Source organism: Pseudobacteriovorax antillogorgiicola, from assembly GCF_900177345.1.
In the GTDB taxonomy this organism is placed as follows: Bacteria; Bdellovibrionota_B; Oligoflexia; order Oligoflexales; family Oligoflexaceae; genus Pseudobacteriovorax; species Pseudobacteriovorax antillogorgiicola.
Genome location: NZ_FWZT01000016.1, coordinates 1 through 57,671, shown reverse-complemented (window position 1 = coordinate 57,671; position 57,671 = coordinate 1). Strand labels below are relative to the sequence as shown.

The following is a 57,671-nucleotide window of genomic DNA, read 5'->3' as shown; positions in this document are numbered from 1 at the left end:
ATAGTCTTGATAGTAGCTCAACAAGCCAAATTTCGCAGCGATCAACACACTTGCTGGCAGTGGATCAGGAACCTGTTCAGCCACTCCTAAGTCTAGATCGTAGGCAGGCCAGAGCAAGGGTGGTAAGGATTTGCCCCTTAATAGAGGGGTGGCCGACAAATCGTGATCTTGGCTAGGAAGACTCAACGAGATACCCTTGCCCCAATCCCCATCCAAAGGCTGACTAATCATAAGATTCTGGGCCAGAGCTAAAGCAAGGGTACCGTGATCTTGGGGAAAGTACTTCGAATCCGCTTGGAATCTTTGCGCGATCAAACTATCAAGGAAAGTACGATAAGCTTCAACTGATAACAGCCCACCCTCCTCAACTCTTGTGTTGAGCTTTGTTGCCATTTGAAAAGCCAAGTCATATACTAAGCCCATATAAGCTTGCCGGTAGTTTTTTAGAAGGCCCTCAAAAAAATTTGGATCTCTCTGTAAATCAAAAGCAAACCCCAAGTAGCTCTGGCCATGAAGTAAGCCCTGCTCCATCACGTCCTTAATTTGACCATAAAGTGAATCATCGCGACTTCGGTCATCAATCCCAGGTATATCGATCAATCGACCTTGTAGAACTATAAATGATAGCATCTGATTGGCGGCCATCCACTGCGATGGGTTCGAAATTTCAAACGGGCTTAGTGAGTCAACGCCATAATACCCTCGTCCAGATTCAACGAGGTAATCGAGAGGCGACTCCACCTTGCCTGAACTCAGCAGTTCACCAGCAACAAAATCAGTCTCTAAAATTTGGCTACCATCTGTAAAGCCAAAGGGCGATCCAGCCCACGCCACCGAGTTATAGGCTCCTACCACAGCTTTGCGATAGTCATCCAGAAACTCTAGCAGAGTTGATTCATCAACTGCTTTTTTACGTGCGATGAAGTCATTCCTCAAGGTTCTCATCTTGACATTATAATCAAGAACCAGCTGATCTCTGGAGAATTGTGAGTAGAGATTGGTTTGAGCCTCAATTTGTTGTTTGATGCGATCTAAGGATCGCTGAAGATCCATGATACTAGTTTTAACGAGAGTAAACTCGCTTAGCATGGTGCTATGAATAGCATTGAGCTTGGATTGAACCTGATTGAAGCTCAGCTGGGTTCGTTGGAAGTTGGCTTCCACAAAGAGGTGAAGATTTTGGATCTGACGCGAAATGGCAGCTAAAGATTCTAGGATCACCTGATCTGTATTCACACCCTGGCCGCTAGTAAAGGTTTGGAGAAGTTGTAGACCCGCTCCCACCGTTCCCACACCGCCGAGTACAGCACCAGCGGTTGGTCCGTTTAAGATTGCTGTCACCCCTTGGCTTAAAAGGCTTACAGACTCCATGCTAGTATTGATTTTGGCCGATAACTCAGGGTCAAACAATCGAATGAAAGCCGCGATTCCAGCTATCTCAGTGCGAACAAAGCTAACTTTTGCATCCACGTCCTGGTAAATCTCTTGATATGCGGCCAATTTCGCTTCCAAACTTAAAGGTTGTTGATCAATGATTTCCCTTCTTTGATCAGCCTCTTTTAAAGGCTCAGTGATGTGATCGGTTACCGCTGCGATATCAACGGCCAGATCAGTAAAACCTCCACCTTCTAAGCCTGCCTCATAATGGCCTTTGATCGTTTTTTGATAGTGGGCCAGATCCTTATCGCTTACTGCCTGGCGATCATCCTTGGTACTTTCAGTTTGCCATTTCCCTAAAACAGTAATGTCGTCTTCAATTAGTTCAAATCGTTTTTCCACCATGATAAACATCGAGAGAAAGTAGGCATCCTTTTCCGCAGCAGTATATTTGGTCCACTGGTTTTCCATATTTTCTAGCATGCTATTGAAAATGTAAGCCCTAAGCGCCGGCGTACGCTTCACAAACTCATCCGATGAAAACAGAGTCACAGCGGATGCGAAGGCAGCGCGAGATTGCCTCTTAACGGTCGCATAAGCTACATCGTTCCATACTACGGAAGCCTTGGGCAAAATACGATCGAAGAGGTTAAGAGCTTTTTTAGCAACCGACTGACCTAACTTACTCGGTATTCTTGTAATAACTTGGCCTGCGGCTTCATTGATCACAACCTGAAAACCCCAAGCTAGCGCTCCTACCACATAATCATTGTACTGATCCTTGTGATCCACATGCACCACAAGCCCATTTGGTACCAGCCATGACATCGCATGGGCTTCGTCAAATGAGAGCTTTCGATCGTTCAGCAACTTCAAATAAGGCTCACGTAGATCTCTGACCGTCGGCGAGGTATATAGTGAGTTTTCAATACAGCCCTGTAAGTCAAAGTCACAGTCCTCATTAAAGCTGGGATGATCAAAACCATCAGCTCGAAGCAAGCCAGGCCACATCAAAATCGTTATCCAAAGCCACATGAATTTCTTCATTATCAATCTCCCTATTGGTAAGGCATCGAATATCCTAGAAACGCAATACCCTCTGCGCCTCTTACCAGGTTCCCAATCGACCTAGAATTTCGTTTGATATGGCGTTTACCCATTGTGAGCGAAACTGAACAGTGGAAAAATTAAGCAGCCTAATTCCTTGAAGGCAGATCATCGACAAAAATAGATACGATTCTGTTGGGAACTGGCTGAATAGTTTGTCTAAGCATTGGATATGATGAGATCGACTCTTTGCAGTTAATGCACTACCCCATCATCGTTAATAATCATTAAGGGATTTAATAAGTGTTCTCTTATCTCGCAGGGGCTGTTCTTTAAGGAATGATTTTATACCAAGTTCACTATACTTCACCAAAATAAATTTGGCCGCCGCGGTTGCGGCAGCCAAACATGAAACACACTCGAAACTAAAAGGGTATAAAGGGATATTTTCATTGCTTCATGAGGCAATAAATACATCGATATCGTTGAGGTTTCTTTTCTCGATAATAGCAGCAGGCTGAGATTCCTTCATAGCTCTGACATGACCTTGATCCACAAGAGTTGTCATAAATGCAAAAGGACGCACATCATTTCGCTCCTGAAGAATCCGTCTGAATGTAAGCCCATCCATTTCTGGCATAAGTACATCCGAAATTATATGAGATACCGTTTTAACTTCTAGGATTTCCAAACCCTCACGAGCATTACTAGCGATATAGACTCGATGGCCTTGCTTAGTTAAGTGATTGGCGATCATTTTCTGGGATAGTAATGAATCTTCCACCACCAACACACGCCTCATATATATCTCTCCTATCAAAAGCCAAGCTCTCCTCACAGATTCCTACCGTAAGAAAAGCAAAAGCTATGCCCAGCCTAAGTTACTGACTCTAGGTCGGCCTTGCGCCATCCGGCTCAGTAAAGCGGGGCCGTCACCTCTTATTCTGCTCCATTTCGGACCACCTTCACAGCCATAACCTGCACCAAGATTCGTCATTGCTAATTTTATCAAGAGATTTTAGACTCGTAACAATTTTTAACGAAGTATCAGGGATTTATGGCAACTTCTATCTCACGCCGTAAGCTATTTGCGTTCACAGCACTGGGATCAGCATCCTTGGGGCTGGCTATCCTATGGGGACGCATTCGACCTGCTAAACCTTTAGAACTAGACGGCTTTCTTACCCAAGAGCAAAAAGCCTTAATCCTAGCACTCAGTCCCACCATCCTTGGGATTGAAAGGAACAAAGTATTACCATTAGGTGATGAGCTACTAACTCGTATTGAGTTGTTCATTCAATCTTTTTCGCCAACGGTGGCGCAAGATATCCTAAACGTTTTAGATGTGATGAACTTTCCCGCTACTGCTTGGCTATTTGGCTTGTACCAGTCATGGGGGGCGGCAACAGAATCTGAACTTCATCAATTCATTCATGAGATGAGTCAATCTCGGATAGCCCTCGTTCAAATCGTACTTCGCAGTTTCGTTTCCTTGTTATCATCCTCTTATTACTCCATTCCAAGCACTTGGCTTGAGATTTCCTATCCTGGAATGATTTCTTTTGAGGGGCTCTATGAATAGGAACCCATGGAGTCGCCGCAACCAGTGGTCCATTGTCGATGCTCGAAGCGCCTCACAGGCAAGTCTAGATTTCGATATTGTTGTAATTGGCAGTGGCGCTGGCGGTGCTACCGCTTCAGCTGCTTTGAGTCAGCATGGGTTTAGAGTCGCTATCATCGAAGATGGTGATCTTGTTACTGCAAAGAATTTTGCCAAGTCAGAGCAAGAGGCTTATGGTCTCTATCAGGATCGCGGGAGTCGATTTACCCAAGACAAAACCATAGGAATTCTCCAGGGTCGGTCCGTTGGTGGCTCTACAACAGTCAATTGGACATCTAGTTTTCGCACACCTGTAGATACTCTACAGTTCTGGCAAGATCAATATGCCGTCGAATGGAGCAAAGACGAGCTGATTCCTCACTTTCAAAAGCATGAAGCCGATCTTAATATTCACCGGTGGGAAGGGTTGCCAAACCCCAATAACTCGGTACTGGAGCGTGGGCTTAAAAACTTAGGCTTGGATGCCCAACGAATCCCTCGCAATGTATCAGGCTGCCACAATCTCGGCTACTGCGGCCAGGGATGCCCTGTCAACGCTAAGCTTTCGATGGTGATAACCCGTATTCCAGAAGCACTAGATCATGGTGCAACCCTGATACACAACTGCTTTGTTCATCGGCTTCAATGGTACAAGAACAGAGTCACCGAACTTCATTGCCAAGCTAGTGAGGGCCCCGGGAAGCGAAGCGGCCAGGTTTTAAAGATCAAAGCCAAGCACTTCATTCTAGCTGCCGGTTCCATCGGTAGCCCTGGGATCCTACTTCGATCTCATGTCCCAGACCCTTACGATCAACTTGGCCGTCGGACAACCTTACACCCGGTATTGATTTCCGGTGCTTTGTTTAAGGAATCTATAACAGGTTGGCATGGAGCGCCCCAGTCGGTGTACTCAGACCAATTTCTGCGGCCTAAGAACCCTAAAAAGCTTGGATACAAGCTAGAGGTCTCACCGATGTTCCCTATGCTCATGGCTGGCATCTTGCCTAGCCTCGGTTATGAACATCGTGCGATCATGACTCGCTTTGAGCGGGCCGGCAATATCATCGCCCTCTTGCGGGATGGTTATCACGATGAAGCCCCTGGAGGTCGCGTTGTGCTGGATGACAATGGTCGAGCAGTATTGTCATACCCATGGACTGATGCTCTTGCTGACGGAGCCCGTCGCGCACTGCTTACAATGGCCGAGATTCAATTGGCAGCCGGTGCCGATGAAATCATTCCGTTTCATTGTGATGGCAGCCGGACCAAGTCGTTCTCCAAAGCCACGGCTATGATAGCTCAACTCACCATGAAACCACCGTTCTTGAAAGTCATGAGCGCTCATGTGATGGGAGGTTGTTCCATGGGTAAGCCAGAACAAGGGGTTGTCGATTCCTGGGGTCGGCATCACCACCTTCATAACCTCAATGTGCTCGATGGCTCTATATTCCCCAGTTCCTTAGGGGTTAATCCACAACTGAGTATCTATGGAATAACTTCGCTTCTCACGGAACACCTCGTACAAGAGCTAGACCGGGAATCGAAACAAAAGGTTCACTAACGAACTGAAGCTGAGAGATCCTGCCGTCGCAGTGCCTCGCGAACCGGCCTAGCGCTACCCTGTTCCCCTTGAAGGGTTATGCTAGACATTATGTTTAGCTTGGCAGAATGAAACGATATTTTTTCAATATCCGCAAAAATTCCTTTGGCCAGCCTTAGAAAAAAATACAATATTTCAAAATTATCACTAATTTTTAAAAAGCCGTCTCCGAGGAATTCCTCACTTACAGATTGTACGTAGAGGAAGTAAATGGATTCAAAAGACAAAATATCGCTCGAGTTCACCGAGGACATGCACGGTTTTTATATCAAGCCACAGGCCCAAGATATTCCATACGATGATCTTGGCACCTACCAGTTCGCCTATCAAGAAGGAGAGAAGTCTCAGGCAGCCCTAAAGTTTCGTTTGACGATCGCTATAGACGATATCGATCAGTTTGTTAAAGACCCGAAACTTAGAGCCAAAGCTACTGGCTATGTGGAGTGTGATGAGCTAGGTGGCCGTTGCGCAGTGGAAAAAGGAACGTTCAACCTCTTTGTCAGAAGCTTGAACGAACGAGAGCGAGATATTGTCAAAGAGATGCACTACACTCTATACTTCTATGATTCGAATCGAAAGCCATACACTTTCTACGGCTTCAAAGCTATCAAGGAAGGAGAGATGACTGAGGGCTGGGATGAAACGACCACCCTCTACACTAGGGTTTGGCAAGGGCATAGCGAAACTCCATCAGTAGTCTTTGCCTATGGAGTATTGCGACTAACTGCCTCTGACTTCGCGAGGCAAATGACGACGTTTAAAAGCTCGGGAAAAACCTTCTCTGATCGCGCCCATGCCATGCTCCGCTTCGCTGAGGTATTTGCCGGCAATTTATGGGACGCTTACGAGCCCAAGCTCTTCGAATCTGAGCCTGAAGTCTGGAAACGCCATCTCATCACAGTAAATAGCGATGAAGGGGTCAAGGATGCCGAACGGAACATCTATGAGTTTGCAACAGAGGATAACCTCCAGCTCCGACTGACTCGTTTCAAGCGAAGTAAGTCTAAAGATGTTGTGATGCTTATTCACGGCCTTACTACATCTACAGATATGTATGTGATGCCAGAGCACTACAACATCACTCAGTATCTACTGGATCATGGCTTTGAGGATGTCTGGAGCTTTGATTGGCGTGGCTCCCGACGCTTTCCCTATAACTTAAAACCTCATCGTTACACCATCGACCACATTGCCTTGTTTGATATGCCTGCTGCTCTGAATAAAATGCGCGAGGTCCTGGGCCCAAGTGTTAACATCCACGTTGTTTGCCATTGCGTCGGCTCCATCGGCTTCATGTGCTCTCTGGCAGCCAAAAAGATCTCTGGGATTAAGTCGATTGTTTCGAACAGTGTGTCCCTAAAGCCCATGATCAGCACCTATGGTAAATTTAAAATTGCTTTAGCACCTGGTTTTGTTGAATACATTCTACGCTACGCATACCTAACACCAGACTTTGCTTACTTACCGGGCCCGGCCCAAGGGAAACTCCTGAGCAAACTGGTGAGTCTTTTCCATCGTGAATGCCAGGAACCTTCCTGCCACATGATCAGCTTCATGTGGGGCACAGGTGCTCCCGCTGCCTATGTACACAAGAATATTTCGCCAGTGACCCATCGCCGCCTGACAGACCTATTCGGTGGAACAAGCGTTAACTACCATCGGCATATTCGTAAAATGGTATTTTCCGGTGCAGCGGTTCCCATGGTGGATCTACAAGATCCTCGCTTCGATCTACCGGAAAACTACCTTGAAGCTGCCGCAAAGGGTCTACCGCCAACTTTTTTGATCTCAGGTACAGAAAATAAGGTTTTCCCGGGCTCCAACAAAGCGACCTACGAAGCTTTGAAAGAGCTAAACCCACAGCTACCAATCCAGTTCAAGGGCTTCCCTGGATATGGTCACCAAGATATTTACATGGGTCGTAAATGCGCTGAAGAAATTTTTCCGAGCATTCTTGAATTTCTCAATCAGCAGAAGGGGTGATACCGATGAAAAAGTTTGAAGCGATTGTTATCGGTAGTGGTTTTGGTGGCGGAATTACAGCATGTCGCCTATCGAAAAAATGGCCCGGCCAGGTCATGGTTATTGAGCGGGGCAAACGCTATCCACTGGGCTCTTTTCCCCGCAAACCAAAGGATATTTCGGAAAACTTTTTCAATCTACCCGATGAGAAGGTCAAGCGCCCCGATCATGTACCCCAGGGTGTTATGACCGGGATGTACGATGTTCGATCATTCGAACACATGGACGTGGTAACTGGCGCCGGTCTAGGTGGTGGTTCTTTGATCTACGCCAATGTCTTCATGGAGCCTCCCGAAGAAATATTCGATGAGCGCTGGGCGCCTAATATTAAGCGTCAAGCTCTGGAACCATACTATCGAGCCGCAAAAGCTGTCCTTGGCTCGCGCCCCATTCCAGAGGACAGCGATCCTCGCCGTAAAGTGATTCGCACCGAGTATTTCAAGAAGACTGCTGAAGCTATGGGTCGCGAGTCTGAGCTAGTGGATCTCAATGTCTTTTTTGGCAACGACTTGGAGAAGCCGACCCCAATTGGGGAACAAGAATTAAATCGTTTCGGCAAGTTGCAGACCTCATGCACCTACTGCGCCGAGTGTTGCATGGGCTGCAATTACCAATCTAAAAACAGCGTCGATATGAATTATCTTCACGTTGCCGAAACTAAGTATAACGCTGAGATCTTGCTCGAACACAAGGCCGTTAAGTTTATTCCCATCGACGAAAATGGCAGAGAATCTGTCGAGGCTAGTGGTGAACATGGTTTTATCGTTCACGTTCGGGATCTAAAATCGTTTAAGACGAAGGTATTCCAATGCAATCGTCTGATTCTAGCCGCAGGTACATTAGGTACAAACGAGCTGCTTCTACGGGCTAAGTACGAATTCAAGACCATGCCCCGTATCAGCTCTCATCTTGGAGAAGGTTTTTCGGGAAACGGTGATTTCCTCTCCTTCGTCGGTGAATCTTCAGAACCCGCTGACCCGAACTATGGTCCTGTGATCACCCAAAGAGTTGACTACAACCTCTTCAAAAACTTCGACAAGGATCGCGCCTTTATTCTGGAAGACGCATCTTATCCATCGCTGTTAGCATGGTTTGCCGAAGGGCAGAAACCCTTTGTTTTTAAAGTCTCAGCGATCCGTGATACCATTCGTGGCTACTGGCATCGCTTCCTAGGTCATCGCAATCTAACCAAGGTTGCTAGCCTGCTGCACCGTTTCTTACGTCATGATATCTCTTGGAATACGAGCATCCATCTTTGCATGGGTCTCGACAAGAGCAATGGCAAGGTCTCACTAGATAGACAGAGCCGCCTTGATCTAAATTGGCCTCAAAAAGATAGCATGAGTCTTTACGAAGCCATTCTTGATTCAGTTGATAGTTTCAAAAAGAAGGTTCGAGCTAAGTTTTGGTTTCCTCTACCGACTTGGCATCTAAAGCGAAATATTACGGTACACCCACTAGGTGGAGCAGCTCTTGGAGAAAACCCCAATAAAGCCGTCACTAAGGTAGACGATAGTCACTTCGGTGAGCTTCACAACTATCAAAATATCTATGTTGCTGACGGAGCGCTATTTCCAAGTGCAGTGGGCGCAAATCCAAGTGCGACGATTTCTGCTCTTGCTGAAAAAGTGTCTCATGGCATCACCGGCGAACAACCTAGCACTGATTTGTAAAGGATGTGGATACATGCAGATAGATTTTCATCACGGAGTGACTTATATTCTTGCACGCCTTGCAGGTTTTTCCCGCGAACAAGCTCAGATCATAGCGCATAGTGCTCAATACGTTGATGATGCAACCAAAGAAGGGGTTGTCAAGTTTGACAACTATTCTATGTTTCGCTGTATTGCCTCGGCTCATAAAGCGGTCGATTACCGAAATTTCGAGGCTTTGAAGAATCACCTGGTATGGATTCCCTTTCACTTTCTTCCTGGCAATCAAGTTTCCGGCTACAAAGGAGTGCCCGAGTTTGTCGAACGTATTATCTGTCGCCCGAATAGCGAGGTAGCTCAGGCTATGGTTGCGAAATGCATTCGCGACCGCAGCCACAAGCACAGCATCTACCGCCTTGGTATTACAATGCATGTCTTCGCTGATACCTGGGCTCACCAAGGCTTTGCAGGCATCTCTCATCCTGTAAACATTGTCAATAATATCCTCAACTGGCGAGGAGAAATCGACTACGACCTCAATGATCGGGTGGATGACTTCTATAATCGTCCATACTGGAAAGCTTTGGTCAACAAGTTTAAATCCGTTTTTCTAAAAGAAGTTGCCCCTTTGGGTCATGGCACCGTTCTAAGTTACCCAGATCGCCCCTATCTGAAGTGGAAATACGAAGATTTTCGTGGCCATGTAGTGGAAAGAAACAATCCAGAAACCTACATGGATGCCGTTGTTCACCTTCACAAAGCCATGGGTCGGTTCCTTAATGGCGATCATCGCCACGAACCACCACCAATGAAAGATCATGACCTTGCAACCATCAAAGAAATGATCGAGGGCACGACAGATGATGATGGAGAAATTAGACACCAAAAGTGGCTCCAGGCAATCGCTGACGGAAAATTTTCCTTTGGAGCAGAGTCTGTGGTATATGTCCCGACTGGTGCCGGTTCTTGGCGTCACAGGGCCCTAGGTACCGAGATCGAAGATCTTACAGAGCAATTGTTCATCTATAGCCAAGAATTTCTCGATAGCGACTGGAAGCTCTTTCACGATGCTATTAGCAACCATCGCCATGTGATTCTTCATGAGCTACTTCCTGAGTTTGGCCTCTCCGCAGCATAGTGGTAGAATAGGAGCCGTAATCCAAAATTACTCCGTTGCTGTGTGATTCACAAGGAGCTCGGGAATGCCATCGTTTGAAACTAGTATCACAATCAATGCCCAGCCAGATAAAGTTTGGAGCGTGCTGACTGATTTTGCGGCCTATAAAAGTTGGAACCCCTTCTTTCTCGATATGGGCCGCCTTAAGTATGAAGAGCCAAGTGAAGGTGTGCGCTTCCTAGAGATCATCCGTATGCCCCCTGGAGTGCCCGGAATCTTCCCTATGGAGATCACCAAACTGATGAAGGACACCACCCTTGAGTTTACGATGCCATATGATGTTCTAGAACCCTTGATTTGGGATAGCCATCTGTTTCGTCTCGCACTAACAGATGAAGGCGGCACAGTTTTCACCCATGTCTACGACTACTCAGGAATTTGCTTTCGGCTTGCCATGTGTCTACCAGCTATGGAAGGAGCTGTTAAAGACATTCACCAAAGAATGAATGAAGAGCTGAAGCACCGCGTTGAGTCTCATTGAACAGATGTCGAATCTAAGACGCTTTTTGTAGCTCTGGATTTTCTGTAGCTTCTGTGAGTGTTACCTCGATACAGGTTCCATGCTCGGAGTCCCCTTCCCGCGCCTCCTTACTTGTGATTTCCACCTCACCACCGTACTTATCCACAAAGTACTTGGCTAAGGGCATACCAAAACCAGTTCCAGCTTCTTGATTTGTTCCTCTTCGCGAGGTTTTCTTATTTTCGGAAAAAACACTATCCAAGATATCTGGGGGCATGCCAATACCCTCGTCCTTAACCCGAATCACAGGCTTACCATCTCTGAAGAAAGCTTCGATCCAAACATGGCAACCAGAATCTGAAAATTTAATGGCATTGGAAACAAAGTTATTGACAACATCATGGGCTAGCGATGTTTCATCAGCCATGACCTTAAATGCAGGTCGCTTGCCTTTGTCGATGGAGAATACCAATTGCACTCCTTTCGACCGAGCCTTATGCTCAAGATTAAATTCAACTTCTTTGAATACCACAGCAACGTCAACAGGTTCTAGAACTAGTTCTTGCTTACCAACTTTGATGGCCTGCATGCGCCTAACTTGATTGATAATGGCTTCGATAGACTTACTGGCTCGCCCAACTCGGTCCCAAGCCTTGCTCTGTTTTTCCTGGTCATCTTTAAAGCGAGATGCCACACGATGGGAACCTGAAATCACGCTCAAAGGATTAGCAATATCGTGACAAACAACTTGAACTAGAGTCCGTAAGCTATCCGTCTCACGAGTCGCAATTTCTTTTTGAAACTGATCTTCCTTCATCTGGTTAAACTGGAATGATAATGCGATGGCGGTCATGGTCATTTCTACGATGTTGCCAAAAATTGGCGCGAAGGCCACAAAATAGTTCTTAGGAAGGCTACCAACGTTACCCATAATCCAAACAATCAGGCAGCCTGCAAATAGCCCCCAACCGCTCAGGTAAAGCCCAGCGGACTTATTACCATTGCGAAAACCATGAAACCCTACGCTAATGACATAAAGCATCGAGAAAAACTGTGACATCATCACCAGCGAACCCGCTAATGGTCCGGGCATAACTATGGATAGAAGAAAGACACCTGTAACGACGAGCCCGAGAACAGCACCGAGGTAGAAGAGTTTCGGATATAGCTGTCTCACTTGAATGAACGAAATCCCATAGATAATCGATAATGGTGGAGAGGAGGCCAGAAATATCACTGCGTGTTCATGACCTAGAAAGCTGAATCCCCACATTTCCAAGAAACCGCTGTAGACAATATCTGAAATCGTGATCGATATTCCAAATAGCGAATAGTAGAGGAAGTTTCGATCCCGTAAGGATACGTAGAAGAATATCGAGTAGATGATCAGGCTAAACATTGAGCCTATATAGAAGAAATGCGTGATATCTGCGATTTGATGCTGAAAGAAATAGGTATCTCTCGTAGAGGATTGAAGGACGAGACTAACGCTCAGATCACTTCGAACTTGGAAGTAATAGCGCTTGGTAGCCCCCTTGGGTATCTCATCCTGAAATAGATTAAGACGGGTTGATTCAACCCGGTCTTCAATGGGAACAGAAGCACCCCCCAACCAAACCTGTTGCACCTGCCCATCCTGGACGTGGTACATATTGAAGGTTGAGATTTCAGGCCTGATACTTCCCAGGTATCGTACTTGATCCTTATCGCTACGATTGTGGACATCCACATAGACCCAAACCGTGGACCTAGTGAAGCCATAGCTTCGCTTTGGATTGTCTTTAAAAGCTTTAAACTGGGAATGGATCTTAGGGTCTAAAATATCATCTATTTCAAGACTACCGTTGGTATCTTCAAACACAAAGGCCCGAGGCAATAGATCGACGCTTGCTTGTTTTGCAAGAGCATCTACTGGTAGAACGAAGCTAGCCAATAGCCAGAATAGTAGTTTTGTTCGAAACGACTTCAAATCGAATACAATCACTTTAGGTTACATTTTCCTGATCATGATTATCGGCAACTATTTAAAAATATTGAGGAGTCAAATTTTTAATTAGGCTCGAAGCACCCTATCATAGCTAGTCGATTTCTGTTACATATTAACTGAGACCGGTGAATTTTTCCATTCATCAATTAATTCACATTATGACTGGTATTCAATAATCTTATGATTTTTTTGCGAAACCTAGTGAGAAGCCTACATAATGGTCACTACCAACCTGAAATTCTCGTCAGTGACGCTTTAGTTTGACGAGAAGATCAACAATGATCTCGACGTGTGTCGTCATAGATGCCATGGAGATGTATTGTTGTGGTGAATTTGATAGAGGTCCAGCACCAGGTCGATAGAAGCCTAACCAATTATAGTCTCTCGGCAGGTCTGGCCCATGTCTGGCAGGAAAGCGAATCCGCGCCCTTTCGATGTTAGCTCCGAGGGGTTCCAATAGGTTTTGAACCCGTTCCCAGTGCCGCCGCGTTAAGGCTTGAGTTAGCGGTATTCCTACATACCCTGCTAAGTTTCCCCGCCTTTTGCGAGTGATTAAGCAATAGAATCCCAGGTACTGCCAGAAAATCTCATCCGCTTCGTTCTCCCATGGCCCCGTTGGCCAGGTACAACGTTGCAGCAGGGGGTTGCGGAAGCTCCAGATAAGGTCAGTGTCGTCATCCTTCGGATGCAAAGACTGATCGCGATACTCCTGAATACGATGCAAGACTGAGCTAAGCTCATCTTTAATATGATCATCAATGCCATCAAGAAAATCACGGGCCTCGCGACCCGACATCATGTGATCGACGATCTCGAGCCCGAATAGCAGGTCATGCAGCTCGCCCACCAGAGGCCTCCCTATGAATAATTATAGTAAGTCGATATATATAGCGCTATCATATGAAATATTTTCAATCAACTTAGTCATGTTAGCACTCCGATTGGCATCCGAAAATCTCCCTGCAATTCGCTATTTTTGAAGAGACATTGAACTTTCTTAAACCCTAGACTCTCGCTATAGTGAACATACACTGCATGCGGAGCTTGACGATGAGCCTTCAGACCCTACACCGGAAACTTAACTCGGGGCCTAGCGCCTTTTTTAATATCTACGCGATTTTCGCGGGATTTATCACTTACTTTGCTATGTATGGATTTCGAAAACCGTTCTCAGTAGGACGTTTCGACGAGACTATCAGCTTCCTGGGTCTATTCGATTTGGATCTAAAGATACTCTTTGTATTTTCTCAGGTGATAGGCTACACCATTTCGAAGTTTATGGGGATCAAAATTGTTTCCGAAGCTCTTCGGAGCAAACGCATTGTGATGATCCTCACATTCATATTAATTGCCGAGTCTGCGCTCATCATGTTTCCCCTCTTACCGCGATCCTATCAAGCCTTGGCATTGCTTCTCAACGGCTTGCCCTTGGGAATGATATGGGGACTGGTCTTCTCCTTTCTGGAAGGACGGCGGAGCACGGAGCTACTGGCAGCAGGACTTTCAACGTCCTATATCGTAGCTAGTGGAGCCGTCAAGTCTGTTGGCAAATGGGTACTGCTGCAAGGTATCAGCGAGTATTGGATGCCTGCGATTACCGGGCTTATCTTCTTCCCAATGCTCTGCTTCGGCCTATGGATGCTGTCGCAAATTCCCGACCCAAACCAAGATGATGAGACCTTGCGAACTAAAAGGGCTCCCATGGATGCTGCTGCACGAAAACAATTCTTCTTACTCTATGCTCCAGGCCTTATGGCTTTAACTTTATTTTATATGCTGCTGACTGCCTACCGTGATATCCGCGATAACTTCTCCAGAGAGATTTTTGATGAGCTGGGCTATCAAGATAGCTCTTTAATCTTTACTAGCAGCGAAGTTCCCATAGCCTTCTTAGTCATGCTCAGCCTCGCGGCGATCATGTATATCAAAAACAATCGTAAAGCAGTTACTGCAATTCACGGCCTCCTGGTAGGAGGCTCGGCTCTGATTGGTTTGATAACCTTAGCCTTTCAACTAGACCTTATTTCACCAATCGTATGGATGATAGGTATCGGCTTGGGGCTCTACCTAGGCTATGTCCCTTTCGGATCAGTGATATTCGATCGAATCATCGCAGAAACACGGTTTGTAGGAACCGCGGCTTTTATGATCTATGTGACCGACGCCTTTGGTTACCTCGGTAGTGTTTCCATCATGTTCTACAAGAATTTTTCCGGCCAAGAAATTACCTGGCTTCAGTTCTTCACTCAGTTTAGCTATGTAACGAGTATCGCCTGCACTCTTGGCTTTGGATACTCAATGCTCTATTTTTACAGGCAACACCAGAAACCACCAACAGGTGGGGAGTCGAAATTAATTTAAAGGGAGATTTTCATGGATACCGAAACCATTGGTAAGAAACTCGTTGAGTATTGTAATAGCGGTCGGGAAATGGATGGTCTGAGCGAGCTATACCATCCAGATGCTGTTAGCGTCGAGGCTCGTGCAGGAGAGGGGCGTGAAGCCCATGGCTTAGATCAGATCAAGGCCAAACACGAATGGTGGAAAGATAATATGGAAGTCCACAGCCAAGAAGCCAAGGGGCCATTTCCATTGGACGATCGTTTCGCCGTGGTTTTTACCGCGGATATCACAGAAAAAGCTAGCCAGCAGCGCATGAAAATGGAAGAAGTCGGTCTCTATACAGTTCGTGAAGGAAAAATCGTTAAAGAAGAGTTTATGTATACCATGTAAATTAAATCAGCCCCCCGAAACGGGGGCCTTCGATCTATCAGTTCAAGCGAATGCTCTCTCCAAGGTCTAGGAATACATCAGACATCTGAAACCCTGAATAGGAAAAAAGATCGCGCTGGTATACGTTATCCCGTGCGAAAGGGCTAAAGGCAGAGAACTTTAACACCCCTTCCAGCGCTTCAAATTCGTTGCCTGAGTACACATCGTAATCTAGACTTAAGTTATCACCATTCTGAACTAGAGCTAGGCTAGCAACATTGTTCAGGCGATCGTTAACAAGCAGAACGCTGCCATCCAACTGAGCCACCAAGAATGGTGTTGATACAAGGGCTTCAGCGTAAGCATCTAAGTTGAGGCTTGGCGTTGCCGATGCTGTCGCCGCGAGTCCTGTGACATCTGCACTCGCTTCAAGAGATACCACGCCATTGACCCGGTAACTCAACGGCAAGCTGACGGGACCATAGGAAAGTGTGTAAGTGTCGGCATGATCTAGAATAAAGGAAGGAGCGATTGCAGCTTCAACCTGAGCATCAGTTGATAAGTCCAAGCCATCAAGCTCATACCCTAAGACAGACAAGTCGCTTTTGAGCCACTTCTTATTGTCACGATCGAGGCCTGTTGCTAAAGCTGCTTCAGCAAGCTTGATCTTGCCTCCAAATACAATCGCATCGGCTCTTGTTAGTGCACCAAAGCTGGCATGGGCACAATCGGCGTTGATTTCGGCTTGGGCTGTAAGACCGATAGCCCATTGCTCATCACCAGCGCTTACATTGTAAGGCCAAACTTTTTCTAGACTTGCCGTGCAGTCTGCCGCCAAGGCTGAACCTGCTAAACTCATTCCTGACAACACAATTGCGAGAGATCTCATACCCGTTACTCCTATGGTTTTCCTGAGCGTCTAGAGGCTGTCAGAAAAATCCAATTCTTCTTATCTCTTTAATCCCTCTTTAGTGGACTAAACCCCAGTATTGACCTGTTCCAAAGGCCTTCCTGTGGACTTTGCAGACAGCCTCTTATGAAAAATTGATATTCCAAATTGTGAAATAGCATAAGATCTCTGACTTACAAAATAAATTTTATGATTTTGTGATAATAATTAAAGGATTTTTAACCGACGGGATTGTCAGCTCCTTGCAAATCTGAAGTTGCAAATGGGCGCCAATTTAACGGGAAAAACCCAGGCAGCTCCTAGGCTGCCGGAGTTTATAGAGATAGGACGGCACGTTGATATTTCAATACCCTTGCTTTTTAGTAGCCACCGCATAGCTCATCATTGGCAGTGAAAAACGTAACCTGAGACACGTCGTAGCTCACGGGATCATGAACCTTGAGTCCAAAGCGAGATACGCTGATAACTTTGTTGTCATGTACAAACATTCTGTTGATATCGAGGCTATCACCTCCTTGCGTCCACCACCTCCCCCGACTGTTGGCTGCACATTTCGAAGTGATCAAGTCATCGTGGGAGATGCGGGCCTTTTCTACCAATAGGCCAGCTTCGATTCCAAAAACGATCGCCCCACTAAAGGTCAGCTCCTGGCCATACTCTCTGGGACTATTGTTGGTGTCCGCGTAGCCAAGAGTTGTCATTGGCACGGCAAAGCTTTGGTCTTCAGCATTGAAGAAAAAAGCATGGTGATTCCCGGTCACATCAGAGAAACTCCCACGATCACCAAACACCTTGCGATCAGTGGGCACGCTTTTGCCTGTGGATATATCGAACAGCGATACCTTAATCCCCTGAAAGAGCGAGAAGCTTCCTTGATCGATCGCTTCGAATCCGACGCCCACGAGATACTGTTCTCCTATAGGATGCATGTACATAGAAAATCCTGGAATCTCCAGAGCATCTTCCACTCGCGGCGCCAATCGATCAGCTAGGTTGATGGTATACAACGGATCTGTTTTTTCAAAAGTCACAATATAGGCTTTATCATCGATATAGCGAACGGCTCGAATGTCTTCCCGAGGCTTTCCAAAGTTAATGACTGAGCCTAGAATCTTATGCACTCCGTCTTCTGCCTTTAAAAGCCATAGATGGTTTTGCCCCACTTCTAGGTTTTGGCTTACATTAATCTCTGACCCTTCAGGAACTTCAAGAGGTCCCCAAGTTCCCGTTGCGACGCTGATAGTGCCATCACTAAGCTCCTTGAAAGACCACTGTCCTTTAGGGATATAGCCATTTAGAATCGCTCTGCCCTTGGGACTAAGCGCCCCCGTATTTGAATCATATGATATTTCAGTAATTGGCGTTTGCATCAATCGCGAACGAGCCCAATACAAGTATGGTGTCATAGAATTGTAGCCATGGAGAATGATACTGCTTGGACCCATGTATATATCATTGGCCAGTGCCCCTGTCGCCATCACTTCTTGCACAGGGATAGCGCCGACAGTCTGATTGACTCCAATACTAGCAAGCCGAGTTATTGCCCCCGGCCAATCATTTGCTGGAGACTTCAATACCTGCTCACAGGGAACTCCGCGAAATGTCCCATCAGCAAACTGCTCTGAAACCAGTTCCCAATGCTGCCACCAGCTCCTTTCCGGATCATACTCAATAGTCACTGCAACATTATCTTGTGTTGCTAAAAACAAAAACCCATTCTTATAACGACTGTCGATCAAACTGCCCTGTGTTCGACGTTCCAGAATCCTAGTAGGAACTTCCCCTGCCGTCGTTTCAAAGACTTCGACAATTACATCTTCTTGGCTTTGACTAATGACGGTGAGTCGTTGGTCGTGAGCAAACATCGATCGATTGGTGATTGCATTCATCGCTCTCCAATAGTAATCGGTATTAGAATCGTCACCAGCCACACTGATTTGCCCAATGACTGCGAGGCTATTCCGATCTATGACTTCAATTTTATTCTGCCGGAGAACATAGATATGAAAGGCATTTCGCTTAACAAAGTCTGCCTCATCAATACCTTGCTCTTGAACATTGGTGATAGAATCTTCGTTGGTACTCACTTCTGAGACGTCTTCCTCCACCTGCGATGATTGGCTTGCCTGGCTGCCAGAGCTACTCGTCTCACCTGTCTCCCACCAAGGGACAAACTCATCATAGTAACGATTTACATTGTCGAGCCGTTGCTCGAGATCTTGCTGTAACGATTCACAGGAATCGTAGGTTTCGATACGAGATTGAAACTCAGTGACCAGTGTAAACGTGGAGTAGCCACCCCCACTGGAATATGGTTCGCGATCACCCCTATCTATGGAACTATTAAATGGATCTTTGATGTTGCACGAACTTAGTAGCCCTAAAAAGATCAATATAGAAACTGTCGATTTCAAGGTCCCCTCCCACTTGCTAGTTTTGCTGTTGATACCAGCTTCTCGGTGCTTTTCACTCCGTTGGCGACAGCAAACAGAAGATTCCTGTATTCCAGTGTATTCCTACAAGACGATATTCTGTATACAGGCAAGCTATATAAACCAATCATTCTAGATATTTAAGAAATCTCTAAGGTTTTAGCCGTAAAATGCCGAATACGGATATAACTTCAGCATGGGGACCTCGATGAATAAGATCTATGGTTACACAGACTATAGAAAATACCTCGAAGATTACTACGACTTTAAGAAGTCGCAGGGAAAAGGCTTTAGCTTCCGACAGTTTTCGCGGAAGTGCGGCTTTTCGTCACCTAACTTTATCAAGCTTGTCATCGAAGGTCAGCGCAACCTAAGCCCCGATTCAGTGGAAAAAGTCGTGAAAGGCTTGGATATTACTGGATCAGAGCTTGAGTACTTTCGAATCCTCGTAAAACTTAACCAAGAGAATAAGAATGAGATCAAAGCGATCTACTTTGACCAACTGAAGAAGATCACACCTTATGAGAAACGTCGGCAGCTAGATACTGAGTCGGTAGAGTACCTATCTCATTGGATATACCCTGTTCTGAGGGAAATGGCAGCTCAGGCTGATTTTCGCGATGACCCCTACTGGATCTCACGGCGTTTGACAGGCCGTGCAACAGTTAAAGATATCCGAAAGGCCTTACAGTTTCTTATTCATCATGGCTTTATCATCAAGAACGAGGACGGGTATACAACACCAGACAAGATCGTTTTATCTAGCGATGAAATCCGTAATCTAGCTGTTAGGCAGTATCACCGCACGATCCTCCGGCAGGCCCAAGAGGCATTGGATGACCTTGAAGTATCAGACCGAGAATTTGGTGCACTCATCATTACGTTACCTGAGTCATCCTTAGGGGAGCTCAAAGATAAGTTAAAGCAATTCCGCAAGGACATCCATGAGTGGGCGATGGCACAGAATGATAGTCCGGCCCAAGACGAACAAGTCATACAATATAACTTCCAGATGTTTCCTCAAAGTAGAAAGGCAGCCAAGTCGTGAACGTAGCCACAGTCATAAACATTCCTTTCTACTTGATTTTTGGTTTGCTAATCAGTTCCTGCGGAACCGAAATAGGCAACGGACTAAGACCCGAAAAGCAAGCTACAACCGCTAGCTCACCAGATCCAGAAGCCGTTGAGGAAGGGGCATCAGCCCCAGACATGGATGTTCCTAGTTCTGATGACATTCCGGACACGGCAATCTCAGACCTCGTGCTCCTCGCCAACACCTGTGCGAGCCCCGTTAGCCGCGGCATGCTTGGAACCTATACTAGCAGTAACAATCAGAGGCTCAGCGTAACATTGGTGGATGCAGGCTATCTTTTGCAGGATGAAAACAACAGCCAAGTCACGATTGAACTGGACACCACCACTAGCGATGCCTTTGATATCACCTGGGTCGATGCTGAAACTCCGAGCTTTATCTGTACCCAAGTTGAAGCCGGTGATGAGAGTAACACTAGCTATGAAATTACCTACGAAGCTACTACAACGAGTTATGAGTTCAGCTGGACAGAGAGCAACTCTCAGATCACCTCAGTAATGATCAATGGCCGTCAATATACTCAGGAGCCTTAGGATGCTGTGAAATTCACTTTTAACTCGCACCCAGAAAATATGCGAAAGGCAAGAAAACTTCCTTAATATGTGAGGTGTTCCAGGCTGAGGCTTTTGTTCCTCAGCAAATTACCAGATTATTACGCACTCGATCCCTTTAATTTCATGTCCAAAATCAATCTCTCCAGCCTGCCCCTTGAGACTAAACTGAACCAATCCGAAGAGAGATCAAACACGCTTGAAAGACAAGATAGAGGACCCTATATGAGACGTAATATTTTGCCCTTTGGCATTTTCCTATTTTTGCTCACCATTCTAGGAGCCTGTGACGGCTCAGGTTTCATCGGTCAAGACGACAATAGAACTGGAGATGCCAATGGACCCTCGGAAGATGCCATCGCTAACACTGATCCACAGAATACAAACGTTGAAGGTCCTGATGTCGCAGAGCTTGATCTTGAGATCGAACTTGGTCCAGAGACAGAAATAATAGACATCAATGAGGACGAACTTGCCGCCAAGTGCGAAGGCGACGACGATGACGATGACGATGAAGGGGCTACCGGCATCCGCTTGAACTCAAACGGTGGGACTGAGTCCTATACTGTAAACACTGATCAGTCCATCATGATCAATGGTAATCAGAACCAGGTGGATGTTAATCTTGAGGCCGGTGCTCAAATAAGCAAGCTCTGTGTATGGATCACGGGCAACAACGATACCCTCATGGTAAACTCAGCAGCAAAGGTAGCTGACCTATATCTAGGAGTCGAAGGCAACACGAGCACTATCTTGCTTAAATTGATTTCCGGCTCAGAAATCGGAACTGTTTATCGCTATGTAGATGGCAACAACTCAAGTATTACAGCGACACAGTAAGCCAATCCATCATCGGGCAATAAAAGACGAAAAACCCTAACACATATCGCGCTAGGGGTTTTCTGATTGATTTTTATTATTTTATCTTACTGAGCTTGGTTTCTTTGATCAAGCTTAGACCAGATCTGGTCTTCCACTTCCCGAATCGATTCACAGATGCGGTCACCATCGCTGAACCTTGCTTCGCAAGCTGTTTGAACATCTGCCATACCCGCACCTGACATATCAAGCTCGTAAACCGATGACACAGCTTGAGTACAGACCGATGAGTCAGTAATGGAAGTAGGCGCCTCTGGCGTTGTTTGGCTCAAGATACTATCTGTGGAGAAGTCGATAGCTTCAAGCGCTGTGCTAAGATCAGTCTCCGTTGCAGTCGCGTAACGAGGGCTTTCGTTTTCGTTGTATTCAAATATGATATCATCTTCGAAGCTGAATGGATCACTTTGATTCGGGTCAGTAAAGGTACCCTGGCGAGATCCGGCACCCTCGTAGATAGCGATATCGCTCATGTTGTTACCAGTATAGGAAACGATGGCAGCACTTTTCTCATCAAATGAGAATGTTTGATTCTGGAACGTACTGTTGCCTTTGTAGCGGAACTTTGCCGTTACATTACCATCCTGCACACTCAAAGAACCATTGGATGTGAACGAGAATGAATCCGAGGAATCCGAAGACTGTATTGTCATCGTCCGAGCTGCATCGGGATCGAATGTAATCGTTCCGTCTGACTCCTGCAAGAGAGCAGCGCTCAGAGCGATGTTGTGAGCGTAGGTGATTTCTTCGCCACCGTAGTTATCGGTTCCTCCTCGGTTGCTCGTTACAGTGAGAAGTCCTTGAGTGTTATCCACCCGAATCACTTCGGTGCTACGAAGAGTGTTGGTTGTGGTGTCACAAAAGTTTAGACTCACCTGGTAAACATTGGCTTCCACATCTGTGCCCTGAATTTCGAAAATGATCTTTTCTTCACCACCTTGAAGGCCAGGTCCACCACCTGTAAGATTTAGCTGGCGATAGGCGGTTTCAGCACCCGGGGTAAAATAAGCACCCTGATCAACCTCGTCACCACTGACGTAAGAGATCAACCGATCCCCTGTTTCAGCATCAACTCGTCTCATGTAGCAGGAAGACGTGGAGGCTTCACTGAGTTCAGTGATCTGGCGAGCTGCATCCTGCATCACGTAACACTTTGCCTGGCCATCGCGGAAGTTTTGCATGTAAGTATCAAAGCTTGTCCAATCGTTACCGCTGGCGGCCGTTGTGATGTTAGTCACGAGGGTATCGATATTGTCTATCAAATACGTTTCGAGATTGTCTCCGCTGATGGTGCTGAATGCCGGCGGTGTTCCCACCACCGCATCTGCTGACCCCTGCAATGCCAGAGAACTACTGGTATTCACCAGCAAGGTACTCACATCGGGGATTGAATTTAGAGACGAAACAGAAGTAGACGCTGTGGTTTCTGTGGAGTCATCATCATCTTCTGCACCACATCCGCCCATCACGAGGGATGCACCGAGAACCAAACCGATGGATGAAGCTCGAATTCCATATTTAGAACTTAGTTTCATTTCTTAACCTTTCTAAGAATGATCTACCAAGGAAAATTCACTTCCTACTTAGAAAGCTTCGGCAAGGCAGAAATAAATTGAGGCATAATTTTTAAGCACCTGAAATTTATAGTAGCATGGGTGTACTATTTCCATTTTCGCCAAAGCTAAGGGATTCATTCCATCTCCATTTGGGATCGGAAACCCAGCTTTTTTCATAAAAAATGACGAAATGGTAAGCCTTAGGAGTTAAATTCCTGCCGCCTACCCCAGGCTATCACTCCTGCGGCGTAAGATCGCTTTGTCACAGTTTCTAATTCAACCAACACCTGAATAGAAAAAGTCACAGGTGCCGCAAGCTCGCAAGTACGCCAATATTCTGAAGAATTTGATATCACATGGCTTTTATGTGGCCTGCTGCTTGCAGTTTTGACAGCGAATGGATTGAGGAGGAAGCCATGAATCTAAGTCACGTTTTAATTGTTGCTCTTGCTATGTTCAGCAGCCAAGGGTTCGCTCACCGCAAGAATCAGTCACCAATCATCCAACGAATCAACTTCAAAGACTGCGGTGGTTTTGCCAAGGTTCGAGAGTTTCCTAATCAAGTTAAGATCGGTTTTCATAACATCAAACGCTGCCAAAAGCTCAAGATTGATGGCGTCAAGTATCATTTGAACCGAACCCACGGTAAACTCAGATCACTTCACATAAGTCTAGACAAAACTCATCATGAAAGCCAAAAGCGAATCGCACTTTTTTCCAGGCACAAGTATCACAGAGACACCGCCACCATCTGGGTCCCTGCGAAGCACAGAGCCCATCATTCCCACCATCACCCCAAGAGCAAAGTTCACCTTACTCACTCTGGAGATCGCGCTCAACTACCTGAATGCCAAGGTCAAATGAAAGTTAGAGAAACCCATCGTCACCTAGTGGTGAAGTACAAAAACCTTAGATACTGCAATCAAGTGACTTATAAGATCGGCGACCAACGTCACGTGCACTATGGGAGACACGGTAGGATAGTCTTACCGAAGCACAGTTACCAAGATCGATTTCGGATCAAAGTTGGACAACGCCACCACCAGCAAGATCTTGTTGTTATCCACAATCATAAGCATTCCAGGCATGCAACGCTTTAGCTGTCATGAGGCCTCGTAAGGCCTCATGACAGCTGGTCATAAGTTCTGGTCTATCAGCCAAACAGTTCAGAAGCCATCATGAGACTATGATGGCTTCGTTTTTTGATTGGGTCAAAAAAGAGTGGATGGTTGCAGTAAACCATCCACTAGCATTAGGAAAAAAGTACTCACAGACCAAGATCAGTCTGAGAAAGTCACTCACACAAACTGATCCTAGCTGCTCCAGGCTTTTATTGCAACTATTTGCATTACAAAACATTCTGCTTATTTTTCTTCATATGCTGCTGCTCGAAGATTTTCCATTGCAGATAGTCTAAAGCATCGGGGATCAGGCTGTGGTTTGGCTGATGGATAAACAGATAAGCTCGATCTAAACCCTTCTCCAGCCAACTGAAAATCCTCTTTATCCAAGCCCTCAATCGAGGCTCATCCGTGCCTGAATGAAAGTAACCCAGAAAGCGGATCATGACCTGTGGATAAGTCAAGCTAACATGAACCGCGTCGCGACGACCTGGTGTGTCGGTAATCACTGCCGACTTACCATAGCGATAAAGGTAATTGATTACGTCATCGCGAAGCATGCCCCCATAAAACCAGCTAGGGTGTCTAAACTCAATCGCGAGTGAAACGTCTTTCGGGAAAATCTGGAGGAATTTTTGCAAATAGGCAAACTCCTTCAGTGCCAAGCTTTCAGGAAGCTGCATAAATGGGAGGCCCAAATTTTTCCCGAATGCCTCTAGGCAATGCAAGTACTCATGCAAAAGCTTTGCATCGTAAGCTCCAAGTCGAGCGCTGATATCCTGGGGCACCTTCGGGCAGAATCTAAACTGATCTGGTACTTGACGACGCCAGTGTTTAATCTGATCGATAGATGGAAGGCTGTAAAAACTCGGGTTGAACTCAATGGCCTCATATTTCCGGCTATAGTGGTAAAGGTAGTCTCGGCTCCGCGTGCCACTAGGGTAGATTTTTGGAACCCATTCCGGGCAACCCCAGATTGGAGCGCCGATAACAAGTTCTTGTTGACCTTGCCAATCCAACCCTAGGAAGCCCTTGGTTCGGGGCTGATCCTGCGGGATGCTCCAGTCAATATCACGCAAGCTTTCAACACGGCCAAAATGCATCTAATTCTCCTCCACACACAGTCCCAAGCATCAGTTAGCATGCCTGGACTAAGAGGAAAAGAGGCAACGTCAGCTAGCTCGCTTCCACTGTGTTTCTTCTTGGGGTTGACGCGACCGCCAGTAGAACTTCCACATCTGCTGCCCCTCTTTATACAAGCGCTTCATCATGGGAATATCCGGCACCAGATAGGCCTGTCGAGGGACTTTAAAACGTGGATAGATGTCCACGTCAGAGCCTCTCGTGGGGCGAACCAGTATAGTTTCACGATCGATCGTCGGCTGATTGTCACTAATACCGCCATCAATATAGAGCCGACCCTGAAAAAATGCTGGAACTTCGTAGTAGATAGGAATGTAGCAAGAACTCAAAATTGCTTGAATCAAGTCCTGATTTGAATCGATGTCATGGCTGCTGATCATCTGGTTTTTCAAGCTTGGTAATTCAGTTGCTGAGATAAAAAGTCGATGCTCAATCTGTTGCCAGGCATCCAATGGTAGCATCTCTTCTAGCCCAGAACGAACAAACTGGGTCATGGAATGACAAGCCCCAAAGCGCCGCTTGGTAGATTCCTTGGCAAAGCGTATGACTATTTCCATAGCTTCTTCCGGGCAGAGGTTAAGACAGGCCATCGCTGCTGCCAAGGCTCCTGACGAGGCTCCTAGAAATCTAGTATTGGGACATAGGTCAGCGTTCTTAAGCTCTGCTAGCACTCCCAGGTGAAAGGGGAATAACCAAGCGCACCCCGCGAATGAGATGGAAAGATTCGTGTCTAAGGTTTTCACCTCTTCATCCTCCTTAAATATTTCAGTTCATGGGTCACCATCTAACGGAAAACCAAATGCAGCTGTCTGCTATCATCAAAAACTCAAATACCTCGGCTCCTTTAATAAGTTTAACTTCTAATCCACCGATAAGTAGATTAGGAGTCATCTAATTCAGAATCTAGGATCATCATTTGCTTGCTCTCAATACCAAAAAATGTTTTGCAGTAGTTCTAAGCTTAAGCTTTTTCCTTGCAGAATCTGCGTGGTCCCTACCAACTCAATTGATTCTAGAAAATGATGCCTACATAGAATATTTTGATTATGCAATCGTTTCTCATGACTCGCTTACCCCCAAGCAAGTGATTGAAAACCCTCAATTGATACGCCGGGTCTCATCTACAAGATTCACCCCAATCTCACTAGAAAAAGGTTACTATGACTTCTGGCTATATAGTGAGATTCAAATTCAAGCCCCTGGCCGCTACTACCTGTCGGCCCGAGCACCCATCCCAGGTGAATTTTGGTTTATTCAAGACAACAAAGTTCTGCCAAGCACAGAAATTCGTGACCGCTACCTGACTTATGGAGTGGATTTACAAGCAGGACCTGTGAAGGTCATCTTACGCGCTTTTTCCAACAACTCACCCATAACTGGCAACTTACCCCTTGTTATTATGACTGAAGCGGAAGCATCTTCAAAGCTTGGAACTGAGATGATGATCGTAGGCATGACCTTGGGCCTTTTCGTGATCATGGTCCTTTATAACCTCGGGATGTTTCTACTATTCAGAAAGGCATTTTTCCTTTGGTATTGCCTATACTGCCTTTGCATTATCTATGTGATGTGCTTTAGCAGTGGCCTGATCGAACTTGAAGAAACAACAATTTATATCTATCACACCATAATCGTGCTAACTGGTTTCAGTGTGGTCCATCTTGTTCAAGGACTCATTATCGACCAGTGTCACCCGTGGCTGGGATCTCTCTTAAAAAGTATCGCTTGGCTACAACTTGGCTTTTTAGTACTTCAAATTTCTGGCCTAACAACAAGTCACAATTTTGTCATTGGCACTACACTATTCTGCATCTTTGTTTCCATAATCGCCTGTATCAATGCCTTGGTGCGTGGTAGTCACCCAGCCACCTACCTTGTTATTGGCTGGTCGTGTGCATTCACAGCTGTCTTAGTCTACTTTATAACCCTAAACCTCGATGGCTACGAAGCTAATGGATGGTTGGTACCGATAAGTTTCTGCCTTGAAGTAAGCTTCTTTTCATTTGCCATGGGTCAGCATGTCCGCGATGTTGAGCAATCAGCGCATAAGAAAACAGCTCATGCCTTCTCTCAGCTCAAGAAAGTGTTCTACCCTCACCAGATTTCAGCGATCAAGGAAGGCAGGGAGCTTGAGCAGACCATGCCCACCCATGCTGGTCACGGCTGTGTAATATGCTTCGACATTGTCGGTAGTACTCAAATAAGCCACCCTGATAAAAATGATGTCTTTCGCGATCTCTTCATCAGCTGCCACGAAATCATGGCTCGTAACTACAACGGCTTCGAACAAAATGCTCATCGAATCAAGGAAATGGGTGACGGTTTCATATGTAGTATCGGCTACCCGTTTAAGGTTCAGGGAGGCTCCATACAGGATAAAAGTGTCGAGCTTGCCTTAGGCTTCTACAAGGCTATGCTTAAAGTCTGCCGCCAGAAGCAATTCCCAAACCCAATCGAATGTGGAATAGGTATAGCAGAAGGCGAGCTACGAGGATATTACCCTGAAGCAGGCCCCATTGAATATGATATCTTTGGCCGAGGCATCGTTCTTGCAGCTCGCTATGAATCGATCCGCAAAGCCCTTCGAAATAAACTTCAAATAGATGGTAGCTTGATCATCGTTCAAGAAGCCGTATATCAAGCTTTAAGCTATCAAAACCGAAAGCTGTTTCGGGCTATCATGCTGGAACAATATGAAATTAGCATCCGCGATGATGCGGATGCTAAGATGATGTATGTTTGTGAATTGAAGAACATTGCAAAAGATAACCAAGACTATGAGCGCTCAGCTTAGACTTCAATCCTGTAAACTATCGAGGTTGAAGCCAGAGAAAATCACTTCTTCTGAGCTATCAAAATCGATCATCTGGATATACCCGAGGGGGCTATCTTGAAAGAGTATAATATGATCGGTGGTAAATCCAACCTTATCATAAGACTTGATTTCTACCCTACGCTCCACAAGACCATCACTAAGACGAAGCTTGTAGAACTGGGATACGCTCCCAGTAGCCACTGCCATCAGATAACCATCGCCGACCTTGGTTTCTTTCAATGTCACGCTTAGGGATGGAAGCAGGTACTCCTGCCAAGCAGTGCCATCACTCCCATGGATCAGGTAGGCGTTGTTATCGTCCCGCCTCACAATCAGATGGTCGTCTCCTGACTTAGATCGGGTCAAGACACTCTTCACTTCTTCCTGTTGCACAATGGTTCCGTCAATTGCATCGAAGAGATAAAGCACATTATCGCTATCCAGAATCAATGCATGGGCTCCCTGATATCCTGTGTCAGCGATCCAAGTAGGGTTACCAATTGCAGGGCTGTGCTCCTGAGTCACCCAGGTCTGCTGCGCAATGGACTGCTCCATATCAATGCTTAAAAGTGTGCCGTCAGTGGTAGCAATTAAGAACACTCCACCAGTTAAGATGTCGCCTGCCTTTATACTGCTTTCACCGTCCAAAATCGAACCGCCTAGCCAACTTCCAGCAATATTTCCATCTTCACTAACCTTTAGAACTAAAATACTTAGAAACGAATCCACGAATACATAGAAACCCTGTTCTGGGTCAGATGCGTAGGAATTCAGTTTACCAGCGAAATCATTGACCAGCTCTCCGGCCTCCCCTGAGCGGTAGATATAGAGTTGATCATCTTTCACACCGAAGAAAAATCGGCCCTCAGGCCCAGCTATCCAAGCTTGATCCAAGCCATCCCCTTGCACCTGCCAAGTTTCTGAAAAACGCAGGGTTTGGCTTGAGCCATCGAGGAGATTCAATCGCCCAGCATAGGCGTCATAGCTATAGAAAAGGGCCTGATCATCACTGGGAGAGCTATTGGTGTCGATTACACCGACTTCCTCAATGGGAGTCCCAATGTCACCATTGACAGTCCCGACTTTGCTCGAACACGAACTTTTCATGCTCATGAGTAACAACATAGATAGAGCCAAAAGCGTACCATTATATTGTAAAGCCATAGCTAACCCCCCAACTGCTTTCGTAGTGAACTGATTTTGAACTAACATTTGTTTCCTCGATCTTAAAATCTTGCCAATGCGCACCGACTCCGAATGAAAACCAAAATCCTGCATAAATAGGTAATAGAATCTCACTTGTGGCACCGAGTCGATAGAATGATGCCTCTCCATCGATCGTGTTGTAATCATCTGAAATTTGATGTTCGAACTGGCCATACCCCAGACTCACTTTACTTTGAATTGCGATGGCTCGCCAAAACTCTCTGGTTGCACGATTTTCAATTTCTGTAGATGAAAAAATGATGTTCATAAGGCGCTTTCTGTGACTCAGACCACCATGATAGGAAACCCCATTGAGCTTAGCATCGACTAGTTCATCGCGGCTGGAGTGATAACGCCGTTGACTCAAATGATAGCCCCAAGAGCGATTGATCGCTGGATAAAAATCTACTCCTACCTCACTGAATGAGGTTTCATCAAGAAGGAGTCTCTTATATTCCGACTCTGAAAAGGTACTGCGACCACCGCGAACATTTAATGAAATATTGTAAACCGGGTTACTCCGATAGGTCTGTTGCTCAACCCAGTAGTTATAAGAACTCATGCCAGCGATAAGAATTGGGCCCTGCATATCCAGCAAAAGCCTTGCTTCCTCGCGACCCTTGAATGGCCCCAGACGATGCTTATCCTCGATTACCTTACCTTTCCAAGGCAAGGCATGATTGATTTCATGCATGATAACTATAATGCGTTGAAACTTATCCATCCGAGCGAAAACATCTTCCTGGAGAATCACCTTGTGGCCTTTGGTGACAGCATGAAAACTTCGATTATCGTAGTCCGATAGAGTGATGTTTTTTCGTGTCCAGTCAAAACTGATGGAGCCCTCTCGAAGAGCTTTGAGAATCATCGCTCGACGCTTCCAAAAAAACTTTTTTGCGTATTGATACTGCGAATCGCTGAGGGATGCCAGCACCTCACAGCTATGATTATCGCAGTCGTCCAGATCGCTGAAGTCCTCTACCATGGCCAAGCCAGTCTCGATATCTGTGAGCGTTGACATCAAAGCTGTATCAAGCCAACTTCCTCCATTTCCTACAAATGTCGAGCCATATGCTAATGGATGCCACCATAGCAAGAAGGCTAAAATTCCAAGTAAGTTAACGTTATTCATGTTTTGATCCCCCTGTGGGCGTTAAATGTATGATGAACTGGTATAGTCTCTGATTACTGTTCTTATGTTTTTCTGAGAATTGCTTCAGCTGTTCGCTAAAGTCCTCTATCAATGCTTGAAGCTCCTTATAACTTTCTTCGTTTAGTGGGAACACTAAGGCCTGAGCTAAGCGCTCATCCACTGAAAACCGATCAATGCCCTTTTTAGCTAGATCCAAGGCCTGCTTGTGAAAGTGTCGAATTTTTCGGCTGGCGTTCTGATCACCCAATACGTGAAGGGGCTCCGATTCAACCAAATTGCCGTTCTGATCGACTTTCAGATAGCCATGTTTCAATAGAAAACTGATTGACCGATCAATTCGAGAGCGTGTTGCTAGAGCCGAAAGCTCGTCGTAGATCGCTTTAAGGTTCTCTTGGACACTTTTCAGTCTGATAGAGTCTTTCACATAGGGGTTGATCCAATCATTCAGGATGAAGTTTGATACGCGGCGACGCCCACCACTCGGCTCCCGTGGCGGCTGTTCCGCCTGAAGCGCCTCACCAAAAACAAGCGCACGAAAAAAATCCCGCTCCTGTGGATTGAGTATCAGTACCTGACAGATATCTCCAAAGCGATCTTCCGTGATACGTCTTTTGCCAGCAAGAATATTTGAGATCAAGGCAGGAGAGCAGCGCCTGAGAGGTTGGCAGGCACTTGCAATCGAGTACGATCTCTTTGATTTTTTGAGGTACTTCACCCGGTCTCGGATGAACGCGACGGGATCGTTGTATTTAAATATGTTTGGTGCGTTCATTCTTTTACCTCCTATATTTTCTCTCTTATCGGATTTTATTCCATTGTTTCAATAGTTTGCTTACAAATATTATTTACTTTGTAAATTAATTTGAAAATCTCCATCCGTAAGTGCCCAGAAATAGGAATGCAGGAAGCCAGTCCTTTTCGTCGCTGAGAGTACTTAAGTAGTTGATATCAAGCATGAAGATTGCTCCGAGCCGGGACCGAGATCAAAAAAACTGAATCTGATAAGATATAAGTGCGCATAAGGAGGCACCATGGACGGACCATCAGTCCTAATTATCGATGATGATGAAGATATTCGAACGATTTTTACTCAAATTCTGAAGTCCGAAGGTTACGATGTCTACGACGCCATCGACGGATTAGATACCGTCCAAACCCTTGATGTCATTAAACCCGATATATTGCTCTTAGATTTAAAAATGCCTCGAATGGACGGCTTCGAGGCTCTCACCCACATCCGAAGTGCGGGTTTCCAGGAGCCCATCATCATTATCACAGGGTTAAATGGCGTAGATGTCGAGGATAAGGCCTTGGAGCTTGGCGCCAACGCTTTCTTGCGGAAGCCGGTTCGTCCCGATGATTTGAAAATGGAAGTCAAAGCTTGCTTGTCCCCTAGCAAGACCATCAGCATTGCCTAAAGGAACAGTGCCATGCCCAAAAAGAAACCATTTGAAGGTCATAAAGTTTTGATAGTATCTCAAAACGACAACATCAAACGTGTTTTAACAAAGGTCTTTCATAACTGTGGAGCACAGATCTTCACCGAAAGTGACGGCCATCAAGCGCTACGTGCTGTGCGGAAGCTAAAAACAGAGATTGTCATCTTCTCCAATGATGTCCAGCGGGGCGGAGCAAAATGGTTTGCTCATCAACTCCGCACTAAGCACATCACTGATGCGGATATTCTTTGGTATATCGGTAATCAAAAAATTCCTCTGATGGATGGGTTTACCAGGCGGCCGTTTAAACCAGTGAGCCTGGTCAAGCCTCTTGCCTATAATCTTGCGGTTCTCGACGACTTAAGAAGGGCATAACTGTGGGTCAGTTCAATATTGAAAAAAAATCTTTCATCTTGATCTTCGACAAGGCAGGTACCTTGCGAGACACCCTTGGCGCTAGTCTGGGAGAGATGGGCTATCGAAATATACTACACGTAAAAACTAGTGAAGAGGCTTGTCGTCATCTGGCAGAAGGTAACGTTTCCTGGGTTTTTTCCTATCTTTATAGTCAAGATGCCATTACTGGCTTGCATATCGCTCGATTAGCGCTTAGCCAATCACCTGAGAATGCGCCCCGCGTTTCACTCTTTCTCGATGATTCTGAATCAGAGCTTATCCCGATGATTATGACCTTAGGGGTCCTCTCCGTACACCCAAGCGTCTTTACCAAAGCTGATCTCAAAGATCACTTGAGAGCTCTTCTGCAAGGAATTAAACATGGTAGGGACGATACTCTCATCGCTGCGGAATCGTTTCGCGATCACCTGCTTAAGAGCAAGAAATACAGTGAGATTATTAAACTCTGCGATCTGATCATCCCGTTTTTTCCCGACAATGTTGACCCCTACCTGTGGCAGGCGGAAGCACAGTTTGCCCTCAATCAACAGTCTACCGGTGCTTACACACTAAGCCGGGTCCCAAACAAGAGCCCAGCCGATCAACAAAAAAGAGATCAATACGCACTCAAGTTCCTAGGTCGCCCCCTGGCCGCTGGAGATAGCCGCCCCCCCATTGATAGCTGCGTGGTGGTTGACAGTGATCGAGCGTCTCAGAATCAGATGAAGGTGGTCCTCGGTCACTTAGGAGCTCAGAATGTTCGTTGCCTTGGTTCCGATTCTGAAGCGATTGAATACCTCATTCACCATCAAGATACTCAACTAATCATCACTGAATGGAAACAGCCTACAGTCCATGGGATTGCTTTGGTGCAAAGAGTTCGAGAGATTGGATTACACCGCACTCCGATCGTTGTTTCCTCAGCTCAGGTGCAAGAGCACGACCAACAGGCTCTACAGGAATTTGATATTTTTTCTGTTGTGAAAAAGCCTCTCGATGAACGACAGGCCATGGCGGTCATCATTAAAACAATTAATGAACAACGGCAGCCTCACCAGCCAACTACGATGATGAGGCACTTGAAACAGTCGGTGCGGATGCATGATCTCAGCAGTGCTAGCCGTATGTATGAGGTGATCTGCCGCCATTCTAAAGCGTCTGCAAGCGAAAAACTCGAAGCCCAGGCGGAATATGCCTATTTAGAGGGTAAGCTGAAACTTGCATTTTCCCTGGCTATACAAGCTCTTAAAGACCAAGGCAATACCCTCCATATCCTTTCATTATTGGGCCGAATTGCACACGATCAAAAAAACTATGGTGAGGCTTTAAAGTTTCTTGAAAAAGCTCATAGCATGGCACCCTACAATGTGGAGAGACTCTGTATGATTGCAAAGATCAAGAGTTTAACCGGAGAGCAGCAAAGCTCTGAAGCTCATTTGCGGCAAGCCCTCACCATCGACTCCGAATCTGTACTAGTTAAGGAAGCAAGCCTTGAAATTATCAAGGGATCGATGAATCACGATGATATAGAGAGCCTCCTAGGTGATGCCAGCAGCTCTGCAAGCCTTGTATCATACTGGAATGCTAAGGCCATCAAAGCTGTAAAAGCCCAAAAAATTGACGAAGCTATTACAACCTACAAGAAGGCTTTGCTGGCCTTACCTAAGGGTATGTCGCCCAATCGATCAACTTTGCGCTATAATTTGGCGTTATCCTATGCGCGGCGAAAAAAATTTAAAATGGCCCGGAACTATCTAGAAACTTTGGTGTGTGAAGAGGAGTCTCCGGTTCTAGAGAAAGCTCTCTCCCTGCACCAGAAAATCCTCGATTTCCTAAGCGATGGCACTCCTGTCATGCTCAATACCCAAGACTTCCATCAATCACATCAGGATAGAGAGGTCCTGGCATTCGAGGATTTCGACGACCTGTACCGGATGGAGCGACCAGCAGGTTCTCTAGGGCTATACAAAATTTACTACTTCCAGGGCACTCTACCTGGGGCGTATAAAAATCTACTCACCCCCCTACCCAGTGAGAGCAAGATCGAAGTTGCCTAAGATTGCGGTTGCAGCATGGTAGCGACTAGTTTAAAACATGGTTTCCAAATTAAATTGGGAGCTAAACCATGGAATCCACTGGATATGAAAAGTCCTTGATCCGCTTCTACACCTTGAGCGAAGCTGACGACCAAGCCAGAAGTCAAAACTACCTAGTAAACCGTGAACTGATTCATGCCTGCATGGGGTTGTGTGGGGAAACCGGTGAGATTATGGATTTGGTCAAAAAAAGTGTTAACTACGATAAGCCTTTGGATCAGGATAAGCTTTTAGAAGAATGTGGAGATGTCATCCACTACCTGGCCCGAATACTTGATTTGAATGAGCTTACTCTACAGGACGCGATGAACCATAATCTAGAGAAACTCAATAAACGTTTCCCCGAGGGATACAATCACCAAGCCGCGATTCAGCGAAGAGATCAAGAAACTTCAAGGTAGGTCGCTCGAAAAGTTGTGAATGAGAAAAGCCCTTAGCAATGCTACGGGCTTATCCATTCTATGGAAGCCAGAACTTATCGAGTCGGGTAGTTGCGATCTTTCCACTCTGGGAAACCACCTAACATGACAAATAGCTGGTTCTCAGGAACTCCCATCTTACGCATCTCACAAGCGCCAAAGCTTGAGCGATGGCATTTCTTACCGTTACAGAAGAGAATAAACCTCACATCTTTCATATCTGCTAGGGAGCCATAAGAAGACTTCAACATCTTATTGACCTTCTTAACGATTGTCTTTTCCTTGAACTGATTTTTTGAGTCATCCTTGTAGTCGGCAGTGATCATCGCACTTTTTGGAATTTTACCGACACCACGATCTGATTTAGAGCGTGCGTCAATGATGATCCATTTCTCACTGGATGACCCTTTCTTCATCATATCCCACTTGCCTTTGGTGAAAGCTCCATCAACTGGCTTTGCAACTCCTTTGTAGGCTTCATCTCCAGGAACCACACTGCCCTTTGGCCAATCAGGAACCTCTTCACAGAATTTTTGCCAGGTTTTGCCATAGGCATCTGCTGCAAGTAGCAGGGCAATAACGATCGATAATTTCATATACTATCCTTCTTCAAGAGTTTACCAAAAAATTATATCTTAGGCTGCCGCCTTACCATCAACAAAAGTTTTCAAACGCCGAATGTTATCACCAAGATCCTCGGTCGCTTGATTAAGCTTCTCTGTAGAGTCGGTCAACTCGTGGGCACCTTGCAGATTTTTATTAGTTTGCATATGCAAGTCCTGAACAGACTTAGTAATCAACTCCAAGCCGATCTTCTGCTCTTCTGAAGCATCCATAATCATCATAAAGCTCTTCATCAACTCAGCGAGAGTTTCTTTTATCATGCCGAAGGACTGAGCACTGCTTTGGCTGGATTCCTGACCTCGTTTTACTTTTTCAAGTGTCAAGCTTACGAGATCCTCAATCTCATGGACCCCTTGTTCTACCGAATCTCTGATTTTCTCTGACGCTTCTCCACTCAGGTTAGCTAAGCTTGAGATTTCAGATGCGACAACTTCAAAGCCCTTGCCTGCTTGCCCCGCCTGTGATGCTTCGATCGAGGCATTCACAGAAAGGAGTTGGGTTTTAAAAACTATCTCGTCGATAACTTTGGTTTCCTTCGAGATGCGTTTCACTAAGGTAAGAACGTCTCGCAGGCTCTGATTCGATTGTTTAATTTCTTCTACAGAGTCTAAAACCTTGCGAATATCTTCACTGCCACCTTGGATCATGTTCTCAGCGATGTCGATCTCTTGACGGCTTTTTTCTGAGTGAGACTTGGTATTTTTCATCATAGATCCAATCTCTTCCGATGCAGACGAAGTTTCTTGCACCACAGATTGAAGTCGATCTGAGATCTCAGACATCACTTTACTCGAACCTTGTACCGACCTTGCAACTTCGACAACCGTATCCGAAACCTTGCTAATTTCAACGATGGTTTCTTTGATCGGTCGCGATAGGCTTTGCCCTAATCTGCGGGACGCTAGCCCAAACGCAACAATTGCAATCAACCCCATGATAGAAAAAATGGAGTAGAACGTATTTGAAGCACTTGTGGCCTCCGTTACATCTTTAGCCACAAGGATCGAGCAAGGGACCCCAAAAATGTCTCCGCAGGGTTGTTTTTTGATTTCAAATACAAGGTCTTGACCTCCTGCTGCTTGCTCCTCCTCTGCAGACGATTCTGACGATCCCCCATCCACGTGGAAAATTTGCGAATCATCTGGAGTCTCCTGAGGACCAATAAAATCGGGAACATCTCCTACTAGATGTCCACCCTCTAATTCGATGAAGGCCTTGTAGGAAACGGTTTTTTGAAAGGATTCAAATATCTTATCCGATCTACTCACAAAAATTGCAACGTGGCTTAACATTTCATCTTCATCCATCACCGGCCGTGAAAAAATCGAGACTAACTTTCGATCTACAACCGCAAATTGGAAGAAATTTTGTTCGTTCTTTATTGTTCGCACAACCAGTTCTTGAGCAATATTGCGGAGGTTAGGGTACAACTGATTCTGTTCGTCGCTGATGCGATAGTAGTCCACTTGCTTTCCATCGCTGTCGAAGGCCACAATCTCTTGAGTTGAATAGAGAGAACTCAAAGTGTTACCAAAACCCAAAAGGGAATCCCTCCAGCGACCGATATCCTCACTTAAATCAACCGAACTCTTTTCTGTCATCCAAGCACCAATACTTGCTGTTATCCGATCTTTGTAATTTCGAATGCTATCATTTAAAATCGATCGATACTCACGCTTGGATTCGTTGTCTCGGATACCATCCATCTGGTTGGCTACCAGCAGCACGGAAATTGGCGAAACTAGCAAAGAGACAAAGGCAACTCCAATGATAGTCCATGTGATTTTCTGTTGAAGACTTGCTGCAGATAACATCCATCCGCTCCTTGCTCTTGTACGAACTATGCCCTTTTCTATCGCTCGTCGAATGAGAAAAGATGAGATGCAAGAGTTTCAGACTTGGAGTCTACCTTTTAAGTGTATTAATATTAGAGATTTGTAATTTATACGTTTTGGAAATTTTGACATTGAGAAATTATTTAAAGCTATCTAAATTCTCATAGCGTTTGAGGATCTCATCAGTTTTTCCTGACTTGTGAACATCGGCTATCGCCTGCCAGACTTTTTCAACTTGCTTTTGATTCGCTTCGTAGAATTTATTGCTAAAAACGAGATAGTAATAGCGTAGGGGAAATATCGGCTGCCCATGAACTTTGAGAGGTAATGAAACTCGTTTAACCACATTTTTGTGGCCCGCAATCGCATTGATGCGACCGGCTTTGAATTTACGTTCTAGTGCTTTGTAGGTCCGGCTTTCATCAATCTTAATACCACTTTCTTCCAGCCTTTTGACAACTGAGAACCCTTTGATCGCACCAATATCGAGTGACTTCAGAGACTCTATTTTACCATCCCAAACAAACTTAGACTTAGGATCAAGATAGAGATAATAGCCAGTATACTCAATGGCTTGATTACGATTTGGGTAGCCTTCAACCTTTGGCGGGTAAGAATACTTACTAGCACGATCTGGTGTAAAACTGAGCGATAGGAACGCATCTACTAATCCGTTCTCTAAGAAAGTGAGGCAGCGATTATGAGTGTAACGCTTGTATTGAAAGGACATCTCCAGCTCTTTTTCCACTTCACGAAGAAGCTCCATATAGGTACCTGGAAGTCTGCTACGCTCGGTGCCTGGATAATTGAAAATAGGAAACATTGTCTTATCGCTAAAGCATACCTTAATACCGTACCCACTGCCTGGAATCCAAAAGAGTGCAAAAATTATGAGTAGGTTGCTACCAATCATAGACAGTCCGAATTCGAATGGCCAAAACTTTGTCTCTATTCTAACTTATTTTGGGGAAAAAGCACGGTGACGAGTCAATGGCAAGAAAAAAATCCCCCAGAGCCAACGGCTCTGGGAACTCTAAAGGGAAAAGGGACACGAGACTGAGAACAATACAACTTTGGCCACCAAAAATGGCCTGGGAACTACACTAGGGACACTACTCAACAAGGACTTAAAGAGATCGCTAAGCCAAGGCTTAACGGAAGTCTTGGGTTCTTGCTCTTCCCCGTTTTACTGGGGAGGTTACTTTACTTATTGCAAGGGCGGTACCACAGTGGTGGCATGTAAGATCACCCACTTAGCCTAGACTTGGCACGGCTAGGTCTGTCGCTGGTCGCCCATGAATGTGATGTTAGACAAATAATGCTATGAAATTATTCAATTTTTTAAAGTCACAGAACCGTTAGGGTGACTCCACAGGTGTCAGACGCAGGGCTAAAGCCTAAGTAAAAGACTTTATAGAGTTTTCTAGAATTTAAAGCAAGCCACCCCCACCTTAGAAACCAAGCGTTGCCTGCCGAAGTTCTCTCAACGGCCCTTCAGGGATTCCGGGGCCAGTTCCCTTAGGCTCTGAAGCTCTTTTTATCGGTATCGTCTCATGCGCATCCTTAGCAAGCGATGCATTTTCGAATTCTGAATAATTCATGATAAAATAGAGAATAGGCTGTTCTCTAAAAAAATTCCACAGGAGTAGGCATGGATGCTCTGGTGATTGATGATTCTGAAACCACTCGTATCCAACTTGAAATGTGCCTTCAGCACCTATACAAGGCTAATGTCACCCAGGCCGTGAACGGCCAAGATGCTCTCGACATACTGAGAGAGGGGCAGGCTTTTGATATCATCTTTTGTGATATCAACATGCCAATCATGGGAGGCTTCCAATTCTTAGAAACCATGCATAAAGAAGATCTTTGTAAAGCGCCAATTGTGATTGTATCGACTGAGGGCGGTGGTTTTATGAAAGAACAAGGCAAGCATTTGGGAGCGAAAGCCTGGCTGCTGAAGCCCTTTGAGCAGGATCAAGTTGAAAAGATTGCCAATCGACTTCTCAAAATCGCTAGCTAGAGCTGTTTCCTACGTGGAGCCGACCTCATCAAGGTAATCTATTGGCTCATGACCTAAGCTATTAGACCATCAAGCCGACGATGGCAGCTGTGAGCAAGGTTGCCAAATTCCCTGAAACCAGAGACTTGGTACAAAGCTCAATCACCTCTTTGGATCTGTCTGGCATCATACTTGTCAAGCCTCCGACTACAATTCCCACACTTGCCAAGTTGGCGAATCCGCACAGTGCGTAAGTGAGAATCAATTGGCTCTTGGGAAGTAGTCCTTCCCCAAGTTGGCCCCCGAGTTTCAAGTAAGCGACAAATTCATTAAGCACGACCTTGGTTCCCATCAACTCTCCTGCCGACGATGCATCGACCCAAACAATCCCAGTCAGCCACATAATTGGCGCTAGAAGCTTGCCCAAGATGCCTTCAATGGTGAGCGGCGTCTTCGTCGGGATTACTGCCAGAATCTCATTGCCAAGGTAGACCAGAGCGAACAGTACAATGATGATAGCAGTTATTTTAAGTACCATATCAAGGCCGTCTAAAGTCCCCCGTACCAGTGCCTCTAGAGTGCTACCTGTGCCTTGACTGGGCAAATTCAAGCTATTATCCTCAGCTCCCTCGATTTCTTCCAAATGATCTGGAATCCAAGCCTTAGCTATGATGATTGCTGCTGGAATGCTAATCAGTGATGCGGTAAGCATGTGTGCCAGTGCTAGATCGACCACTTTACCCACTACACCAGCGTAGAGTACCATCACAGACCCTGAAATAGTTGCCATCGTACAGGTAATCAGTGCAAACAAGTCGCTTCTCGACATGCGAGCCAGGTATGGCCTGACAATCAGGGGAGCTTCGATCGTTCCCATAAAAAATGCCGCCGCTGAGCCAAAACCTAAAGGCGCTCTAATCTTAAGTAATGCCATCATAGATTTAGCCAAGATCTGAATTATTTTTGGAAGCACGCGCCAGTGATAGAGAACTGCAGACAGAGCGCTGACAACCAAAATCAGCGGTAAAACTCGAAATGCCACGATGAACTCAGACTCCGGACGAACTGACTCGAATGGACTGATTCCACCAGCCAGGTAGCCAAACAGAAAGGCGGTAGCCCGTGTCGTGACCGCCTCCAGAACCTGAACCCCATGATTAAGAAAGCCCAGCCCTTGGCTTATTAAGGGAGCCTTAAGCAGGAGCAAAGCAATGATTATCTGGCCCAAAAACCCAAAACCAAGCATCTTCCACTGAATGCTTTTTCTATCTTCACTCAGTAGGTAAAGGCTAGCCAATAATATTAGGAGTCCCAGCCCTACTTGAAAATACTGCATTAGAAAACCTCACTCATGATGATCGGGGCGGAGAAGAGTCCACGCAAGGGTTGCCCTGGCTGCTACAGTAAAAACTAAAACCGTAATCCAGATCAGAGTTGTGATTCCAATCCAATCTGGAAAAAGAAGAAATGCCGAATAAGCAATCCCCGTCTCCCCTCCCTCTGCAAGCCCAGCTGCCAAGCGTATCCCACGATTATCTCCAGGACTCAAAGCCCGCCTTTCCTCGATAGCTCCAAGGCTTAAGGCACCTGTAATACACAGAACATAGAAAAAAAGCATGGTCATCCAACGAGCTTCGTATTCGGGATAGAGGCTAGCAAAGCCGAAGATCATCACAGAATAGGCTGCCATATCACAAACAATATCCAAAAAAGCCCCAAAGTCTGAGCTTTGCTGAGTCTCGCGGGCTAAAATGCCATCAGTACCGTCCAGCAAGCGGCTGGACCACCAAAGAATCAGTGCGACGATTTCAAGACCAATACCTACTGCAACTGATGCAAGACCGGCTAGAAGCAATGCCATCAATGTAATCTGGTTCGGGCTTAGTCCATACCTTCTATAAAAACGAATCAGAGGCGCGGTAAAGCGGGGAAGTACCTTTCGAAAGGGATCATCAATCATAGAATCGACACCATGTTCAGGGGTTGAATCCCATTTCTTTCATATTTCCTGTTCGAATGCAAGGCGTTGCTATGTCCTATCCACAAGGGCTCTTGCCAGCCTTTCAGAAATGACTTAATTATAAGCAACCAATCAGTGCTCAACCAGACACCGATCTGACGAGGAGACCCCCTATCATGTATGAAATGTTTCAAGTGGATGCCTTTGCAAGTGAGGTATTTTCAGGCAATCCCGCAGCCGTCGTTCCCCTAAGAGACGTGCTCGATGACGCCATTTGCCAGAAAATTGCCGAAGAGAATAACCTAGCCGAAACGGCCTTTGTACGAATGGATAGCAAGACCCCATCTATCCGTTGGTTCACCCCCACCGAAGAAGTTGACTTATGTGGTCACGCGACTCTAGCCAGTGCCTGGACCCTGATCCACAAATTCGGCTGGCAAACACCTATTTACTTTAGTTCTCGATCTGGAACTCTGACGGTTCATCAGAAGGACCTTGGCTGGGGAGCCGACAACCCCCTAGTGATGGATTTTCCAGCTATTCCGAGCGTCCAAGGAGGCGCTGACCTGCGGGATCGCATGGGCCAGCATCTTCAATTGGAAGTAGAGGAAGTCCACACTTCGGAACAGGACTTGATGGTAGTACTCGGCTCTGCAGACCAAATCGCTAAACTGCGAGTGCCACAGCCTTGCGAAACCCTTGGGCATCGTGGCCTTATCGTAACGGCTGTAGCGGAGAAGCATAGTGAGCTAGACTTTGTGAGTCGCTGCTTCTATCCAGACTTAGGAATACAAGAAGACGCTGTGACAGGCTCAGCCCACTGCCAGCTCGCGTACTACTGGAGCAAACGCCTCGGCAGAAACAGCATGAGGGCAAGGCAACTGAGCCGCCGAGGCGGAAATTTGATTCTAACTGTTGAAGGTGGACGAGTGCATATGGAAGGCACTGCGAAGCTCTTTATGGAAGCGAAAATTACAGTCGGTCGCTAAAATCATCACCTCTGAACACCAGTTGCTAGGCAATTGGTGTTCCTTGCTTTAGCTTAAATCAAAGGCTTTATCCCTGGGATTGCAAGTTCTTGTGATTCCAGGACGGCTCCGCGGCTATTCTTGATTTGAAGCACCAGCTTTGGCGAGGGTCCATCGTCAATTTTAATCAGCCCGTAATTTCTCTCTCGGTGTGCTACGGTGCGGGGCACGCGATAGACATTGGCCTCATTCGCAACCCCAGCACTTACAGAATTAGTGAGGCCACTGGCAGTCAAGTCATAGATGGGATAGTCGAGCCCTTCAGGTTGCCACTTGGAAATCTCTGCCAGATGCCGATCGCCGCTGACAAAGACAACACCCTTAGCCTTTGTTTTTACGAGAACATCCACCATTCTTTGCCGATCGGCAGGAATATTGGCCCACTTCTCAAAGCGATGATCCTTAGCGACATACTGGATACTGCTTGCAATAATGCGTACATCCGCTGGTTTGCGTAGCTCAGTCTCTAGCCACTGCCATTGGGCCTTGCCTAGAATTGTTGCTCCCGCATCATGATTGGGAACGTAGCGATTGCCGCTTCGCTTTAGCGGCGATCGATGATAGCGAGTGTCAAGCATCAGGACTTGTACATCAAACCGGCCCCACTTGAATATTTTGCTGTGGTAGATGCCTTTCTGTTTGTCAAGAAAGCTTTCCTCAGGATACCAAAATTCAGCAAATATTTGCTGAGATACCTCTTTCATTCCGTAGTCGCTGCCAGCATCGTTTAGCCCATAGTCGTGATCATCCCAAGTCGCCATAATCGGTACATCGCTCCGAAATTTAGCAAAGTTCTTTTTCTTTGCTAGGGCCTGATACTTCTTTCGCATCACAGCGGGATCATAGGTATCAGCGTAGACATTATCGCCAATAAACAGAAACAGATCAGGCTGGTCTGCTGCGATCTGATCCCAGATAGGTTGGTCACGGCTTTCCTGAGCACAAGAGCCTACCGAAATATGATAGTCACGATTTTGTAAGGCTGCTAATTGGTTCGCTTTCTCCTTTACATCGTCGGCTAGTACAGACGTCCCTAGGCCCACAATAGTGAATCCAGCGAACAACTTTTGGCAGAGTGCAGGTGTTTTCCAATCTCTCATTTAAGACTCCAATCAATTTTTTTTGATGTTGGCATGGGTTTCAGGCATTAATGCAAGAAATTCGTGAATTAAATATGAAGGTTGAAAAAATTTAGCAAGCTTTATTCAAAGCGCAAATCTCAAATATAGCTCAAAGGTTTGGTAGAATATGAATAGACCACTATGAGGCATTCATTGAAACCCAAGTTCATCATGATCTCGCTCGTCTTTCCGCTGCTACTTGGTTTCACAGAAGCTTCTGGCAGCTCATTGGTGACGGCCCCCCTAGTGGTGAATGACCCGAAGTGGCCTCCATTCTTCTATGGTGGGAAGCAACCACAAGCACCAGGTTTCGGCAAAGAAATCCTGAGTAGCTGTCTCGATAGTATCGACGTGCCATATAAATATCGCTTCTTTCCCATTGCAAGAAATAGAGTAGGGATGCAACAAGGAACTGTCGATCTAAATATCTATTCTTTTAAACCATCCCGTGAAGAATTTTTACACTTCGGTAAAGAGCCACTCTTTGAACTTTCCTACCATCCGGTGAGCCTCAAGGAGCAGGAGGTTAAAATCAAGCGCATCGAAGATTTTGATCAGTATCGACTTGGCCATCAAATTGGCTTTCGCTATTCCGATGAATTTCTTGAATACGTAAACCAAAGGCGCGAGAAAGGAACACTTGATGAAACAAACTCTAATATCAGTAACTTTAGGAAGCTGCTTCAGAAAAGAATCGATGTTTTCGTAAGTACTACAGCTTCGATCGGCTCTGTTTCCAAAGACATGGGCATTCAAGGAGAAATTGAAGTCCTACCCTTTCTCATTCGTCGCTCCCCCTACTATGTAGCCATTTCTAGGAAGTCTCCTCGCATCAAACAACCTCAGCTACTACTTGAAAAGATTGATCAGTGCATCCACCAACTTAAAAGCAATAAGAGCTACTGCCAAGTGGCAAAATCTTATGGAGTCGTCTTCTCCCCAGATGACCAAAGCTCTCTCTGTTCTTACTAGTGCTAAAATGCATGTGTAGCTGCAACACTTCTGTCGTGTTGCTCCAGCCTGAGATTCATCATCCGTTTGAACAATGGGGGACAGAGTGCGAGCAAGACCATCACCGGATAGCTTGCTGGTAGCTGGGGTGCTTCTTCAAAATGTCTTAAAACCTGATACCGACGCAGAGCATTGGCGTGATGATCTGAATGCCGTTGGAGTTTGAAGAGAAACAGATTTGAAACCTTATGATTTGCATTCCAAGAATGAATGGGAAGCACTTTCTCAAAGCGCCCCCTTTCATCCTGCCGCCTTTGAAGCCCGTAATGCTCAATATAATTAATTACTTCGAGAAGGCTGAAACTAATAAAGCTCTGCCCCAAATGAAATAGCAAGCCCCAAGGCCCAAATGCCCATAGGAGCCCAAGGCAAATCAAGCCTTGGATCATCAGATAATTGATCATGCGATTTTGTAGTTTCCAAGCCGACAGTTTCCGCGTCGCCACTCTCCTGGCTTCAAATTCCCAGGCACTTTTGTAGCTCCCCACAACGGTCCTTGGAAAAAATTCATAAAAGCCCATTCCTCTAGGAGCAGTCGCTGGGTCCTCTGGTGTTGAAACACGGCTGTGATGACCCACAACATGTTCAATAAAAAAATGCATATAGTTGATAAAAGCTAGGATGATGAGAGAACTTCTCTGCTCTAATTTACTTTGGCGATGGCATAACTCATGGGCTATGGTAATGCCTAGCCCACCACCATTCACACCAGCACTCAATATGAGAAGCCCAAATTCCCACCATGCTAACGAGTACGTAGCGCCATACCAAGCTCCTAAAACAACAACTGCTATCTGGGTAGGTACCCAGAGCAAAGTAACGAGCTGGAACGAAAAATCATTCTTAATCTGTTCCTCTTCCACAGGGCTCAAATTTTCTGGGTCTTTGCCCATCACTACATCAAAAATAGGCACTAAAAAAAATGCGAGGAAGAAGGGTAACCCTAGCCACACGCCACCGAGCATCAAACCTAAAACAAACGCCCCTGGAATTACATAACACACATAGTATGAACTTGCCTTCATGGTGCCCCCATAGAGTATTACATTCGGAGTGCGAGCAAATAGTTCCTTAGATCTGAAAAACGCACCCTCTTTGGATCGATTTCCTTCTGGACAAATGTGCCAATGATCAAGCTTAAGAGCCCTTGTGACTCTGGTTCCGATAAATCGAGTTCCTGGCGTAAGAATTCACGGTATTGCTGCAAGGCACTGGTCACGCGTCGCCTTGCAGCATCGATGCCTTGACCCATGCCTCGCTCCCTTTGCAGATCGAGCACTATCATAATCATTTTGCGAAAGTAGAGCTGGCGCTCCTCCAAAAAATCGACAAGAGCACTCGCTTGCTCAATGTAGCTGCCCTGGTTTTCTAGATGATTGTGAAGAGCAGCGATGTCGCCTTTACTATGAAAGCTGACTAGATCACAAAACAATTCCGACTTGCTTCGATAGTGATGGTAAAGAGCGCCGGTGGTAAAACCAAGCTTCTGAGCCAGGCGCCTCATAGACAAACCATGGTATCCGTGCCGTGCAAAATGCTCAAAGCATCCATCTAAAATTTGAAGCTTCTTGGGAGGCTCTCCCAATGCACTCAAGCCTTGCATATCAGTATTCCCAGCGACATAACGTTTGTTATGTTTTATAACGCGGGAATAGGTTCAAGCAAGGGCAAGATCGAACTTTTAACCCCCACGTCAGATCAGCTAACACTAATATCGGATCCCCAATCGTTGGTCTAAAGATCTACCAATCCTGAGGTCAGATTCTTACCTTCAGGTAAAAGGTGAACGAAGCCATGAAAATACCAAGGTTGAATAGCTACTCGCCACTTTTTTTCTGTTACAAATGTTTTACGACAAATTTCTTTATGGAAAATTAAACCTATCCGTAACTGTTGAAATGGAATCATCGTTAAGCTCATGAAACAACGAAGCTATATAAATCATTGAGTCCTTAACTGATGATTAACCTGTCGCAAACCTTATTCAAAGTTCATTATTTTAATAACGAGAAGCACAATATGTTTTAAATAATTAAACGCCATACGCGTTCTAATTGCATATTATCAAGACTTGCGATTTACCTTTATCTATTAGACGATCCCTTGAGAAGACAACACGAATCCAAATAAAAATCCAATGAGGTGTCTCCCATGTTTATTCGAATTCTCATAGGCTTGAGCTTATGGGGAGGGCAACTGATGGCGCTACCGATAGGACCTTCTATCGTTTGTCAGCAGTTTGAAGACTCTCCCCTATGTCCGAGCCAAGTATCTTGCACCTTCTGCCACACAACTCCCCCCCAAATGAACGACTTTGGAACTTGTATAAAAAACCAATTGGGAGATGGCACCTTCGATACGGAACTTGCCCTTGCCCTCGATACGACTCAAGAACTCGACTGTGATAACGATGGCTTTAAAAACTTGCAAGAAATCATGGCAGGAACATTTCCTGGCGATCGACTTAGTCTTCCTGAAATCGAGCCTCCCCCACCCTGCTCGACAAGCGACTGCACGATCGACTCCCTACGGGCATGGACAAAGATCCATCAGGATGTTTGCGGGAGATCCCCTGCTTATGAAGATCGTCAAAGATTTCAGAAGGGAAATGCGCAACAGAAACTCAACGCTGTGAGAGATACCCTCATAGTTTGCCTCGATTCCGAGTACTGGCTTGGCAAGGAAGGGATCGTATGGTCATTAGCCCATGACCGCATTCGCCCGAATTCTTCACTTAAATCAGGAGATAATCGTGGTTCAATCCCCTTGGGAGACTACGATGATGACTATAACCTTTTTGTGTACTATCAAACCGATGATCGCGACATTCGTGGAATGATAACAGCAAAGCACTACGTTACTCGGGAGGACCAACCCACGACGCGCTACACAGCAGTTCCCGATCAACCCTTGCACCCAAATGCTGCAGGCCTCGTAATTCAAACAGCAGAGGCTCTCAATGTGAATGTTCAACAGTTTGTCCCAGCAGCTAAGCGCGCAGGTATGCTAACCACGCTCTATAATAGCGTTGCACGAACTATGTTCACCCCACTCCCTAGGACAACTGCAGCTCACGCTATGAGACACTATCTAGGCCTAGACATCGCCAAGGCCGAAGGTCTTGGGCGCATGTACCCTAAACAACAAGATTATCAACTTACGGATTTTGATAGCAAAGGGGTGAAGGCCCCCGCCTGTGAGTTTTGTCACCGAGCCTTAGATGGTATTGCTTATCTTTGGACTCCCTACAACGGTATTTCTACCTTGATATCTCCGGAGCACGCTCACACTAGAGTGATACTCCCTGGAACCTATAACAACTTTCGCATGGAGCTTTTTGGCGAGGAGTTTGCCGACTCTGCCCCACTCCTTGGGACAACACCACGAGACGGCTACGCGTTTGGCGAGAAAGTCGATGACCTTGTAGCTTGGGCTGAGTCCATGGCCAATACCGATGACTATGCACGCAAGGTTGTTCTCGACTATTGGCGATACTTTTACGGAGGAGATCCGCTCGAAACCGACCAATCTGAGTTTAAGCGACTATGGAATAATTTAAAGACCAAACACAACTATAGTGTAGAAAGGATGCTCCATGAGATGGTCACTCTACCTTCTTTTAGCCGTCGTTAATTTGAGCTTGCTCCAGGCTTGCAATCGCCAGTCCGAGCAAGACGATGACAAACGAACCATTCCACCATCAGCTGACCTCAATCAAGATGGTGATGGGGATACTCCTCAGAATGATAAGGATAACTCTGGAACACCCGTTGACGAGTTCCCTGAGGCTCCAAGTGCCTACTATAAACTTAAGCCGAGCAAGCTACTGGCAAGAGATTTGTCGGCTGCTCTCAATATGAGCCTTGAAGCTCTCTGTCAGGACCAAGGCGACCGACCATGCTTCCAAGATATTCACAACATTAGCCTCGGCGGGGTAGCCCCCTACAAATCGGCGATCTACACCGCGAAGGCTATTTCATCACGATCAGCCATTGCTATGGAACGAAGTGCATTGATTGCCTGTCGAAATCGGGTAGAAAAGGACCTAACTTCTAGTCAAGACTCTGTGATCCTTCACGATAGACCATCTGTGATGATATCCCAAGCATTCCAAAGAATTCTGTCCCGTGATCCAACACCATCTGAGATCGATACGCAGCTAAACTTATTGAAACGCACCAAGGTAACATCCGCCGCACCCAAACGGGATTGGGGCTTGCTGCTGTGCTATAGCTTGGTGACGAGCACCGAATTTCTTTTCTACTAGGAGACCAATATGAGACTGAACCGAAGACAGTTGGCTAAGCTCGGCGGCGCAACTAGTATCGCAACCTTAGCGCCCCAAACCATACTCGGCAACCGCGAGGAGCTGCCTCGCTTTCTCATTACCCTCACCTGCACCGGTGGCGCTTCTCTCAATGATAGTTTCCTGGCATTAAGAGAAAGTGATGTTGACAAAGCAGGAGGCGATCCTGCAACTCTCAACTGCTTTCCCGAGCAGAATATTAAAACCTTAGACAACCTTCCTTTTGCAGCGGTCAACCAAAAAACAATCATTTCCAACCTTGGGGATCTACCTGTTAAAACCGATCAAATAGATTTTCTTAAAAAATATGGTCACGACTTAACAGTGATCACTTGCGAAGGATCAAGTGTCAATCACGAGGTGGCCCAACACCGCAGCCTAACAGGCAACAACGCTTGGAATGGCCGTACTCTTATGGAAGCTGTGGCGGCTGAATATGGTTCTGCTTTTATCATGCCCTATATCAATCTTGCCACCGGGGGATATGCTGAACCTGGAATCGATCCGACCACTCCCAATTATGCTCGGGCCATTCAGGTCACTGAACCTTTGAGTTTTGCTTTGAGCCTCCACAGCCAAAAGCAGATCGAGCGTCTACCTTCAAAAGAACTCATCGATGCAGCTCGGCAAACCCGTAGGCTCTTAGAAGAAGATAGCCCTGTAGCTCAACAGCAAGCTAGAAACCCTATGGTGAAGAATTGGAAAACGTGGCGTTCCCAGGTGCTCAGCTCTTATGAAGAAGCCGATTTAATCAATGCCTTCGATATTCTGAACAAAGACCATCCCCAGGCAGAGTTGATATGGAATACATTCCCCCGTATTGGAATTGATCCCTTCGACTCTCAAGCAGCTATCGCCTACCTTGCCTTGAGTCGCGGCATCAGTAATGTGGTAAGTCTTGGGCCATCCTTCCAATCAACCATCATCAAGCTCGGAGAAATATATAATCCGCCTATTGCCTTTGATTTTTCACATCAAGATCATCGTGCTGTCCAAGCCTTTATGTGGGACCGCATGCTTCGTGTGGCTGGAAAGCTGATTGACCTTTTGTCTCTGATTGAGCTAGGCTCTTCAGGAAAGAGCATGTGGGACCGAACAATGATCTATTTTGCCTCTGATTTTGGTCGAGATAAAATCAGGAGCGGTGGGTCCGAGAAGTTCGGCTCAGGGCATAATCTTAACAATGGCTTTGTATTTCTAAGCCCCATGTTCCGAGGCGGGCGCGTCTTAGGGGGAATCGACCCAAAAACTGCTTTAACTTATGGATTCGATCTCGAAACAGGTCGGCCACAACCAGGCCGCACAACGACAGAAGAAGAGGTGTTCGCCACCCTGCTTCATGTCATGGGTATCAAGCCTGCTGGCCTTCCTCGTATCGGGTTTGCATAGAGCCGTGAACAGATCTATTAGAGAACCCTAGCGGCACTCAGCCAGGGTTCTCAATCTCACCCTCAAGGAGTATAGGCGTAGTATCGAAACCAATCGTATCGGACGACAATAGGGTATTGATTGCCAGTTGTAACCCCGCCAAAAACTGGTGCGATCAGATCATTTGGAATCCAAAAATTCATCATCACCTGACCTGGTAACTCTGGAATCGATATCCTTTGATGCGGAGGTAAGGATGCCTGTTTCTGATTTACATCGCTGCGGGAAAGAGTTCGCATCAAGCGACCATCGACAAACCACTTGATGCTAGCAGGTGTCCATTCCATGGCATAAACTTTCCATTGACTGGTGGCACCAATCCACTGAACTTGCTCATAAGCGCCCCAAAGGCGAGTTGCCGACCAGTCATAAGTACCCTCGCCAAGGATCAGATTGCTTTGGAATTTATTAGGCCGAATCCCTTCCATTTCGATGTCGATTTCACGCCAGCGATAGTTTTCCTCTTCACGGTTTCTATAGGTAAACAGTGATGATATATAGCCACTGGCGCGCTGAGGAACTGGGTTTCTCATCCTCACTTCAAACCGACCATATAGGTACTCACTTCGAGATCGAACTTCACCGCAAGAGTAATTGTAAGCACCGATTATCCGATTCTGGTCGTTTGAATATGAGGCCGGCACAAATTCAGGCCTCACCAGCAACTGTAACTCTCCATCGCGAACCTGAGCTCCCTGTTGTTGGAATCGACATTTAGTTTCTCCAAATGCCCCATCACCACGCGTCCATAGCCCCCCATTGAAATAGTCAAAACGATCATCGACTTTGAGTGTAAAACCTTGGTATTGGCCTGTGTATCCGGGATACGCTGCTGGTAAGCCCTGAAGTTGCTGCAATCCTGAGGAGCTTTCGAAGCCACAGCCACCGGCTCCAATAATCCCAAGGGCCAAAACCCCCGCATTTCCCAAACGCCATAATCTATTCGCCATTGAAGATCCTCTTCCCATCTAAAGATTTAAGAAAAAATTGAATTGATAAAGCCATAGATAAGGGAGACTGACTCAAGGCACAAGCCTAATTTACCCAGAAGGTCCTGATTCCACATCAGTTTCTATTTTTGTTCGCTCAGCTTACAAAGTATTTGATGGAACTAAAGATGAATTCACGCTTAGCCCTTGTTGTACCTTCCCAATTAACTATAATGAGCGCCGGTGTACCATTTTGAGAAGAGATCAAACTTTATGAGTCATTACTGCTTGGATGATTTTTTGGATCTGCCGCAAATAGTTTACCGTGAAGATCAAAACTACACCCCCAATAATCCCGAGAAAGTTCGCTGGCAACTCAGTAGTGACAATCCTCTCAACTCCTTTACCCAGGTCTGGCTAGATTGCGAGCCGGGGAAGGCAAGACTTGCTGGTTTCTTTCACCCTAAGCAGATTATTGCTGGTGTGCCATCTGCATTTTTTGGCTTTTGGGAAAGCATTGATGATCTGAAAATCTGTTCTAGCTTATTCAAGAGTTTTGAAGCATGGGCCAAAGATCAGGGTGCAAAGAGAATCTATGGACCGATCGACTACACGACCTTTGGCCGTTACCGGTTGCGCATGCCTCATAAAAAATATCCAACCCCATTTACCGGGGAGCCATATAACCCTTCCTACTACCCTCATCTCCTCGCTGCATTGGGATATCGGGTAGCTGAGTCTTATGAAACCCTTATTGCACGGTCACGGCTATTAACCATTGCTATGACCAAATTCAAGGTGCTCAAAAAGAGCCCACCACGAGATATCGAATTTTTACCACTTACCAATGAAGCTCTTAGGCAATATCAAACAGGGATTTACGATCTCATTCACAGTATCTTTCAGCATAACTTTGCCTATCGTTCCATATCGAAAGAGCAATTCGAAAATTTCGTAATTCCGAACTACCAGCGCATTGTCGATCCAAATAGTTCAGTTCTACTGTTTGATCACAGTAAAGAGAGAGTGGTGGGGGTTGGGGTGACCTATCCCGACTATTCTCAAATAACCTCTCAAGGAGCTAAAACAAGAATATCTGAAGACGATATTTCATTTGCCAAACATCATCACTTATTAAGAAATCCGATGATCCTAGGCAAGACTTACGGTGTGCTGCCAGAGTACCGACGGCAAGGTTTGCATAATGCCATGAGCTATATGTCTATGCGCTATGGCCAAGGATGGGGCCCTACAGTAGCCTGTTTGGCGAGACGGGGAAATCACTCGATCCGTAAAATAAGAGCTCCCGTTGATGTCATCGAGTACGGTCTGTATGCGAAAGATCTATAATTTAAATCTAGATCACCAACACCAGCCTCGAAAAAACTACCACATGCCCTACACGGGCCTTATTCCTTTAAAACTCCGGGTATGACGCCAGAGACACCAGAAATTGATTGTTTGTTTACATTAATTCCAAAACTATCAACTTCCTTGTGCCCTAAAGCATGGGCTACTGTTGTGAGTAGCCTGTTATAGCTTCCAGGTTCGTTCTGCCCTAAAGCTATATACTGGCCCTTGTTTATTGCTCCTCCGGCTCCTCCAATCATCAGGGTGGGGACATTTCTGCCATCGTGAGCATCACTATCACCCATGCAAGAGGAAAGTAGTATTAGAGTTTCGTCTAGCACCGAACTACCGTTGGCTAGCTGTAAGCTTTTTAGAGACGTTGCTATCGATGCTACCTGCTGGATAATTCCTTTTTGAGAAGCCCTATAGGCAGTTCCTTTACCATGGCTAGAACTGTGATGCTCACCTGGAGGTACTTCAATATCATTAAATCTGAAACCAAATGCGGAATGCCCGCAGCCAAATTGAAGAACTCCTACTTGTGCTCCACAAGCCATCGCATTGACCATAATCTTGTTATTTACATCCGCAACCAGCGGAAGATTTTCTTCAGCATGATACCACTTCGGATTTTGTGCAGCTTTAGCTTTCATTTGGTCTAATCCAGAGCCCAAAGGATTCGAGACACACTCTTGGATAGAACCTATAGCTCCACCAGGTGAGCCCTGTTCGTTAATTTTATCCTGAAGTTGCTTGCCAATCGAGTCGATTGAGTCAATGGACTCTTGCAGTACAGTAAAAGCATCGTTGCCAATCTTGTCCTTGAATTGGGCAATATCTTTGTAGATAAAATCCAAGAGACGCTTTTTTCCAGCGTAGATACTACCGACATCCTGAAGATTTAGACCTTGAACAGAAGCTCCTTGACCGTTAGAAAATAAGCCAAAAAGATCCATGTAGTTCTTTAAAGGATCATCGACAATATCGTAAGCCTTGGAAACGCCGTCCTCTAGCCGGTACGAGATATTCGAATTGATAGAAGTGGGATGGCTACTGTTATATCCTAGGTGAACACTTTTAATCCCTGGATTATTCCTAGCAAGATAGTGATCAAGGGATTCCAAGTTACGGCCACTCAGAGCTGCCTGAGCATCAAGGTGACTGTATCCACCTCCACCCGCAAAAACATGACTAGGTCCTCCATAGGTTCCAGAACTTGGTAATGCTAAACCAGGAGCATAACCCTCAAAGTGATTATTTGGAGCCGCTCCTCCTGGTGGCGAATAATGGGTCATTCCCGAAAGTATTAGTAAATCGTCTTTTAGAGAAAATAGAGGTTTCGTAAGATCCGGAAAGTAGCTTTCATCGACTGCTGAAAAACTTTGGCTTGGGCCCGCTGGCGCGAAGTCTATGGCACCTGTTGGCATGTAAACTAAAATAGCTCTTTTCATACCAAGTTCGGCAGCTTGGCAATCAGTAGCTCTGAGAGCCCTGGCCATCGATAGAGCGATTAGGCTATTTCCTGAAAATTTAAAAAAGTGTCGTCGATCTATTTTCATATGCCTGGTTCCTACTTGTCTATTTTGCGAGTCGTTTTCTATAAATCACTTCTTTATCGGCTATCATCTCTATTAGTACCGACTTTAAGCTTTCACCGGCTCGCAGCATCTCTGCAAACTGAGTAACTTTATCACCATCAAATGTTCCAGATACGGGACTTCCTTGGAGGTATTCATACCAGCGCCTTATGAGACAGTTTTCCACCTCCCTACTAGCAGCCAATGCTTGGGAAAGGCCATTAGGACCAGTCAATCCTGTGAAAGACACCGTTTCTCCATCTAGGGTTATACTCTCCTCTAGCACCTGATAGTCTCCATTAACTTGACCAACCTCATTAAAGCTTTCAAAGGCATAACCAATTGGATCAATACTCAGGTGACAACCTTTACATGTGGGGCTCGTCGCCCGAAACTCCCTTGAATTTTGCCCATTAGCAACTGCTTCATTTGCTTCAGGTGGAGGCGGAGGAACTGCACGACACATAAAGTTATCAAGTATCTTAGCTCCCCGACGCATAGGATTGCTGTGATCGAACTCACTATTTATAGCCAAAAATGCGACGCGGGATAAAAAGCCCTCTCGATTGCTTGAATCAATCTCCAACAAATTCTCCTGCCCTGGCGAAGTAGTCCCATACAGGTTCAATAGAGCAGCTTGGTTAACGGTGTATCTATTGGTAAAGATCGATTGTAGAGGCTTGGTGTCATGCTTAACCAGGAATAGGAAAACCTCTTGCAATTCTTGCTTAGCACTGCGAATGCTGTCTTCATTGAAGTTATGTTTAGGATCTTTACTTGCTGTTTCAAGGCGATCCAACTGGAACATCGAACCAATAAAGTTTGAGAAGACATACCCATCGTACGAAGGGTCATCTATGATACTGAGAGCATACTCTTTCATCTTTTCAGCGGAATTCAGCGTGCCATTTTCCGCAGCACTCCATAATTCCCCATGGGGTGGTGCTCCCAATAAATTGTATGAAAGATATGATGCCATTTCATAAGGAGTTAACTGGAACCTTGATTCAGATGCAGAACCGATTTCTGTGCGCAGAACAAAATGGGGAGATGCTAGAAATATCTTCGTTAAATCTCGGATTTTACTTTCGTAAGATAGTCCTGAGTTCGCACTTATATAGCCAATGAAGCGATCAGACTCTTCTGACGAAAGAGGTCGACGCCAAGCTAGTTTACCAAATTCACTGATAAATCTAGCCAAACAACTTTCAAAGTTTGTATCAGGGCACTCACTATGTGGGATGGTTTTAATATCGAGTTGATCAACTAAACCGATCGCACCGTCAACATACTTTTCAACTTTTTTGACTGGCATCGATACAATCTGATTGGCAAACAAGCCATTGCGATCGTTCTCAAGATCTATAGATACCTCTTGATTAAAGAGTGCCTGAACGGTCTTGCCATACTCCTGATTGCTGAGCAAGCGAATGCTCTGTACCGATGCATCCCCCTTTTTAGCTTCAGGAACTTGAATCACATCTGAATCACGGTGAATTTTTGGTCGGCTTTGAAAACAGCTTACGACAGATAGGGACAGAATTAAGATAGAGAGCTTCATTATTAACATCCACAAACAAATTCATCTAAGCAAATAGGAATCTCATTCAAACAAACTCCGACATAAGGCTCTGCAATTGTCCTACCAAATGCTATTCTTTCTAAAATAGTCAGCTATCATATAGCTTTAGCGTTCGATTCGATTTCGCCTATGACCGACTCGTTCAAACGACCTTTCTTCTCGATTTCCAGGGGTTAGCAATGAAATGTAGTTTTTAAACTAAATATTTAACGCTAGAAAATTAGGCTTCTCGTGATCACCCTTTATCAATATGAGTTCCTAAGCGCATTCACAAAGGAACCATAATAAGGTGATGGGACGCTTTTTAATCCGACTCTAGTACATGACGATTTTCATCTTCGATATCAGCACTTTCATCGTAAAGACTTACCAATCCAACATTAACTTAGGTTGCAGAGATGTATGATGAAAATAGGGTCAATGAGAGATTTTGTGGTCGAAACATGATAGATATCCAATGCCTCCAAATATTCCGGCGATTTATAGATCATTCATCTGCAACTTGGATTTGTAATTGCATGATAGGTGCGGAATCATTTTTCCTAGTTGAAATTTATGGAGCAATACAACAATGAAAAGACATCGAAACCTACTGCTACCGATCTGCATCGTACTACTTTCCCCTTTTTTGATTCAGTGTGAAAGATCAAAGAGAAACATCCATGATAGTAGTAATTCAAGTCAAAACAACCCATTTAACTCTGAACTAAGTGAGAAAGCAGATAATCCTAGCAAGAGTGATCCAGCTATCTCTGGTCCTACATCAGGAAATGTGGTCGCAAGTTACTTTGTAGAATGGGGCGTCTACCCCCGTGACTACCATGCGAATATGGTTCCTGCAGATAAACTCACGCACCTATTGTATGGCTTTATTGCGATCTGTGGACCGAATGATTCTCTAGAAAAGGACTATCCAAATGGTCATGCTATTTTAGAAGAACAGTGCCAAGATCAAGAGGACTTTACCGTGGTCATTCATGACAAGTTTGCTGCATTAGAGAAACCCTACCCTGGAGAGATTAAGGGAAATTTTGGCCAACTTAAGAAGCTTAAGGAATCTCATCCAAACTTAAAAGTTCTACCCTCTATTGGTGGTTGGACTCTATCAGATCCTTTCTTCGAACTGGCAAAAGACCCCATGCTAAGAGCGAGATTCGTGAAATCTTCCATTGATTTTCTTAAGCAGTATCAAATTTTCGATGGCCTCGATATTGACTGGGAGTTCCCTGGTGGAGATGGTTCCAACGAAAGCCTAGGCAGTGAGGATGATCGAGATGCTTACACCTATCTCATGAAAGACCTACGAGAAGCACTGGATAAGCTATCTCAAGAAACTGGTCGAAACTATGAACTGACATCTGCTGTAGGCTCTGCTCCTAAGAAAATAAAGTCTGTGAATTATAAGGAAGCTGCCCAGTACATCGACTATGTATTTGCGATGACCTACGATTTTTATGGCGCCTGGAACAATGAGCTAGGTCACCACACTGGACTCAATAGCGTGGATCAGGAGATACATGAAGACTTTAGTTCAGCAGCAGCGATCAATAACTTGTTGGAAGCAGGAGTTCCCGCTAACAAGCTAGTCATGGGTTTCACCATGTATGGTCGGGGCTGGACAGGTGTTTCGGGGTACAAGGACAATAACCCATTTACAGGTGTTGGCAATGGCCCCCATAAAGGTACGTGGGAGGAGGAAGACCCCATTACAGCCGGAGTTCTTGACTATAAAGATATTGAAACCAATTATCTAGGAGGTTCTGAAGGCACGGGTATTGATGGCTACAGTTACTTCTACGATGAAAAGGCTGAAGCCCCATACCTTTGGAACATGACGACTGGCGGCCTCATTTCTTACGAAAACCCACGGTCTATAAAAGCCAAGGCAGCATTCGCGAAATCAAAGAATCTGGCAGGAATGTTTGCTTGGTCACTTGATGGCGATACTGGTATCTTACTCGATGCAGCCGTCAATGGCATAAAGAACTAGGCTCTGTCTGACGAATCGATTCTCCTAAAGCTGATCTCGCAAAGCGCTAAGCAGATCATGGCTTCAAAGCTTGACTTGAGTTTGTCAA

At 45.7% G+C, this 57,671-nt stretch carries 48 protein-coding genes (1 of these 48 running past the window's edge); 25 read left to right on the top strand and 23 right to left on the bottom strand.

All coding sequences use genetic code 11. The features are described 5' to 3' along the window. Both B9N89_RS19560 and B9N89_RS19555 read right to left on the bottom strand, forming a co-directional pair. A protein-coding gene (locus tag B9N89_RS19560; protein WP_132321814.1) for a hypothetical protein crosses the window boundary here: on the bottom strand, positions 1–2,424 show its 5' portion. It extends 1,515 nt beyond the left edge of the window; only the first 2,424 of its 3,939 coding nucleotides appear in the window; its start codon is at positions 2,422–2,424; the stop codon falls past the left edge of the window. Positions 2,425–2,881: 457 nt separating this feature from the next. After that, positions 2,882–3,226, bottom strand: a complete 345-nt coding sequence (locus B9N89_RS19555) for a response regulator (protein ID WP_132321816.1) — start codon at positions 3,224–3,226, stop codon at positions 2,882–2,884. A gap of 255 nt (positions 3,227–3,481) precedes the next feature. Here B9N89_RS19555 and B9N89_RS19550 point away from each other — a divergent pair, with 255 nt between their 5' ends. The 6 genes from B9N89_RS19550 (at position 3,482) to B9N89_RS19525 (ending at position 10,956) form a co-directional block, all read left to right on the top strand. Further along, positions 3,482–4,006, top strand: a complete 525-nt coding sequence (locus B9N89_RS19550; RefSeq protein WP_132321818.1) for a hypothetical protein — start codon at positions 3,482–3,484, stop codon at positions 4,004–4,006. After that, the gene (locus B9N89_RS19545; RefSeq protein ID WP_132321820.1) at positions 3,999–5,585 is read left to right on the top strand and encodes an FAD-dependent oxidoreductase; all 1,587 of its coding nucleotides are present in this window, start codon (positions 3,999–4,001) and stop codon (positions 5,583–5,585) included. Before B9N89_RS19550 ends, B9N89_RS19545 begins: the two co-directional genes overlap by 8 nt. 249 nt (positions 5,586–5,834) lie before the next feature. Further along, positions 5,835–7,607 carry an alpha/beta hydrolase family protein gene (locus B9N89_RS19540; RefSeq protein WP_132321822.1) on the top strand — a complete coding sequence of 591 codons (1,773 nt, stop codon included), beginning with the start codon at positions 5,835–5,837 and terminating at the stop codon, positions 7,605–7,607. A 5-nt stretch (positions 7,608–7,612) separates the two neighbouring features. Beyond that, the gene (locus B9N89_RS19535; protein ID WP_132321824.1) at positions 7,613–9,319 is read left to right on the top strand and encodes a GMC family oxidoreductase N-terminal domain-containing protein; all 1,707 of its coding nucleotides are present in this window, start codon (positions 7,613–7,615) and stop codon (positions 9,317–9,319) included. A 13-nt stretch (positions 9,320–9,332) separates the two neighbouring features. Beyond that, a complete protein-coding gene (locus B9N89_RS19530; protein ID WP_132321826.1) occupies positions 9,333–10,436 on the top strand; it encodes a DUF6765 family protein in 1,104 nt (367 codons plus the stop codon). A 64-nt stretch (positions 10,437–10,500) separates the two neighbouring features. Beyond that, positions 10,501–10,956, top strand: coding sequence for an SRPBCC domain-containing protein (locus tag B9N89_RS19525; protein WP_132321828.1), 456 nt, complete (start codon positions 10,501–10,503; stop codon positions 10,954–10,956). Positions 10,957–10,969: 13 nt separating this feature from the next. Here the strand turns inward: B9N89_RS19525 and B9N89_RS19520 are convergent, their stop codons facing one another. Next, on the bottom strand, positions 10,970–12,919 hold the full coding sequence (locus B9N89_RS19520) for a sensor histidine kinase (protein ID WP_132321830.1): 1,950 nt from the start codon (positions 12,917–12,919) through the stop codon (positions 10,970–10,972). A gap of 247 nt (positions 12,920–13,166) precedes the next feature. Further along, on the bottom strand, positions 13,167–13,769 hold the full coding sequence (locus B9N89_RS19515; RefSeq protein ID WP_132321832.1) for a hypothetical protein: 603 nt from the start codon (positions 13,767–13,769) through the stop codon (positions 13,167–13,169). Between the two features lie 203 nt (positions 13,770–13,972). On the opposite strand from B9N89_RS19515, the gene B9N89_RS19510 reads away from it, so the two are divergent. Both B9N89_RS19510 and B9N89_RS19505 read left to right on the top strand, forming a co-directional pair. Then, complete coding sequence (locus tag B9N89_RS19510) at positions 13,973–15,283, top strand: DUF5690 family protein (RefSeq protein ID WP_132321834.1); 1,311 nt, start codon at positions 13,973–13,975, stop codon at positions 15,281–15,283. 12 nt (positions 15,284–15,295) lie between these two features. After that, positions 15,296–15,655 carry a nuclear transport factor 2 family protein gene (locus B9N89_RS19505; RefSeq protein WP_132321836.1) on the top strand — a complete coding sequence of 120 codons (360 nt, stop codon included), beginning with the start codon at positions 15,296–15,298 and terminating at the stop codon, positions 15,653–15,655. A gap of 37 nt (positions 15,656–15,692) precedes the next feature. Here B9N89_RS19505 and B9N89_RS19500 read toward each other — a convergent pair whose 3' ends face one another. Then, complete coding sequence (locus B9N89_RS19500) at positions 15,693–16,523, bottom strand: hypothetical protein (RefSeq protein WP_132321838.1); 831 nt, start codon at positions 16,521–16,523, stop codon at positions 15,693–15,695. 380 nt (positions 16,524–16,903) lie between these two features. Beyond that, on the bottom strand, positions 16,904–18,958 hold the full coding sequence (locus B9N89_RS19495) for a beta-propeller domain-containing protein (RefSeq protein WP_159455499.1): 2,055 nt from the start codon (positions 18,956–18,958) through the stop codon (positions 16,904–16,906). 226 nt (positions 18,959–19,184) lie between these two features. Here B9N89_RS19495 and B9N89_RS19490 point away from each other — a divergent pair, with 226 nt between their 5' ends. The 3 genes from B9N89_RS19490 to B9N89_RS19480 all read left to right on the top strand — a co-directional run bounded on the left by B9N89_RS19490 (position 19,185) and on the right by B9N89_RS19480 (position 21,460). Further along, complete coding sequence (locus tag B9N89_RS19490) at positions 19,185–20,024, top strand: TIGR02147 family protein (protein WP_159455498.1); 840 nt, start codon at positions 19,185–19,187, stop codon at positions 20,022–20,024. Continuing rightward, positions 20,021–20,602, top strand: coding sequence for a hypothetical protein (locus B9N89_RS19485; RefSeq protein ID WP_132321844.1), 582 nt, complete (start codon positions 20,021–20,023; stop codon positions 20,600–20,602). Before B9N89_RS19490 ends, B9N89_RS19485 begins: the two co-directional genes overlap by 4 nt. Before the next feature lie 243 nt (positions 20,603–20,845). Further along, positions 20,846–21,460 carry a hypothetical protein gene (locus B9N89_RS19480; RefSeq protein ID WP_132321846.1) on the top strand — a complete coding sequence of 205 codons (615 nt, stop codon included), beginning with the start codon at positions 20,846–20,848 and terminating at the stop codon, positions 21,458–21,460. Between the two features lie 86 nt (positions 21,461–21,546). On the opposite strand, the gene B9N89_RS19475 is transcribed toward B9N89_RS19480, so the two are convergent. Further along, complete coding sequence (locus B9N89_RS19475) at positions 21,547–23,031, bottom strand: hypothetical protein (RefSeq protein WP_132321848.1); 1,485 nt, start codon at positions 23,029–23,031, stop codon at positions 21,547–21,549. Between the two features lie 437 nt (positions 23,032–23,468). On the opposite strand from B9N89_RS19475, the gene B9N89_RS19470 reads away from it, so the two are divergent. Then, complete coding sequence (locus B9N89_RS19470; RefSeq protein ID WP_132321850.1) at positions 23,469–24,152, top strand: hypothetical protein; 684 nt, start codon at positions 23,469–23,471, stop codon at positions 24,150–24,152. 248 nt (positions 24,153–24,400) lie between these two features. On the opposite strand, the gene B9N89_RS19465 is transcribed toward B9N89_RS19470, so the two are convergent. Together B9N89_RS19465 and B9N89_RS19460 are read right to left on the bottom strand one after the other, a co-directional pair. Beyond that, entirely contained in the window at positions 24,401–25,276 is an 876-nt protein-coding gene (locus B9N89_RS19465; protein ID WP_132321852.1) for a DUF72 domain-containing protein, read from the bottom strand. 69 nt (positions 25,277–25,345) lie between these two features. Then, positions 25,346–26,059 carry a patatin-like phospholipase family protein gene (locus tag B9N89_RS19460; RefSeq protein ID WP_159455497.1) on the bottom strand — a complete coding sequence of 238 codons (714 nt, stop codon included), beginning with the start codon at positions 26,057–26,059 and terminating at the stop codon, positions 25,346–25,348. 173 nt (positions 26,060–26,232) lie between these two features. Here B9N89_RS19460 and B9N89_RS19455 point away from each other — a divergent pair, with 173 nt between their 5' ends. Then, positions 26,233–28,110, top strand: a complete 1,878-nt coding sequence (locus B9N89_RS19455; RefSeq protein ID WP_132321856.1) for a 7TM diverse intracellular signaling domain-containing protein — start codon at positions 26,233–26,235, stop codon at positions 28,108–28,110. 3 nt (positions 28,111–28,113) lie between these two features. Here the strand turns inward: B9N89_RS19455 and B9N89_RS19450 are convergent, their stop codons facing one another. Genes B9N89_RS19450 through B9N89_RS19440 form a run of 3 tightly spaced genes read right to left on the bottom strand, consistent with a single transcriptional unit; the run spans position 28,114 to position 31,262 of the window. Next, positions 28,114–29,295 carry a hypothetical protein gene (locus B9N89_RS19450; protein WP_132321858.1) on the bottom strand — a complete coding sequence of 394 codons (1,182 nt, stop codon included), beginning with the start codon at positions 29,293–29,295 and terminating at the stop codon, positions 28,114–28,116. Continuing rightward, complete coding sequence (locus B9N89_RS19445) at positions 29,279–30,469, bottom strand: hypothetical protein (RefSeq protein WP_132321861.1); 1,191 nt, start codon at positions 30,467–30,469, stop codon at positions 29,279–29,281. Before B9N89_RS19445 ends, B9N89_RS19450 begins: the two co-directional genes overlap by 17 nt. Next, positions 30,462–31,262, bottom strand: coding sequence for a TIGR02147 family protein (locus tag B9N89_RS19440; RefSeq protein WP_132321863.1), 801 nt, complete (start codon positions 31,260–31,262; stop codon positions 30,462–30,464). Before B9N89_RS19440 ends, B9N89_RS19445 begins: the two co-directional genes overlap by 8 nt. A gap of 259 nt (positions 31,263–31,521) precedes the next feature. On the opposite strand from B9N89_RS19440, the gene B9N89_RS19435 reads away from it, so the two are divergent. From B9N89_RS19435 to B9N89_RS19420, 4 genes are all read left to right on the top strand, one after another. Continuing rightward, positions 31,522–31,908: a response regulator gene (locus B9N89_RS19435; protein ID WP_132321865.1), complete on the top strand. Its 387-nt coding sequence runs from the start codon at positions 31,522–31,524 to the stop codon at positions 31,906–31,908. Between the two features lie 12 nt (positions 31,909–31,920). Beyond that, positions 31,921–32,304 carry a hypothetical protein gene (locus B9N89_RS19430; protein WP_132321867.1) on the top strand — a complete coding sequence of 128 codons (384 nt, stop codon included), beginning with the start codon at positions 31,921–31,923 and terminating at the stop codon, positions 32,302–32,304. Positions 32,305–32,306: 2 nt separating this feature from the next. Next, positions 32,307–34,382 (top strand): response regulator, encoded by a 2,076-nt coding sequence (locus B9N89_RS19425; RefSeq protein WP_132321869.1) that lies wholly within the window; start codon positions 32,307–32,309, stop codon positions 34,380–34,382. A gap of 68 nt (positions 34,383–34,450) precedes the next feature. Then, the gene (locus B9N89_RS19420; protein ID WP_132321871.1) at positions 34,451–34,822 is read left to right on the top strand and encodes a nucleoside triphosphate pyrophosphohydrolase family protein; all 372 of its coding nucleotides are present in this window, start codon (positions 34,451–34,453) and stop codon (positions 34,820–34,822) included. A gap of 74 nt (positions 34,823–34,896) precedes the next feature. Here the strand turns inward: B9N89_RS19420 and B9N89_RS19415 are convergent, their stop codons facing one another. The 3 genes from B9N89_RS19415 to B9N89_RS19405 form a co-directional block, all read right to left on the bottom strand. After that, entirely contained in the window at positions 34,897–35,436 is a 540-nt protein-coding gene (locus B9N89_RS19415; RefSeq protein WP_132321873.1) for a rhodanese-like domain-containing protein, read from the bottom strand. A 39-nt stretch (positions 35,437–35,475) separates the two neighbouring features. Continuing rightward, complete coding sequence (locus tag B9N89_RS19410; RefSeq protein ID WP_132321875.1) at positions 35,476–37,278, bottom strand: methyl-accepting chemotaxis protein; 1,803 nt, start codon at positions 37,276–37,278, stop codon at positions 35,476–35,478. Positions 37,279–37,438: 160 nt separating this feature from the next. Further along, positions 37,439–38,212, bottom strand: coding sequence for a substrate-binding periplasmic protein (locus B9N89_RS19405; protein ID WP_132321877.1), 774 nt, complete (start codon positions 38,210–38,212; stop codon positions 37,439–37,441). Between the two features lie 738 nt (positions 38,213–38,950). Between B9N89_RS19405 and B9N89_RS19400 the strand changes: the two genes are divergently transcribed. After that, on the top strand, positions 38,951–39,322 hold the full coding sequence (locus tag B9N89_RS19400; protein ID WP_132321879.1) for a response regulator: 372 nt from the start codon (positions 38,951–38,953) through the stop codon (positions 39,320–39,322). A gap of 61 nt (positions 39,323–39,383) precedes the next feature. Here B9N89_RS19400 and B9N89_RS19395 read toward each other — a convergent pair whose 3' ends face one another. Together B9N89_RS19395 and B9N89_RS19390 are read right to left on the bottom strand one after the other, a co-directional pair. Beyond that, positions 39,384–40,637, bottom strand: coding sequence for a NupC/NupG family nucleoside CNT transporter (locus B9N89_RS19395; protein ID WP_132321881.1), 1,254 nt, complete (start codon positions 40,635–40,637; stop codon positions 39,384–39,386). Between the two features lie 9 nt (positions 40,638–40,646). Further along, positions 40,647–41,261: a CDP-alcohol phosphatidyltransferase family protein gene (locus B9N89_RS19390; protein WP_132321883.1), complete on the bottom strand. Its 615-nt coding sequence runs from the start codon at positions 41,259–41,261 to the stop codon at positions 40,647–40,649. A 176-nt stretch (positions 41,262–41,437) separates the two neighbouring features. On the opposite strand from B9N89_RS19390, the gene B9N89_RS19385 reads away from it, so the two are divergent. Beyond that, a complete protein-coding gene (locus B9N89_RS19385; RefSeq protein WP_132321885.1) occupies positions 41,438–42,250 on the top strand; it encodes a PhzF family phenazine biosynthesis protein in 813 nt (270 codons plus the stop codon). Between the two features lie 53 nt (positions 42,251–42,303). Here the strand turns inward: B9N89_RS19385 and B9N89_RS19380 are convergent, their stop codons facing one another. After that, complete coding sequence (locus tag B9N89_RS19380; RefSeq protein ID WP_132321887.1) at positions 42,304–43,389, bottom strand: alkaline phosphatase D family protein; 1,086 nt, start codon at positions 43,387–43,389, stop codon at positions 42,304–42,306. Between the two features lie 174 nt (positions 43,390–43,563). Here B9N89_RS19380 and B9N89_RS19375 point away from each other — a divergent pair, with 174 nt between their 5' ends. Continuing rightward, on the top strand, positions 43,564–44,382 hold the full coding sequence (locus tag B9N89_RS19375; protein ID WP_159455496.1) for a substrate-binding periplasmic protein: 819 nt from the start codon (positions 43,564–43,566) through the stop codon (positions 44,380–44,382). Between the two features lie 2 nt (positions 44,383–44,384). Here B9N89_RS19375 and B9N89_RS19370 read toward each other — a convergent pair whose 3' ends face one another. Together B9N89_RS19370 and B9N89_RS19365 are read right to left on the bottom strand one after the other, a co-directional pair. Next, positions 44,385–45,446, bottom strand: a complete 1,062-nt coding sequence (locus B9N89_RS19370) for an alkane 1-monooxygenase (RefSeq protein ID WP_132321891.1) — start codon at positions 45,444–45,446, stop codon at positions 44,385–44,387. Positions 45,447–45,463: 17 nt separating this feature from the next. Then, positions 45,464–46,024: a TetR/AcrR family transcriptional regulator gene (locus B9N89_RS19365; RefSeq protein WP_132321893.1), complete on the bottom strand. Its 561-nt coding sequence runs from the start codon at positions 46,022–46,024 to the stop codon at positions 45,464–45,466. 548 nt (positions 46,025–46,572) lie between these two features. Here B9N89_RS19365 and B9N89_RS19360 point away from each other — a divergent pair. Genes B9N89_RS19360 through B9N89_RS19350 form a run of 3 tightly spaced genes read left to right on the top strand, consistent with a single transcriptional unit; the run spans position 46,573 to position 50,116 of the window. Continuing rightward, positions 46,573–48,054, top strand: coding sequence for a hypothetical protein (locus B9N89_RS19360; protein ID WP_132321895.1), 1,482 nt, complete (start codon positions 46,573–46,575; stop codon positions 48,052–48,054). Beyond that, on the top strand, positions 48,017–48,688 hold the full coding sequence (locus B9N89_RS19355) for a hypothetical protein (RefSeq protein ID WP_132321897.1): 672 nt from the start codon (positions 48,017–48,019) through the stop codon (positions 48,686–48,688). Before B9N89_RS19360 ends, B9N89_RS19355 begins: the two co-directional genes overlap by 38 nt. Before the next feature lie 9 nt (positions 48,689–48,697). Continuing rightward, entirely contained in the window at positions 48,698–50,116 is a 1,419-nt protein-coding gene (locus B9N89_RS19350; RefSeq protein ID WP_132321899.1) for a DUF1501 domain-containing protein, read from the top strand. Between the two features lie 62 nt (positions 50,117–50,178). Here the strand turns inward: B9N89_RS19350 and B9N89_RS19345 are convergent, their stop codons facing one another. Continuing rightward, positions 50,179–51,105: a family 16 glycosylhydrolase gene (locus B9N89_RS19345; protein WP_159455495.1), complete on the bottom strand. Its 927-nt coding sequence runs from the start codon at positions 51,103–51,105 to the stop codon at positions 50,179–50,181. Between the two features lie 252 nt (positions 51,106–51,357). On the opposite strand from B9N89_RS19345, the gene B9N89_RS19340 reads away from it, so the two are divergent. After that, entirely contained in the window at positions 51,358–52,434 is a 1,077-nt protein-coding gene (locus B9N89_RS19340; RefSeq protein WP_132321903.1) for a hypothetical protein, read from the top strand. 59 nt (positions 52,435–52,493) lie between these two features. On the opposite strand, the gene B9N89_RS19335 is transcribed toward B9N89_RS19340, so the two are convergent. Beyond that, positions 52,494–53,993 carry a DUF1552 domain-containing protein gene (locus B9N89_RS19335; RefSeq protein ID WP_132321905.1) on the bottom strand — a complete coding sequence of 500 codons (1,500 nt, stop codon included), beginning with the start codon at positions 53,991–53,993 and terminating at the stop codon, positions 52,494–52,496. A gap of 19 nt (positions 53,994–54,012) precedes the next feature. Continuing rightward, positions 54,013–55,572 carry a DUF1588 domain-containing protein gene (locus tag B9N89_RS19330; RefSeq protein ID WP_159455494.1) on the bottom strand — a complete coding sequence of 520 codons (1,560 nt, stop codon included), beginning with the start codon at positions 55,570–55,572 and terminating at the stop codon, positions 54,013–54,015. A 592-nt stretch (positions 55,573–56,164) separates the two neighbouring features. On the opposite strand from B9N89_RS19330, the gene B9N89_RS19325 reads away from it, so the two are divergent. Then, positions 56,165–57,583: a glycoside hydrolase family 18 protein gene (locus tag B9N89_RS19325; protein WP_132321909.1), complete on the top strand. Its 1,419-nt coding sequence runs from the start codon at positions 56,165–56,167 to the stop codon at positions 57,581–57,583. Positions 57,584–57,671 lie beyond the last annotated feature (88 nt).

Coding starts and splice junctions, on each gene's coding strand:
- B9N89_RS19360 (WP_132321895.1), top strand. CDS start 46,573: ATGTTTATTCGAATTCTCATAGGCTTGAGCTTATGGGGAGGGCAACTG.
- B9N89_RS19555 (WP_132321816.1), bottom strand. CDS start 3,226: ATGAGGCGTGTGTTGGTGGTGGAAGATTCATTACTATCCCAGAAAATG.
- B9N89_RS19380 (WP_132321887.1), bottom strand. CDS start 43,389: ATGAGAGATTGGAAAACACCTGCACTCTGCCAAAAGTTGTTCGCTGGA.
- B9N89_RS19545 (WP_132321820.1), top strand. CDS start 3,999: ATGAATAGGAACCCATGGAGTCGCCGCAACCAGTGGTCCATTGTCGAT.
- B9N89_RS19475 (WP_132321848.1), bottom strand. CDS start 23,031: ATGAAACTAAGTTCTAAATATGGAATTCGAGCTTCATCCATCGGTTTG.
- B9N89_RS19445 (WP_132321861.1), bottom strand. CDS start 30,469: ATGAATAACGTTAACTTACTTGGAATTTTAGCCTTCTTGCTATGGTGG.
- B9N89_RS19480 (WP_132321846.1), top strand. CDS start 20,846: ATGAGACGTAATATTTTGCCCTTTGGCATTTTCCTATTTTTGCTCACC.
- B9N89_RS19410 (WP_132321875.1), bottom strand. CDS start 37,278: ATGTTATCTGCAGCAAGTCTTCAACAGAAAATCACATGGACTATCATT.
- B9N89_RS19405 (WP_132321877.1), bottom strand. CDS start 38,212: ATGATTGGTAGCAACCTACTCATAATTTTTGCACTCTTTTGGATTCCA.
- B9N89_RS19550 (WP_132321818.1), top strand. CDS start 3,482: ATGGCAACTTCTATCTCACGCCGTAAGCTATTTGCGTTCACAGCACTG.
- B9N89_RS19470 (WP_132321850.1), top strand. CDS start 23,469: ATGAATCTAAGTCACGTTTTAATTGTTGCTCTTGCTATGTTCAGCAGC.
- B9N89_RS19525 (WP_132321828.1), top strand. CDS start 10,501: ATGCCATCGTTTGAAACTAGTATCACAATCAATGCCCAGCCAGATAAA.
- B9N89_RS19490 (WP_159455498.1), top strand. CDS start 19,185: ATGAATAAGATCTATGGTTACACAGACTATAGAAAATACCTCGAAGAT.
- B9N89_RS19345 (WP_159455495.1), bottom strand. CDS start 51,105: ATGGCGAATAGATTATGGCGTTTGGGAAATGCGGGGGTTTTGGCCCTT.
- B9N89_RS19390 (WP_132321883.1), bottom strand. CDS start 41,261: ATGATTGATGATCCCTTTCGAAAGGTACTTCCCCGCTTTACCGCGCCT.
- B9N89_RS19330 (WP_159455494.1), bottom strand. CDS start 55,572: ATGAAGCTCTCTATCTTAATTCTGTCCCTATCTGTCGTAAGCTGTTTT.
- B9N89_RS19440 (WP_132321863.1), bottom strand. CDS start 31,262: ATGAACGCACCAAACATATTTAAATACAACGATCCCGTCGCGTTCATC.
- B9N89_RS19540 (WP_132321822.1), top strand. CDS start 5,835: ATGGATTCAAAAGACAAAATATCGCTCGAGTTCACCGAGGACATGCAC.
- B9N89_RS19415 (WP_132321873.1), bottom strand. CDS start 35,436: ATGAAATTATCGATCGTTATTGCCCTGCTACTTGCAGCAGATGCCTAT.
- B9N89_RS19505 (WP_132321836.1), top strand. CDS start 15,296: ATGGATACCGAAACCATTGGTAAGAAACTCGTTGAGTATTGTAATAGC.
- B9N89_RS19385 (WP_132321885.1), top strand. CDS start 41,438: ATGTATGAAATGTTTCAAGTGGATGCCTTTGCAAGTGAGGTATTTTCA.
- B9N89_RS19435 (WP_132321865.1), top strand. CDS start 31,522: ATGGACGGACCATCAGTCCTAATTATCGATGATGATGAAGATATTCGA.
- B9N89_RS19350 (WP_132321899.1), top strand. CDS start 48,698: ATGAGACTGAACCGAAGACAGTTGGCTAAGCTCGGCGGCGCAACTAGT.
- B9N89_RS19325 (WP_132321909.1), top strand. CDS start 56,165: ATGAAAAGACATCGAAACCTACTGCTACCGATCTGCATCGTACTACTT.
- B9N89_RS19430 (WP_132321867.1), top strand. CDS start 31,921: ATGCCCAAAAAGAAACCATTTGAAGGTCATAAAGTTTTGATAGTATCT.
- B9N89_RS19400 (WP_132321879.1), top strand. CDS start 38,951: ATGGATGCTCTGGTGATTGATGATTCTGAAACCACTCGTATCCAACTT.
- B9N89_RS19530 (WP_132321826.1), top strand. CDS start 9,333: ATGCAGATAGATTTTCATCACGGAGTGACTTATATTCTTGCACGCCTT.
- B9N89_RS19355 (WP_132321897.1), top strand. CDS start 48,017: ATGAGATGGTCACTCTACCTTCTTTTAGCCGTCGTTAATTTGAGCTTG.
- B9N89_RS19500 (WP_132321838.1), bottom strand. CDS start 16,523: ATGAGATCTCTCGCAATTGTGTTGTCAGGAATGAGTTTAGCAGGTTCA.
- B9N89_RS19365 (WP_132321893.1), bottom strand. CDS start 46,024: ATGCAAGGCTTGAGTGCATTGGGAGAGCCTCCCAAGAAGCTTCAAATT.
- B9N89_RS19395 (WP_132321881.1), bottom strand. CDS start 40,637: ATGCAGTATTTTCAAGTAGGGCTGGGACTCCTAATATTATTGGCTAGC.
- B9N89_RS19370 (WP_132321891.1), bottom strand. CDS start 45,446: ATGAAGGCAAGTTCATACTATGTGTGTTATGTAATTCCAGGGGCGTTT.
- B9N89_RS19420 (WP_132321871.1), top strand. CDS start 34,451: ATGGAATCCACTGGATATGAAAAGTCCTTGATCCGCTTCTACACCTTG.
- B9N89_RS19450 (WP_132321858.1), bottom strand. CDS start 29,295: ATGGCTTTACAATATAATGGTACGCTTTTGGCTCTATCTATGTTGTTA.
- B9N89_RS19335 (WP_132321905.1), bottom strand. CDS start 53,993: ATGAAAATAGATCGACGACACTTTTTTAAATTTTCAGGAAATAGCCTA.
- B9N89_RS19340 (WP_132321903.1), top strand. CDS start 51,358: ATGAGTCATTACTGCTTGGATGATTTTTTGGATCTGCCGCAAATAGTT.
- B9N89_RS19535 (WP_132321824.1), top strand. CDS start 7,613: ATGAAAAAGTTTGAAGCGATTGTTATCGGTAGTGGTTTTGGTGGCGGA.
- B9N89_RS19465 (WP_132321852.1), bottom strand. CDS start 25,276: ATGCATTTTGGCCGTGTTGAAAGCTTGCGTGATATTGACTGGAGCATC.
- B9N89_RS19510 (WP_132321834.1), top strand. CDS start 13,973: ATGAGCCTTCAGACCCTACACCGGAAACTTAACTCGGGGCCTAGCGCC.